Source organism: Pseudoalteromonas sp. SR45-6, assembly GCF_014163545.1.
GTDB lineage: Bacteria > Pseudomonadota > Gammaproteobacteria > Enterobacterales > Alteromonadaceae > Pseudoalteromonas > Pseudoalteromonas rhizosphaerae.
Map to the genome: position 1 here is coordinate 1 of NZ_JACJDM010000037.1, position 49,333 is coordinate 49,333.

The 49,333-nt window shown below is 40.4% G+C and carries 50 protein-coding genes; 31 read left to right on the top strand and 19 right to left on the bottom strand.

Annotated elements, in window-relative coordinates; all coding sequences use genetic code 11:
- The first annotated feature begins 860 nt into the window (after positions 1 to 860).
- Both H5158_RS15200 and H5158_RS15205 read left to right on the top strand, forming a co-directional pair.
- The gene (locus H5158_RS15200) at positions 861 to 1,397 is read left to right on the top strand and encodes a hypothetical protein (RefSeq protein ID WP_182740356.1); all 537 of its coding nucleotides are present in this window, start codon (positions 861 to 863) and stop codon (positions 1,395 to 1,397) included.
- Positions 1,398 to 1,539: 142 nt separating this feature from the next.
- Positions 1,540 to 2,088 (top strand): alpha/beta hydrolase, encoded by a 549-nt coding sequence (locus H5158_RS15205; RefSeq protein WP_310736252.1) that lies wholly within the window; start codon positions 1,540 to 1,542, stop codon positions 2,086 to 2,088.
- Between the two features lie 251 nt (positions 2,089 to 2,339).
- Here H5158_RS15205 and serA read toward each other — a convergent pair whose 3' ends face one another.
- From serA to H5158_RS15230, 5 genes are all read right to left on the bottom strand, one after another.
- A complete protein-coding gene (serA, locus tag H5158_RS15210; protein ID WP_145241268.1) occupies positions 2,340 to 3,569 on the bottom strand; it encodes a phosphoglycerate dehydrogenase in 1,230 nt (409 codons plus the stop codon).
- 13 nt (positions 3,570 to 3,582) lie between these two features.
- Complete coding sequence (gene rpiA, locus H5158_RS15215; protein ID WP_145241270.1) at positions 3,583 to 4,236, bottom strand: ribose-5-phosphate isomerase RpiA; 654 nt, start codon at positions 4,234 to 4,236, stop codon at positions 3,583 to 3,585.
- Positions 4,237 to 4,289: 53 nt separating this feature from the next.
- Positions 4,290 to 4,886, bottom strand: a complete 597-nt coding sequence (locus H5158_RS15220) for a 5-formyltetrahydrofolate cyclo-ligase (RefSeq protein ID WP_182719125.1) — start codon at positions 4,884 to 4,886, stop codon at positions 4,290 to 4,292.
- Positions 4,887 to 4,906: 20 nt separating this feature from the next.
- Positions 4,907 to 5,461: a hypothetical protein gene (locus H5158_RS15225; protein ID WP_182740357.1), complete on the bottom strand. Its 555-nt coding sequence runs from the start codon at positions 5,459 to 5,461 to the stop codon at positions 4,907 to 4,909.
- A 107-nt stretch (positions 5,462 to 5,568) separates the two neighbouring features.
- Complete coding sequence (locus H5158_RS15230) at positions 5,569 to 7,086, bottom strand: S10 family peptidase (RefSeq protein ID WP_182719123.1); 1,518 nt, start codon at positions 7,084 to 7,086, stop codon at positions 5,569 to 5,571.
- Between the two features lie 265 nt (positions 7,087 to 7,351).
- On the opposite strand from H5158_RS15230, the gene H5158_RS15235 reads away from it, so the two are divergent.
- From H5158_RS15235 to H5158_RS15260, 6 genes are all read left to right on the top strand, one after another.
- Entirely contained in the window at positions 7,352 to 8,584 is a 1,233-nt protein-coding gene (locus tag H5158_RS15235; protein ID WP_149982055.1) for a diguanylate cyclase, read from the top strand.
- 176 nt (positions 8,585 to 8,760) lie between these two features.
- The gene (locus tag H5158_RS15240; RefSeq protein ID WP_149982054.1) at positions 8,761 to 9,099 is read left to right on the top strand and encodes a P-II family nitrogen regulator; all 339 of its coding nucleotides are present in this window, start codon (positions 8,761 to 8,763) and stop codon (positions 9,097 to 9,099) included.
- A 9-nt stretch (positions 9,100 to 9,108) separates the two neighbouring features.
- Entirely contained in the window at positions 9,109 to 10,338 is a 1,230-nt protein-coding gene (locus tag H5158_RS15245) for an ammonium transporter (protein WP_182719122.1), read from the top strand.
- A 176-nt stretch (positions 10,339 to 10,514) separates the two neighbouring features.
- Positions 10,515 to 10,676, top strand: a complete 162-nt coding sequence (locus tag H5158_RS15250) for a YqaE/Pmp3 family membrane protein (protein WP_145241282.1) — start codon at positions 10,515 to 10,517, stop codon at positions 10,674 to 10,676.
- A 411-nt stretch (positions 10,677 to 11,087) separates the two neighbouring features.
- Positions 11,088 to 13,436, top strand: coding sequence for a penicillin-binding protein 1B (mrcB, locus tag H5158_RS15255; RefSeq protein WP_182719121.1), 2,349 nt, complete (start codon positions 11,088 to 11,090; stop codon positions 13,434 to 13,436).
- 168 nt (positions 13,437 to 13,604) lie between these two features.
- Positions 13,605 to 13,865 (top strand): hypothetical protein, encoded by a 261-nt coding sequence (locus H5158_RS15260; RefSeq protein ID WP_182719120.1) that lies wholly within the window; start codon positions 13,605 to 13,607, stop codon positions 13,863 to 13,865.
- A 399-nt stretch (positions 13,866 to 14,264) separates the two neighbouring features.
- On the opposite strand, the gene hemL is transcribed toward H5158_RS15260, so the two are convergent.
- The 4 genes from hemL to H5158_RS15280 form a co-directional block, all read right to left on the bottom strand.
- Positions 14,265 to 15,545 (bottom strand): glutamate-1-semialdehyde 2,1-aminomutase, encoded by a 1,281-nt coding sequence (gene hemL, locus H5158_RS15265; protein ID WP_149982051.1) that lies wholly within the window; start codon positions 15,543 to 15,545, stop codon positions 14,265 to 14,267.
- A gap of 29 nt (positions 15,546 to 15,574) precedes the next feature.
- Positions 15,575 to 16,591 carry an aspartate carbamoyltransferase gene (locus H5158_RS15270; protein WP_145241288.1) on the bottom strand — a complete coding sequence of 339 codons (1,017 nt, stop codon included), beginning with the start codon at positions 16,589 to 16,591 and terminating at the stop codon, positions 15,575 to 15,577.
- A 136-nt stretch (positions 16,592 to 16,727) separates the two neighbouring features.
- Positions 16,728 to 17,162 (bottom strand): CopD family protein, encoded by a 435-nt coding sequence (locus H5158_RS15275; protein ID WP_145241290.1) that lies wholly within the window; start codon positions 17,160 to 17,162, stop codon positions 16,728 to 16,730.
- Positions 17,163 to 17,181: 19 nt separating this feature from the next.
- Positions 17,182 to 18,864, bottom strand: a complete 1,683-nt coding sequence (locus H5158_RS15280; protein ID WP_145241292.1) for a chloride channel protein — start codon at positions 18,862 to 18,864, stop codon at positions 17,182 to 17,184.
- A 163-nt stretch (positions 18,865 to 19,027) separates the two neighbouring features.
- Between H5158_RS15280 and H5158_RS15285 the strand changes: the two genes are divergently transcribed.
- From H5158_RS15285 to H5158_RS15295, 3 genes are all read left to right on the top strand, one after another.
- Positions 19,028 to 20,122, top strand: coding sequence for a DKNYY domain-containing protein (locus tag H5158_RS15285; protein WP_182740358.1), 1,095 nt, complete (start codon positions 19,028 to 19,030; stop codon positions 20,120 to 20,122).
- A 135-nt stretch (positions 20,123 to 20,257) separates the two neighbouring features.
- The gene (gene erpA, locus H5158_RS15290; RefSeq protein ID WP_058560150.1) at positions 20,258 to 20,596 is read left to right on the top strand and encodes an iron-sulfur cluster insertion protein ErpA; all 339 of its coding nucleotides are present in this window, start codon (positions 20,258 to 20,260) and stop codon (positions 20,594 to 20,596) included.
- A gap of 701 nt (positions 20,597 to 21,297) precedes the next feature.
- On the top strand, positions 21,298 to 21,537 hold the full coding sequence (locus H5158_RS15295) for a helix-turn-helix domain-containing protein (protein WP_016708680.1): 240 nt from the start codon (positions 21,298 to 21,300) through the stop codon (positions 21,535 to 21,537).
- Between the two features lie 76 nt (positions 21,538 to 21,613).
- Here the strand turns inward: H5158_RS15295 and H5158_RS15300 are convergent, their stop codons facing one another.
- The 4 genes from H5158_RS15300 to H5158_RS15315 are packed head-to-tail and all read right to left on the bottom strand — an operon-like array spanning position 21,614 to position 25,365.
- The gene (locus tag H5158_RS15300) at positions 21,614 to 22,993 is read right to left on the bottom strand and encodes an AmpG family muropeptide MFS transporter (protein WP_145241306.1); all 1,380 of its coding nucleotides are present in this window, start codon (positions 22,991 to 22,993) and stop codon (positions 21,614 to 21,616) included.
- A gap of 43 nt (positions 22,994 to 23,036) precedes the next feature.
- Entirely contained in the window at positions 23,037 to 23,657 is a 621-nt protein-coding gene (locus H5158_RS15305; protein WP_145241308.1) for a peptidylprolyl isomerase, read from the bottom strand.
- 2 nt (positions 23,658 to 23,659) lie between these two features.
- Complete coding sequence (locus H5158_RS15310) at positions 23,660 to 24,214, bottom strand: YajG family lipoprotein (RefSeq protein ID WP_182740359.1); 555 nt, start codon at positions 24,212 to 24,214, stop codon at positions 23,660 to 23,662.
- A 2-nt stretch (positions 24,215 to 24,216) separates the two neighbouring features.
- Positions 24,217 to 25,365 (bottom strand): methyltransferase, encoded by a 1,149-nt coding sequence (locus H5158_RS15315; protein WP_145241311.1) that lies wholly within the window; start codon positions 25,363 to 25,365, stop codon positions 24,217 to 24,219.
- A 42-nt stretch (positions 25,366 to 25,407) separates the two neighbouring features.
- On the opposite strand from H5158_RS15315, the gene H5158_RS15320 reads away from it, so the two are divergent.
- From H5158_RS15320 to H5158_RS15380, 13 genes are all read left to right on the top strand, one after another.
- Positions 25,408 to 26,001, top strand: a complete 594-nt coding sequence (locus H5158_RS15320) for an alpha-ketoglutarate-dependent dioxygenase AlkB (RefSeq protein WP_182719114.1) — start codon at positions 25,408 to 25,410, stop codon at positions 25,999 to 26,001.
- 73 nt (positions 26,002 to 26,074) lie between these two features.
- Positions 26,075 to 26,386, top strand: coding sequence for a BolA family transcriptional regulator (locus H5158_RS15325; RefSeq protein WP_145241315.1), 312 nt, complete (start codon positions 26,075 to 26,077; stop codon positions 26,384 to 26,386).
- A 100-nt stretch (positions 26,387 to 26,486) separates the two neighbouring features.
- Positions 26,487 to 27,680, top strand: coding sequence for an enoyl-ACP reductase FabV (gene fabV / locus H5158_RS15330; protein ID WP_182740360.1), 1,194 nt, complete (start codon positions 26,487 to 26,489; stop codon positions 27,678 to 27,680).
- Between the two features lie 376 nt (positions 27,681 to 28,056).
- Complete coding sequence (locus H5158_RS15335) at positions 28,057 to 29,400, top strand: Na(+)-translocating NADH-quinone reductase subunit A (RefSeq protein WP_145241319.1); 1,344 nt, start codon at positions 28,057 to 28,059, stop codon at positions 29,398 to 29,400.
- 4 nt (positions 29,401 to 29,404) lie between these two features.
- Positions 29,405 to 30,607, top strand: coding sequence for an NADH:ubiquinone reductase (Na(+)-transporting) subunit B (locus H5158_RS15340; protein ID WP_182740361.1), 1,203 nt, complete (start codon positions 29,405 to 29,407; stop codon positions 30,605 to 30,607).
- Positions 30,600 to 31,364 (top strand): Na(+)-translocating NADH-quinone reductase subunit C, encoded by a 765-nt coding sequence (locus H5158_RS15345; protein ID WP_145241323.1) that lies wholly within the window; start codon positions 30,600 to 30,602, stop codon positions 31,362 to 31,364. The genes H5158_RS15340 and H5158_RS15345 overlap by 8 nt, the downstream gene beginning before the upstream one ends.
- Positions 31,364 to 31,996: an NADH:ubiquinone reductase (Na(+)-transporting) subunit D gene (locus tag H5158_RS15350; protein WP_145241325.1), complete on the top strand. Its 633-nt coding sequence runs from the start codon at positions 31,364 to 31,366 to the stop codon at positions 31,994 to 31,996. The genes H5158_RS15345 and H5158_RS15350 overlap by 1 nt, the downstream gene beginning before the upstream one ends.
- Positions 31,997 to 32,006: 10 nt before the next feature.
- Positions 32,007 to 32,615, top strand: coding sequence for an NADH:ubiquinone reductase (Na(+)-transporting) subunit E (nqrE, locus tag H5158_RS15355; RefSeq protein ID WP_145241327.1), 609 nt, complete (start codon positions 32,007 to 32,009; stop codon positions 32,613 to 32,615).
- A gap of 19 nt (positions 32,616 to 32,634) precedes the next feature.
- The gene (nqrF, locus tag H5158_RS15360) at positions 32,635 to 33,864 is read left to right on the top strand and encodes an NADH:ubiquinone reductase (Na(+)-transporting) subunit F (protein ID WP_145241329.1); all 1,230 of its coding nucleotides are present in this window, start codon (positions 32,635 to 32,637) and stop codon (positions 33,862 to 33,864) included.
- Positions 33,865 to 33,961: 97 nt separating this feature from the next.
- Positions 33,962 to 34,993: an FAD:protein FMN transferase gene (locus H5158_RS15365; protein WP_149982043.1), complete on the top strand. Its 1,032-nt coding sequence runs from the start codon at positions 33,962 to 33,964 to the stop codon at positions 34,991 to 34,993.
- Between the two features lie 84 nt (positions 34,994 to 35,077).
- Positions 35,078 to 35,290 carry a (Na+)-NQR maturation NqrM gene (gene nqrM / locus H5158_RS15370; protein ID WP_149982042.1) on the top strand — a complete coding sequence of 71 codons (213 nt, stop codon included), beginning with the start codon at positions 35,078 to 35,080 and terminating at the stop codon, positions 35,288 to 35,290.
- Between the two features lie 223 nt (positions 35,291 to 35,513).
- Complete coding sequence (locus H5158_RS15375) at positions 35,514 to 35,762, top strand: TonB-dependent receptor (protein WP_182740362.1); 249 nt, start codon at positions 35,514 to 35,516, stop codon at positions 35,760 to 35,762.
- Positions 35,762 to 36,901, top strand: coding sequence for a PepSY domain-containing protein (locus H5158_RS15380; RefSeq protein ID WP_182719112.1), 1,140 nt, complete (start codon positions 35,762 to 35,764; stop codon positions 36,899 to 36,901). Before H5158_RS15375 ends, H5158_RS15380 begins: the two co-directional genes overlap by 1 nt.
- A 101-nt stretch (positions 36,902 to 37,002) precedes the next feature.
- On the opposite strand, the gene H5158_RS15385 is transcribed toward H5158_RS15380, so the two are convergent.
- On the bottom strand, positions 37,003 to 37,464 hold the full coding sequence (locus H5158_RS15385) for a M14 family zinc carboxypeptidase (RefSeq protein WP_149982039.1): 462 nt from the start codon (positions 37,462 to 37,464) through the stop codon (positions 37,003 to 37,005).
- 1,274 nt (positions 37,465 to 38,738) lie between these two features.
- On the opposite strand from H5158_RS15385, the gene H5158_RS15390 reads away from it, so the two are divergent.
- From H5158_RS15390 to cyoE, 6 genes are all read left to right on the top strand, one after another.
- Complete coding sequence (locus H5158_RS15390) at positions 38,739 to 39,152, top strand: hypothetical protein (protein ID WP_182740363.1); 414 nt, start codon at positions 38,739 to 38,741, stop codon at positions 39,150 to 39,152.
- A 236-nt stretch (positions 39,153 to 39,388) separates the two neighbouring features.
- Positions 39,389 to 40,312, top strand: coding sequence for a ubiquinol oxidase subunit II (gene cyoA / locus H5158_RS15395; protein ID WP_145241343.1), 924 nt, complete (start codon positions 39,389 to 39,391; stop codon positions 40,310 to 40,312).
- 2 nt (positions 40,313 to 40,314) lie between these two features.
- Positions 40,315 to 42,318: a cytochrome o ubiquinol oxidase subunit I gene (gene cyoB / locus H5158_RS15400; RefSeq protein ID WP_149982038.1), complete on the top strand. Its 2,004-nt coding sequence runs from the start codon at positions 40,315 to 40,317 to the stop codon at positions 42,316 to 42,318.
- A complete protein-coding gene (cyoC, locus tag H5158_RS15405; RefSeq protein ID WP_182731484.1) occupies positions 42,315 to 42,935 on the top strand; it encodes a cytochrome o ubiquinol oxidase subunit III in 621 nt (206 codons plus the stop codon). Before cyoB ends, cyoC begins: the two co-directional genes overlap by 4 nt.
- The gene (gene cyoD / locus H5158_RS15410; protein ID WP_149982037.1) at positions 42,935 to 43,294 is read left to right on the top strand and encodes a cytochrome o ubiquinol oxidase subunit IV; all 360 of its coding nucleotides are present in this window, start codon (positions 42,935 to 42,937) and stop codon (positions 43,292 to 43,294) included. Before cyoC ends, cyoD begins: the two co-directional genes overlap by 1 nt.
- A 43-nt stretch (positions 43,295 to 43,337) precedes the next feature.
- Entirely contained in the window at positions 43,338 to 44,222 is an 885-nt protein-coding gene (gene cyoE / locus H5158_RS15415; RefSeq protein WP_182740364.1) for a heme o synthase, read from the top strand.
- Between the two features lie 79 nt (positions 44,223 to 44,301).
- Here cyoE and H5158_RS15420 read toward each other — a convergent pair whose 3' ends face one another.
- Positions 44,302 to 44,904 (bottom strand): FMN-binding negative transcriptional regulator, encoded by a 603-nt coding sequence (locus H5158_RS15420; protein WP_182719155.1) that lies wholly within the window; start codon positions 44,902 to 44,904, stop codon positions 44,302 to 44,304.
- Positions 44,904 to 45,479 carry a GNAT family N-acetyltransferase gene (locus H5158_RS15425; protein ID WP_182740365.1) on the bottom strand — a complete coding sequence of 192 codons (576 nt, stop codon included), beginning with the start codon at positions 45,477 to 45,479 and terminating at the stop codon, positions 44,904 to 44,906. The genes H5158_RS15420 and H5158_RS15425 overlap by 1 nt, the downstream gene beginning before the upstream one ends.
- Before the next feature lie 115 nt (positions 45,480 to 45,594).
- Between H5158_RS15425 and H5158_RS15430 the strand changes: the two genes are divergently transcribed.
- Positions 45,595 to 47,064: a PLP-dependent aminotransferase family protein gene (locus H5158_RS15430; protein WP_182740366.1), complete on the top strand. Its 1,470-nt coding sequence runs from the start codon at positions 45,595 to 45,597 to the stop codon at positions 47,062 to 47,064.
- 4 nt (positions 47,065 to 47,068) lie between these two features.
- Here the strand turns inward: H5158_RS15430 and H5158_RS15435 are convergent, their stop codons facing one another.
- The 3 genes from H5158_RS15435 to H5158_RS15445 all read right to left on the bottom strand — a co-directional run bounded on the left by H5158_RS15435 (position 47,069) and on the right by H5158_RS15445 (position 49,146).
- Positions 47,069 to 47,737, bottom strand: a complete 669-nt coding sequence (locus H5158_RS15435) for a hypothetical protein (RefSeq protein WP_182740367.1) — start codon at positions 47,735 to 47,737, stop codon at positions 47,069 to 47,071.
- Positions 47,738 to 47,808: 71 nt separating this feature from the next.
- Positions 47,809 to 48,717, bottom strand: a complete 909-nt coding sequence (locus H5158_RS15440; RefSeq protein ID WP_182740368.1) for a histone deacetylase — start codon at positions 48,715 to 48,717, stop codon at positions 47,809 to 47,811.
- 66 nt (positions 48,718 to 48,783) lie between these two features.
- Positions 48,784 to 49,146: a PilZ domain-containing protein gene (locus H5158_RS15445; RefSeq protein ID WP_149982023.1), complete on the bottom strand. Its 363-nt coding sequence runs from the start codon at positions 49,144 to 49,146 to the stop codon at positions 48,784 to 48,786.
- Positions 49,147 to 49,333: the final 187 nt, after the last annotated feature.

Here is a 49,333-nt window from a genome sequence, read left to right on the forward strand (position 1 = left end):
GAAAAGCTGCAAAACAGGACGCATTAATAAAGGTAAGCTGCTACCTCTCCAAATAAGCCACTTAAACACCTGTCATACCTTCCAAAACGCCCATTAAAGCAACAGCAAATCCTCTTTTTATATTTCACGTAAAATCGAAGTAACCAATTGAATCAAAATAGGAACTCGGCTATGGTTAATACATCAATAAAAATAAATTAAAAACGAGTTATTCTACAGCCTCGTTAGCAGCCAAGTGGATAAAACTTTAGGAATTCAATTATTTTAGAACCGACAATCAGCACCTATTATGTCAGCAACATAGAAGGGCTAAACTCAGACCCCCTGTTTCTGGTTGGTTATATAATCGCCTCTGTAATTTTGTTTGTCGCGTTAAAATATACTCCTTTTATAAGTGCAATATCACAAGTCACAAAAGTTAAAGGCAAATACATCTTCCTATTTATTTCTCTGGTATTTGCGTTTGGATTAATATCCACTTCTCTCAATTACATCGATTTATATACTGTTAAACTCGCTGTAGAAAATAATGAAGTTCAAAAAATTAAGGGTTGTATTGCTAATTATGAAGTCAACCAAAGTAATAGCCGTTCAGAGTCATTTTCTATTTCAGGTATTGCGTTTAAGTACAATGATTATGGCACTGAGAAGTATTTTTTTGCTAATAGGCAACACGATAGCTTTATAAAAAATGGTCGTTGTGTTGTTATTGCATTCATACCAAGCAGTTCAAATAACATTATAAAAATCGATAAGGTTTAAATATGCAGTTGGCTGCTAACAAACCAATCAATCCGACCTCAACTCGCTGTGCTCATTTCGTCGGCTTATCGGGGCGTTATATGCCAATAAGGAGAATTATGCTAAACCGCATTCTTGATAAAATAGCAATTCTCAGAGAGCATGAGGTTTACTATCAGCAGGTGCATGGTGTTAAGTACATTATGCAAGGGCTTGATTATCATTTTAAAAATTACATGCATCTGCTATCAGAGGATGACGATATTCATTGGTTTCATGAGGTTGTTGCCTACCTAAACCGAATAGGCCAAATCTATTATTTCTTAAAATCAGATTTTATTGCTGCTCAAGATTCTGAGGTTCCTGCATTAAAGAGGGTGATTCCTTTCCGAATGAAGTACTCTGCCCACAGAAGTATTGATGCACCACGAAGAGATGATCTCCCACTCATGATGGATATTTCTATCCCAAACATGTATTACACAAAGCCAAGTGTAATAAATCCAGATGTTAACTCGAAAGCTATTGCCCTTCCTAAGCAAAATAGTGATGGCGAAAGAGAACCTTATGCCTTATTCATAGATGATGAGCATCGTAGTATCCTCACTGAAATAGACTCTGCTTTACTGAGGAAAATATCTGAACTTGGCATATAACACATATGAGCCTAAACTCTGTCAATAGGCACTAGTATTTTTTTGACCGTTTTTATACAGTGAGGGTCAATTCTAAATCAATAAACAAATTCGTTTACTTCGTCTGTCGATGTGGCTGTTAAGCAAGTAGCTTACGGCAGATATCAACGATGCGATTAAGTGGCTAAAACAACATCATAAATTATATATGATAGATACCAAAAAAATCGCGGTGTTAGGGGCGTCTTCTGGTGCTCATATGGCCACGTTATTCGGGGCCATGAGTACCAATCACGATACAAAATCGCCTTACGAAGCAGTGCAAGCAATCGTGAACATTGACGGCGTGGCTGATTTAACCTCAACAGCGGCTAGGATGTTTGAAGATAAACCTGGAAAGATTTCTTATGCAGCGCTTTGGTTAGGTGGGCGTTATGCACAAGAGCCAAAACGTTGGCATGCGGTTTCGCCGGTAGAATATTTAAGTAAACATACTCCAGCAACGTTATTTATTAACTCTTCCCATGACCGTTTTCATGTTGGCAGAGATGCTTTTGTAGCGCAGCTAATTAAAAACAACGTCCATCAACAAGTACATACCATACCCGATACTCCGCACACCTTTTGGCTATTTCACCCTTGGGTAGACGAAATGCGCAGCGTACTTGCGTCGTTTCTAAATAAGGTTTTGGTAGAGGAAAACCCTCGCTAACGCCTCCATTGAGGCATTTAGTAATAGAGAAGTTTTTGACAGAGTTGTTGAAATATATACTTAAGAGCGAGCCGTTAAAGCAAATACAGCAAGATGTATCCGCAGTGGAACTTGTTCAATATAGACAATAAAACTGGCAATATTTCATCGGCTAAGGTTGAAAAAACGTAGTATTCTTCATCCAAATAAAAGCCGTGCTTGATTTAACAAGCACGGCTTTTATTTTTTGACCAGCTGACAGCTGACAGCTGTTAGTGAAGAATACGTGCTCTGATCGTACCTTCTACTGCACTTAGTTCTTTTAGTGCTATTTCAGAGTGGTCGGTATCTACGTCTATTACTACGTAACCAATCGCTTCGTCTGTTTGCAAGTATTGCGCGGCGATGTTGATGCCGTGCTGGGCAAACGCTTGGTTAATTTGGGTTAACACACCTGGGCGGTTGTGGTGTACGTGTAATAAACGGCTACGGTTAGCAAGCTCTGGCAGTGATACTTCAGGGAAATTAACAGCAGTAATAGTTGAGCCGTTATCTGAGTATTTTGCTAGTTTACCCGCTACTTCTATACCAATGTTTTCTTGCGCTTCTTGAGTTGAACCACCAATGTGTGGTGTTAAAATTACGTTGTCGAATTCGCGTAGTGGCGATACAAATTCTTCATCGTTTGATTTTGGCTCAACTGGGAATACGTCGATGGCAGCGCCGCTGATTTTTTTATCACGAAGTGCTTCTGCTAGGGCGTCAATATCAACTACAGTGCCGCGTGAGGCGTTGATCAAAATTGAACCTTGCTTCATCACTGAAATTTCCGCGCTACCAATCAGGTTTTTAGTCTGCGGTGTTTCAGGTACGTGTAAGCTAATAACATCAGCGCGTTGCAGTAGCTGCGTTAGGTTATGTACTTGTGTGGCATTACCTAGGGTTAGCTTGTCTTCAATATCGTAAAACTCAACGTTCATACCGATATTTTCAGCCATGATACCTAGCTGCGTACCAATGTGGCCATAACCAATAATACCTAGAGTTTTACCACGGGCTTCAAATGAGCCATTGGCGGTTTTTAACCAGCCGCCACGGTGAGCAATGGCATTACGCTCTGGAATACCACGGAACAATAGTAAAATTTCACCAAGTACTAACTCAGCAACAGAGCGGGTATTAGAAAACGGTGCGTTGAATACTGCAATACCGCGCTTGCGTGCGGCACTTAAATCAACTTGGTTAGTGCCGATACAAAAACAACCAACGGCAACCAGTTTTTCTGCCGCTTCAAGTACAGCTTCAGAAATATGAGTACGAGAACGAAGGCCTACAAAATGCACATCTTTAATGCGCTCAATTAGTTCGTCCTCAGGCAATGAGGTTTTTACATAATCGATATTGCTGTAGCCGTTACGTTTTAGCGTTTCTACAGCGCTTTGATGTACACCTTCAAGCAAAAGAATTTTAATTTTGTCTTTTGCTAACGATACCTTACTCATATCCTCATCCTATTTATCTAATTTGCGGCCCATTTTTGGTACCGATAATCACTTTATCTGCGCCACGGTGGGCAAATAAGCCGTTGGTTACTACGCCAACAATTTGGTTAATTGTCAGCTCTAAATCTTTTGCTTGGCTGATCGACAAGTTATGTACGTCTAAAATAACGTTACCATTATCTGTTACCACGCCATGGCGATAAACTGGATCGCCGCCTAGTTTAAGCAATTCACGAGCAACATAACTGCGTGCCATTGGAATAACTTCTACCGGCAGTGGAAATTCACCCAAGGTGTCCACTATTTTTGTTTCATCAACAATACATACAAATTGTTTTGCTACAGCTGCGACTATTTTTTCGCGGGTTAGTGCTGCGCCACCGCCTTTGATCATTTCGTTCAGCGCATTTATTTCATCTGCGCCATCAACGTACACGTCAAGGGCATCAACATCATTGAGTTCAAATACTTCAAGACCGAGTGCTTTTAGTTTTTCGGTTGAAGCGTCAGAACTTGATACCACACCGCGTATGGTGTCTTTTACTGAGCCTAATGCATCAATAAAATGGTTTACAGTTGAGCCTGTGCCAACACCCACAATGGTGTCTTTTTTTACAAATTCGAGTGCAGCCCAAGCAGCTGCTTTTTTTAATTCATCTTGTGTCATGATTATGTGCTCAATAGGTGAGAGGGATTGCCATTAGTATATAAATAAATTGCTTACCAATGGTAGATTTTCTGTGGTGTGATTATGTAATTTAATGGTACATCCCACGATTCAACCGGTAAACTTGGAACATGTTGGCATTGATGTGCAAGGCCAATCAGTTGTGGTTTATGCCAGTTTTCTTTTTCGTAGCGCGCCAAAGTTTTATCATAAAAGCCACCCCCCATCCCTAACCGGTTACCGTTATCATCAAATGCAACTAATGGCATTAGCAGATAATCAAGCTCAGCAAGTGGGCATATCTGACTACAATTTAACTTAGGCTCCAAGATACCATAGCGATTTGCCCTCATGGGTGAATTTTCTTCATAGCGCTGAAAGTATAAAGTAGTGCCGTTAAATGGGTGAATAACGGGTAGGTAAAGGGTGTGGTTTTTAGTCCAAAGGTCTTTTATTAACAATGAGGTATCTAGCTCTGCGTCATTGCTAAAATAAATGCCAATATGGGCGTTTTTAATAGTTTTTTGCTGTTTTAAGTGTTGAGTAAAATTCACTTTAAGCGATTCTGCGGCAATTTCTTGCTCAAATTTTGACAGTGAATTACGTGCTTTACGGATTTTTTGGCGGATCAGTGCTCTTTTTTCGCTCATATTTATTTTTGCTTTATCTGTTAATTATCCATAAAACTGAATAAATCAGGGAATGCAAACGACAATCCCAGTACTACAAGCAAGACAACAACCATAGCTATAAGTGAATACAGCAGCATGTTACTGCGTTTTTTGATCGGCGTTGTCAGCTCTTCATCTAGCAATAGGTCGTCAGTTTGCCACTCGTCGCCTTCATCAGGATCTGGTTGTTGGGTGGTGGCTGGTAAGCGTTGCTCTAGATCGTCGAGCTTTTCTTCGATGCGAATTAAACTACTGGTGATGTAATCAAGGGCGTTAAAAATACGCTCATCTCGCTGGCTGGTTGCATCGCTGCTACTTACCGCTGGTGCATTGTTTATTGGTTGCAGTTTACTTTTGATGCCTACGCTGGCAAGTAGCTTTGCTTGCTTGAGTGCTTTTTCTTTTTCACAAGGGGCAAATAGGGGGTTGTTTTCAAAAAATGCAGCTACTTTACTTTCAGGGGCTTTGAGCTTTACAGCCAGTTGTTTAATCGCATTCGATCGCTCAATATCTTGAGCTAGACCTGCATACATAACACGGAAGTTTTCAGTCATCTGTGTTTTCCAAAAACGTAAAATCAATAGTTTGAGTATATCCGAATTATCGATAAACAAAAGCCCGTAAAAACGGGCTTTTTTAATCCTGTGGTTTTAAGCGCTGTTTAATACTTCGCAGCTTCACCTTCTTTTGGTAGTGACTGTAAAATAAAATCACGTAAATCGTTATTTGATGTTTCTAAATCTGCATGGCGTAAATACATCATGTGGCCACTGCGGTAGCCTTTAAAGCTTAGGCGATCACGCATTTTACTACTTGGATCTAGTTGCCATAAAGTGTATTTAGCATCAAAGTAGTTAGTGGCACCATCATAGTAGCCTGATTGGATCATCACATTGAGGTATGGGTTTTGCGCCATTGCTAAACGCAGATTTTCACCGGTATTATTATTGCTGCGATCCCACGGGTGTACATTACCAAACAGGTTATATTTTACGTCAGTTTTATAGTTAAGCTCTTCACGCAAGTAGTGATTAATGGCTGGTGTAAATGAATGCAACCATGATGTTAGCTCAGCCCAGTAGTCTGGAGATTCGCCAGCGTCACGCTTGTCCATGCCTAAATAGCGCGAATCTAAACGGCCTAACGTTTGACCGCGCTCACGTAGTAGTTCTTTCCAAAAGAAGTTGGTAGGAATATCAAGGTTGTTTTGCGCAACAAACTTTTCAGATACACCGGCATACAGTGCCATTTGTTTAATGATAGCGCGTTTTTCTTCATCATTAATAAAGCCACCTTTAGCAAGTGCAGGAATTAGCTTGTTAACGGTAAAGTCTTCAACTTCTGGCAGTAATTCATCTAAATCTTTAGCTTGCAATGCTGGGCTTAAAGCTTTGTGATACCACGCCGTTGCAGCAAAGTAAGGTAGACGGTTAGCCGCTTTTATTGGACCGTCGCGTTTAATACCAATGTCTGTTGGTGAAACCAGCACAACACCATTGATATACATCCATTGACTGTTTTGTAATTCATGGGCAAGCCCTGATACGCGGGTTGTGCCGTAGCTCTCACCAATTAAAAATTTAGGTGAGCGCCAGCGCTCAGTGCGATTTACAAAGGTGTTTAACCATTCTGCTAGGTATTTAATGTCGGCATTGACACCAAAAAACATGCTTTTTTGCGCTTCTTTACTTGGTAATTCACCCTTATCGTTTTCAAGAATACGCGAGTAGCCAGTGTTTACTGGGTTAACGTAAACAATATCAGCAACATCAAGCACTGAGTATGGGTTGTCTTTCACACCATACGGTTGAATAGGGTAGCCTTCGTCATCAATTTTTAATACCCGTGGTCCAGTATAGGCTAAGTGCATCCATACAGATGCAGAGCCAGGTCCGCCATTAAACGAAATTAACAATGGGCGTTTAGTGCGATCGTCAACTTTATCGCGTTCATAATAAGTGTATTGCAATGTTGCAACGGCATCGCCTTTGTCATCCCATACCGGTTGTGTGCCTGTGGTTGCGGTATATGAAAAACGCTCGCCATTGATGCGCGCTTTATGTTCGGTGACAACTTTACTATCGACATCGATACGACGTTGATTTTCTGCATAACTGGCTGTGCTTACACTCAAAGTAAGTATGGCCACAGAGACACTAATGATACTGATAAGCTTCATGGTGGATCCTTTAAACAATAGTTAACCTATTAAAGATAATTTTTTTGTAAATAACAAAGGGAATGAGACTAGACGACGATATTAATCGGTGAGCATTAGACATAAATATTATCAGTAACGTAAATACTCTATTTTATGCGTATATATTCAGCAATATATTTTGCTCAAGCTGATAATAAAGTATATTACTGCTTATTATGACTTTTAGTTTTTACTCGTAAAAAGTTTACCCTCGCAATGTCCACCTGAAGTGTAGAGAAGATATATGCAAAGAGTTTTAGTTGTTGAAGATAGTAAAGTGGTCCAGCAGGTTTTGCGGCACTTATCAGCTCATTATCTTGATGTTGCTGTCGATTTTGCTTGGTCACTTGCCGAGACCAAAGAGTTCATTGCAAAACATCAGTATACGCTTGCTTTGGTCGATTTAACCCTGCCTGATGCGATGAATGGCGAAGTTGTTAAATATACTTTAGACCAAATGATCCCTACCGTAGTACTAACATCTACCATTGATGAATATAAACGCCAGCAAATATTAGAGCTTGGGGTAGTCGATTATGTAATAAAAGATAATCGTGATTCTTATCATTATGCGGTTAAATTAGTCGCTCAGCTATTACGTAACCAAGGTTGCAAAGCCTTAATTGCTGATGATTCTCGTTTAAGCCGTTCATTAATGAAACAAATGCTCGAAAAACAGCTATTTGATGTACAAGATGCGCATGATGGTGAGCAAGCTTTAAAAATACTGAAAAATGATCCAGAGATTAAATTATTACTAACTGATTATGCGATGCCGACAATGGATGGTTTTGAGCTTGTTAAAGCGGTGCGAAATTTTCGTGGTCGTGATGATTTAGCGATTATTGGCTTATCAGGTGCGGGTAAGCATGGTTTATCAGCACGGTTTATTAAATTCGGCGCGAATGATTTTTTAACCAAACCCTTTATGAATGAAGAGTTTCATTGTCGTGTATTACAGACTATGGAGCAGCTGTCACTGATCGCAGATATTAAAGAAAGTGCCTTTCGCGATGATTTAACCAACCTTTATAATCGCCGTTATTTTTATCAATTTGCTGAAAAACGGCTAAAAGAAACCTCGCGTAACAATAGTTTAGCATTACTTGATATTGATTTTTTCAAAGCAATCAATGATAAATTTGGCCATGAAGCTGGAGATCAGGCATTAAAGCAAGTGGCGTCTTTATTACGTAGTTCGTTTAAAGATTTTACCGTTGCACGCGTGGGGGGGGAAGAGTTTGCCATTGTATTAACTGATGTAGATTTAGATCAAGCTTACCAGTTACTTGAAGCGTTTAGAGTGCGGTTGTCTGAGTATGATTTTGTGATCAATGGTGATGCATTTACAATTACGGTGAGTATTGGTTTAACAAAATTTCAAAATGTTACGTTAACAAGTGCCATGCGCTTAGCTGATAAAGCTTTGTATCAAGCTAAAGAACAAAGTAGAGACTGTGTCGTCAGACAAAACTAGATTGCTGCACCAGTACAGTTAAGATGTTAAAAAAATGCACCTATATGGTGCATTTTTTATGCGGGTAATTTGTTTTTATTATGTAATTTGTTGTTTTTAAAACGTTAAAAATAGTGGCACAAAGGTTGGATTGTCTTAGCAAACAGGATAACAATAAGCGTCCGAAGGGGGCCACTATGAAAATGATTAGTGCAATAATAAAGCCATTCAAATTAGATGATGTGCGAGAAGCGCTAGCTGATTTAGGCATTGAGGGGATGACGGTTGTTGACGTCAAAGGTTTTGGTCGTCAACGCGGTCATACAGAGTTGTACCGTGGAGCTGAATATCAAGTTGATTTTATTCCTAAAATTAAACTGGAAATTGCTACTCGTACCGAAAATTGTCAACGGGTCGTTGAGACCATTACCAAAATTGCAGCAACAGGCAAAATTGGCGACGGCAAAATTTTCGTTTACGACTTAGATCAAATTGTCCGTATCCGTACGGGTGAATTAGATGAAGAAGCAATTTAAGGGGGCTTTATGGAAAACACGATCGTAGAACTCAAGTTTTCGTTAGATACATTTTATTTTTTAATGTCGGGTATTTTAGTAATGTGGATGGCAGCAGGTTTTGCCATGCTCGAAGCGGGCTTAGTGCGTTCAAAAAATACCACTGAAATTTTAACTAAGAACGTGGCGCTCTATGCCATCGCATGTACCATGTTCTTACTAGTTGGCTACAACATTATGTATGTAGACAACGCTGAAGGTGGCTTAATTCCATCTCTAGGTGGGCTTATTGGCACCCAAGCCGCTGATGCTAATCATTCTTTAGAATCTGACTTTTTCTTTCAAGTCGTATTTGTTGCAACCGCTATGTCGATTGTATCGGGTGCGGTTGCTGAACGCATGAAGTTGTGGGCTTTTCTAGCCTTTGCGGTAGTGTTAACTGGTTTTATCTACCCAGTTGAAGGTTACTGGACATGGGGTGGCGGTTTCTTATCTGAAATGGGTTTTGTTGATTTTGCAGGCTCAGCCATTGTTCACGGCACAGGTGCTGCTGCAGCACTTGCCGGTGTATTAATGCTCGGCGCTCGCAAAGGTAAATATGGTAAAAATGGTGAAATTTATCCAATTCCAGGCTCTAACTTACCATTGGCTACATTAGGTACATTTATTTTATGGATGGGTTGGTTTGGCTTTAATGGTGGTTCACAACTACTTATCTCTGATGCTGAAAACGCGACTGCAGTTGGTAAAATATTATTAAATACTAACGCTGCTGCGGCAACCGGTGCCATTGCTTCACTGTTTGTTTGTAAAGTGTTATGGGGTAAAGCAGATTTAACTATGGTACTTAATGGTGCGCTTGCTGGCTTGGTTGTTATCACCGCAGATCCATTATCACCGTCGCCTTTACTTGCTTGTTTACTGGGTATTTTAGGTGGTTCATTAGTGGTGTTCAGCATTGTAGCACTAGACAAAGTTAAAATTGATGACCCTGTAGGTGCTATCTCAGTGCACGGTGTGTGCGGTATCTTGGGTATTATCTTAGTGCCAGTATCAAATACTGATGCAACCCTAGTTAACCAGTTAATTGGCTTAGTATGTATCTTAGGTTTTGTATTTATTGCTTCACTTATTGTGTGGACAATACTGAAGAAAACCATGGGGATCCGGGTAACAGAGGAAGAAGAATTAAACGGTATGGATCAACACGATTGTGGCATTGATGCTTACCCTGAGTTTGTTTCGGTACGCAGTAACTAAGTAAAAGTAAAAAGTTTTAAAATCATTGTGTGTTCAAAGCAAAGCCCTAATTTAGATTAGGGCTTTTTTTGTATATACGCAGAGGCTAAATTTTTTTAATTAAAGTTTATTAAAACAGCAAAAATCACAATAAGTAACTATGCTTAAAATCACTCCAACTACAAATAAGGTTAAGCATGGATAACAAACTATTACTGATTATTTTGTCTATATTTTTACCACCTGTTGCTGTGTTTTTGAAAGCGGGTGTGGGTAAAGATTTGATTATTAATATTGTCTTGTGCTTTATATTTTTTATACCGGCAATGATCCACTCATTGTGGTTGTGTACACGCTAAAATGAAGCCACCGCAACTGAGGTTAAAAAATTTAATGCCCAAAGTTCGGGGCAAGTAGTTTCAGTCAAGGTTAATTTTGCAGGTGTAATATACCCAAACCACCTAAAGAAGCGAGTTTCAGTTGGAATTAAAAGCGATTTAGGTAAGGCATTGATTGCAAGTAATAGTGGTTCTATTGCTAAAATCAATAACGCAGTATAAATCGCATTTAAACCAACCCCTTGGGCGTTTCACAGGAACTTACTCTCAGCGTTGTTACTTCTTAGAAGGGATTACCATTCTTGCAAAGTAACGCCTTGATATTAAGCCCCTGTGAAACGCTGAATTCTGCATCTTGAGGTGGCTTGGGTATATAGCTATATGCTAAGCTCGCACCTGTAAATTAAACTCTGGAAATAAATAGCAACGTCAATGGCTGATAAAAAAGACTCCCGCTCCACTAAAACTCCATCAAAACGCCCGGCAAAGAAAGCACCAAGCACAGCGTCTAAGTCGGTGAAAAAAACTTCGACTAAAAATACGTCTGCAGCGAATATAAAAAAACGTGGAATTGGTCGCAAAGTCTGGTCTATTTTTTGGAAACTAAGCTTAGCTGGCATTGTTGCGATGGGCTTATATTTAATTTATCTGGACGCCAAAATTACGCGTCAATTTGAAGGCAATAAATGGCAATTACCAGCACAAGTTTATGCACGAGCAATGGGTTTTTACCCTGGACAATTCTTATCTAGTCAAGAAGTTGTGTGGGAACTGGATAGGCTAAACTATTCATCAGTCAATCAGTTAAGTCGTACCGGTCAGTATGTAAAGGCGGGCGATAGTATTAAAATCTTCCGTCGTGAATTTGAATTTTATGATGGCTTAGAGCAAGCACAGGTTATTGAGTTACGCTTTGCAGGACAAAAACTCGCGAGTATTAAAGATAAGTTTGGCAGGCGTTTAAACAATGCTCGATTAGAGCCAGTACAAATTGCGCGCATAGGCAATGATTCAAAACAAGATCGAGAGTTTGTGCCGTTGGATAAATTCCCGCCGATGCTTACAGATACATTATTAGTGGTTGAAGATCAGAACTTTTATCAGCACCACGGTGTATCCGTGTTTTCGATTATGCGGGCTTTATACAGCAATATTAAAGCAGGGCGTACAGTTCAAGGCGGTAGTACGTTAACCCAGCAGCTGGCAAAAAATATTTATTTAACCCGTGATCGTACGCTGGTCCGTAAATTTAACGAAGCGTTGATCGCGTTAATTTTAGATTATCGCTATTCAAAAGATCAAATTTTAGAAGCTTATCTAAACGAAGTATACCTTGGTCAATCGTATAACCAAGGTGTGCATGGCATGGGCTTAGCTTCTGAGTTTTACTTCTCTAAGCCTGTTGATGAGCTTGAATTCGATCAAATTGCACTACTCGTTGCGATGGTGAAAGGCCCTTCATATTATAATCCACGCCGTTATCCTGAACGCACTATGGAACGTCGTGATTTAGTGCTACGTTTGATGGTTGATAATAAATTAATTGATACCCGCGAATACCGTGCTGCATTAAAGCGGCCAATTGATATTGCACCTATGAAAGACAGCTTGCCTAAATCGTATCCTGGTTATTTAGAGCTGGTGGATCGTGAGCTGAAAAAATTACTACCGGACCAAGAAGTACTCGATGCGGGCGTGCGTGTATTCACTTATTTTGATCTCCAAAAACAAGCGGCAATGGAAGAGGCAATTGAAAAAAGCCTACCTTACCTTGAAAAACGCGCCACGACAGAGCAGCTTGAAGCGGCGATGATCTCAGTGAATGTAGAGAAAGGCGGTATATCTGCTTTAGTTGCGGGACGCGATCCGCGCTTTTTAGGTTTTAACCGCGTACTTGATACTAAGCGCAACATAGGCTCGTTAGTTAAACCGGCTGTGTATTTGACAGCTTTGGGTTTACCGCATTATAACTTAGCTACTTTGTTAGATGACTCGCCAGTACAAGTGACTAATGAGCAAGGCAAAGTATGGCAACCAGAGAATTTTGATCATCAATATCGCGGTATGCTGCCACTATATAAAGCGTTTAGTCAAAGTATCAATATTCCTGCGGTCAACTTGGGACTTGATGTCGGGGTTGATAAAGTCGCGAATACACTTAATAAACTCGGCGCTAAAGAGCAAATATCACATTATCCATCATTACTGCTTGGTGCCGTTGAAATGTCGAGCTTTGAAGTCGCACAGCTTTATACCACGTTGGCGGCTGATGGCGAATACCGTCAATTAACATCTATTTCGGCATTAACCGACTCTGTTGGGCGGGTGCTTTATCAGCACCAAGTTAGTTCTGAACCGCGTTTTGATAAAGCCGCTGTTTATATGACTAAATACGCGATGAAGCGAGTCACTAAAGATGGCACTGCTAAACGTTTAAATGCCCATTTCCCATCAATTCAGCTGGCTGGTAAAACGGGCACCAGTAATGATCTACGTGATAGTTGGTATGCAGGGTTTGATCAAAATACAGTAACCGTTGCTTGGCTTGGTCGTGATGATAATAAAAGTACAGGCTTAACGGGCAGTGTTGGTGCATTAGAAACGTATATTCGTTATCTTAAGCCGCTCAACCCTGAGGCAATAGCAGATACTCGTCCGCCTTCAATTCGCTGGGCTTTTATTAATGAATTAACGGGTAAGCAAGCGCCACCGGGCTGCGGTAAAGTAATTCAACTGCCACTTAGAGCCAGTGAATTTGAGCCAAGGCCAAGCTGTAACTAAGCTGCTCTTGATTACGATATTTAGGTTGTTTTAAATACATAACAAAGCAGGTGTTAAAACTAATTTGATTCTACTAGCACTGCAAAATTGAGTATTGACTAGTTTACGCTTTAAAGATATGTTCCTTAAACCTACACCGTGTAGGAATAAAACTTTTAGGGAAAAAAGATGAAAACGAGTATTTTACTTATCTTAGTAGCGTTAATTGCAGCTTGTGGTAGCACACCAAATAAGGCAGATAGCCAAAGTGCGAAAGAGCAAGAAATAGCAAGTACGAACAGTTACAAGTGTGATATGGAAGCTATCGCAGGTTCAAAGCTTAAAAGAAAACGCTGCACTACTGCAGCGCAACGAAAAAGAGAAAAAGAGCGAGCAGATGAACTTTTAAGAACGTCTGCTGCATCAGCAACGGGAATGAAGCAGCAATAACTTTCGCAGCTATTATCTTGCTATGATTTTAAATAGTTCATTGTTTTGGTGAATGTTTCTGACATTTCTTGGAGCTGTTTGACATTAATTAATATTGATTGCGCTGAGTTTTATGCTTGTTCTGCAAAGAGATTTACTTCTTTTAAATCACTTTTCGCTTCAAGTATAGATCCAGACTGTTACTTTAAAAGCTATGCAATACTTGTCTTTGGTTTGTAATATTTCTCATATGTTACTCTGCACTTTTTAAGATAGTATTTATTTCATGGGGTATGCCATTTTTAAACACTTGATCGCATATTATGAACTTAGGTCAAGCTGTCAGTAAAGTAATTACTGGAGCAGGTGTTTATTTTAGACATAAAAAAAGCCCTTGCGGGCTTTTCTATGTTTAATAGTTTAAAGCTTAGCAAAAGCTCTTTTTGCTGCTGCAATTGTATCGGCAATTTCTTGCTCAGAGTGTTCAGAGCAAACAAAACCAGCTTCAAATGCTGATGGTGCTAAATACACGCCTTCTTCAAGCATCAAGTGAAAGAACTTTTTAAAGCGTTCTAAATCGCACTGAGTTGCTTGTTGGTAAGTGGTTACTTTCTCTTGTTCAGTAAAGAAGAAACCATACATACCACCGGCATAGTTAGTTGTTAGGGCGATGCCTGCAGCTTTTGCTGCGGCTTCAAAACCTTCACAGATTGCTTTACTTTTTGCTTCAAGATCAGCATGTAGTCCTTCAACGCACAGTAACTCAAGCGATTTTAGACCCGCAGCCATAGCAATTGGGTTACCTGATAAAGTGCCTGCTTGGTAAACTGGGCCAACAGGAGCGATGTAATCCATGATCTCAGTTTTACCGCCGAACGCGCCTACTGGCATGCCGCCGCCAATCACTTTACCTAAACAGGTTAAGTCTGGAATGATGTTGTAATAGGCTTGTGCACCACCTAGGGCTACGCGAAAGCCGGTCATTACTTCATCAAAAATAAGCACTGATTTATATTCATCACATACTGCACGCAGGCCTTCTAAAAAGCCCGGTACTGGTGGAATACAGTTCATGTTACCAGCAACTGGCTCTACGATAATACAGGCGATTTCGTCAGCGTATTTGGCAAAAATAGCTTTTACTTCATCAAGGTTATTAAACGAAACAGTTAATGTATGCTTGGCAAAATCTTCAGGGATACCTGGCGAGTTTGGTACGCCCATAGTCAATGCGCCAGAGCCAGCTTTCACTAATAATGAATCAGCATGTCCGTGGTAACAGCCTTCAAACTTTAAAATTTTATCGCGGCCAGTAAAGCCGCGAGCAAGGCGAATTGCACTCATGGTCGCTTCTGTGCCAGAACTTACCATACGAACTTTTTCGATTGATGGTACTAGCTCTTTTACTTTTTCAGCCATTAGAATTTCAGCTTCTGTTGGCGCACCGTAACTTAGGCCATTTTCTACCGCATCAAGCACTGCTTGTTTGATAGCTGGGTGATTATGACCCATGATCATCGGGCCCCATGAGCCAACATAATCAATATAACGGTTGCCGTCAGCATCAAATGTAAATGGGCCTTGGGCTTTGGTAATAAATAGCGGTGTGCCGCCAACGCCATTAAATGCACGTACTGGAGAGTTAACGCCACCGGGAATTGATTGTTGTGCGCGGGCAAATAAATCTTGGCTAATTGTCATAAAAAATCCTATTAGTTGTCACGTTAAAATTAACTATCGCGTTTACGGCTAAACCAAGGCACAGCAACTTCGTATTGCTCTACTTTATCGGCAACATCGAGTGTCAATGCAAACAGCGCCATGCGAATTAACACGCCATTTTGTACTTGGCGGAAAATAGCTAAATTGTCATTAAGGTTTAAATCGTTATCAAGCTCATTTGCTTCTATACGACTATCGCGTGGTAATGGGTGCATTAACACGGAGTTTGGTTTGCAGTGGGTGTTATAAATTGATTGGCTAATTCTAAAACCACCACGGTATTTATTGGCTTCTTCTTGCGATGGGAAGCGTTCTTCTTGGATACGGGTTTGATAGACGATATCGGCGGCTAAGTTACCTTCCATTTTATCGACGATTTCAATTTTATGGCCCGCATTATCGACGGCATCAAGAATATAGCTAGGCATTTGTAAGCCATCAGGTGCCACCATCGAAAATTTTATATCTTTATAATGACATAATAATTTTGATAATGAATGCACGGTACGGCCGTATTTTAAATCACCAACAAGGGCGATATGCATACCATCTATTTTTTGATCGAAGCGATGTAGTTCACGCTCAATTGTCAATAAATCAAGTAATGCTTGAGTTGGATGCTCGTTAGGGCCATCGCCACCATTGATCACTGGCACTGAGCAGCCAGTAGCAAATTCAGCCACTGAGCCTGCATCAGGATGGCGCATAGCGACCGCATCGGCGTAAGCTGAAATAACGCGCGCGGTATCGTATAAAGACTCGCCTTTGGCTAATGCAGAGCTTTGCATCCCCGTTGTTTCACGAACCAAACCACCTAATAAATTAAAGGCTGTACCAAAGCTTACGCGGGTACGGGTACTTGGCTCAAAGAATAAGTTTGCTAAGATTGCGCCTTCTAATACATTGGTGCGTTTTTGCTTTTTAGCATACGGCTCCATTTTTTTGGCTACTGCAAAAATACGTTCAATACAGTCGCGATCGAGCTGATTGACAGAAAGAATATTTTCACCTTGGAAACTTAACATGGGGGCTGTTCCTATCACATTCAAAAGGGGCGCGATTAACCATCTTCGATGGGCACGCAATCGCGCAATATTATACCCAAACCACCTCAAGAAGCGAGTTTCTGCATCTTGAAGTGGTTTGGTTATATAGCAAATTTTACAAGCTGGGTTTAGTTATAGCTAAAAATACGATGACTAATAGCACTAATACCGGTAGTTCGTTAAAAATACGATAAAAGCGGTGGCTGCGAGTATTACGGTCGTGTTTAAAATCCGCCAGTAATTTAAAACAATAGCCATGGTAAATGTATAGCACGATCACTAATACTAATTTGTAGTGCATCCACATGCTGTATTTAAACCAGTCGCGGCCATATTCAACAATTGTCAGCACGCCAAACACCGCCGTTAGTACTGCAAATGGCGTCACAAAATACAGTAACCGTCGCTCCATCACTTTGAGCATGGAGTTACAGGACTTTTCTTCGCTCATAGCGTGATAAACAAAGAGGCGGGGTAAGTAAAATATGCCAGCAAACCAGGCAATCATAAAAAATACATGTAAGGCTTTGTAGATCAGTAGCGCGCTCATAATGTTCTCTTATTGTTAGTTACAGTAAGCTATTACGTATGGTAAGAATGTGGCGGATCTGATCCCAGCGCATTATTCCCATAATTTGTTGATTATCGAGTAAGTTATAAATATACACAGCTCCGCTGCGCTTATCTTTTAATACATCAAACACATCGGCCAAAGTAGCTTGACTGCTGATCCCTTGCAAGCTGATGTAGTTGATCGAAATATTTTGATCTGACATTAAACTTAAATCATATTCTGCAAGGCGATAACCATTTTCAGGATCATAAACAATTAACGGGGTTTGGCTATCAACAGCATTTAAGGTGCTTTCTATTTGTTCTTTATCATCTGAATAGAGTAGTTTGAAGTTTTCATCCATCTCGTCCATTACCCCGACTTTTTGCAGTGCTTCGGTGGCAGGGGAGACATGATAGGCTAAACCTTGAAAGTCGAGCTGCTGTAAAAATATCGACCGATTGCCAAATACTTGTAATGCGGTGACGTATGCCGCTGAGATAACTAACATGGCCGGCACGATTATTTCAGGACTTGAGGTTAACTCCATTACCGTAGTTAAAGCAGCCAGTGGAGCATGTAAGGTGGCTGCTAATAAGCCTGCCATGCCTAAGACGCTATAAGTACCAGAGATATCAACGCCGGGACTAATAAATTGTGCAAAAAAGGCCATTAAAGTGCCCATCAGTACGCCTAAACCAATCACTGGGCCAATGATCCCGCCGGGAATCCCCAAGCCAATTGCAAATAATGTCGCCAGTAATTTAGCAATTAAAATAGTGGTTAATAGTTGCACATCATCAGGGCTTTCTACGGCCAAAGTTATTGCACTCATACCAGAACCCATCGCTTGTGGCACCATATAAGCAATGCCGCCAGCAATCAGACCTGCCAGCAATAAACGTGGAAACATACTCAAAGGTTTGAAGGTACGAATGATCAACATTAGATTTTGGTTAAAAGCATAAGCAACCGCGCCCAAAGCCATACCAAACAGGATTAAAAATGGATAGTGCCAGCCACTTAATGCCGTCACTGTGATCAGTGCTAATTCTGATGCGTCACCAAATACAAACTGCGTCGCCAGTGCACCAGTGACTGCAGCGAGCATTATTGGCACAAATATATGTACTTTGTATTCCCTAAGCACCACTTCCATCACAAAAATAACAGCTGCAAGTGGTGTATTAAATGATGCGGCAATACCAGCTGCAACCCCGCAACCGCTGAGTGTCCGCATGGCGTTATGAGGCAAATGTAATTTATCGGCCAGCAAACTTGCACCGGTTGCGCCCATATGTACAGATGGCCCTTCACGGCCAACCGAGAAACCACTGATCAATGCCAGTGCACCACCGACAAATTGATTTACCGTGTTGTATAACGGCATTTGCCCGTAATGGCGTTTAATACGGTGAATAACAAAGGGAATACCTAATCGATAATGTTTAAAACCAGTCAAAGCAGCAAATAGCGCAATTAAGAAGGCAGCAATAATAGGCATTAACACCCGCTCAAGAGGCGGTAAGGTAGTAAAATCGTCAGGATTTTCAAGGAACAAACCTTGGAAAAATAGAATAGTTAAGCGAAATAGAATGATCAAAAACGCCGCAATGAGTCCAGCACTTACGCCGAGTAAGCACAATTGCACCGATGTTTTTGGCTTTGCCAAGCGACGCCTAAGCGTTTCAAGCCACATGCATATTTCCTCGCCACCTATTTCAGCGGGCAGTTTATCAAAATAGTTAATGGAAGTCCTTGAGATTTTTACTGGTATTTCACTTAAAGCAAATTGATATTTAGTAAGGCTTTGGGTAAGTTGCAAACTCATAGAAACGGATATTCAATTTTGGAAGGGTTTTATGCACCTACTATTAAGTATTATAACTACATTTGCATTAATGGCTTGGCCTTTAATGGTGATGATGTCACCGATGATGCTTGCAGCTCCTGGAGCTGTGGATAATAAAGCGGCAGTTTTGAGTGTAATGTTATTTTTGCTTTTCCCAGTAGGCATCTTCATTTTATTTGGGTTGTTTGGTATTAATTATTTAGGCATTAACAGTTTTTTATTAGCTAAAATAAGTGCCGTCGTTGTTTGCATTGTTTTTGTAGTTTTTGGGTATTCAAGTTTGTTTATTAACATGATTAAAGGGGTGCCAAATAGTGGCTATGCTGTTGTTAATAATACAGTGTATTTTAGTGGTACAGTGATTTCAGGTGCAGACCCTGATAGCTTCATTACTTATGATAGCAAAGACTATGAAAATGAACATTCAACGTCACTATATGCCAGCGACAATCATAGTTTTTATTATTTTGGGAAGCGGGTTTCTGATGTTGACCCTCGTAATATTAAAGGGCAATTAATCAGTCACAAATTATATTGGCTTAATGACACTCAAGTGGTCTTGAGAAATCAAATTATAGAAGCTGCAAATCCCCGAACATTTTCAAATTTTGATGATAACTTCCCACAATGGAATTATTCAGAAACAGAAGGGAAATATACAGTTTACTATGATGATGAAATATTGAAAGCTGTTGATTTCGACTCTTTTACACCGTTATTTAGCGGTTATGCCAAAGATAAAAACCACATTTTTTATGGCGAAAATATTATTGTACCGGAGGCCGACTTGCAGACGTTTGAAATACTCACTACAAGCTATGAGTTCGCTCGCGATAAAAGTAATATTTATTATTTATCTGGAAATGAAACCAGCGCAATAAACGGGCTTGATCCTGACTCTTTCGAGGAAATTGAGCGAAATTATATTAAGGATAAAAGTGGTGTATATCATTATAGCCAGTCTGATGGTGTTCAGCGCATCCATGATGCAGATGTCGAGAGCTTTGCAGTAACTGATTATGATGAAAGTACAAATTCAGATGCGCTAGATAAAAAGCACTATTACATGCGAGGTGAAATTGTCAGCTCTAGAAGTGACTTTTGATCAAGCTTATTGAAGATGGATCGGTTTTCCTGATGACAACCTAGTTATAGAAGAAATTAGTAGTTGTTTACTATACTTGATTAAAACACTCGGGTATTAGATAATCAAAGCAATGTAGGTATAGAGGGTTATGGTATGTCAGAAGAATTACCCATTAAGTTCAGCGATGCAGCTGCTGTTCGTGTTAAACAGTTAATCGACGAAGAAGAAAATCCAGATCTAAAACTGCGTGTTTATGTAACAGGCGGAGGTTGTTCAGGTTTCCAATATGGTTTTACTTTTGATGAAAAAGCAAACCCAGGCGATTTAGAAATTGTAAAAAATGGCGTAACCTTAGTGGTTGACCCAATGAGTATTCAATATTTAGTTGATGGTGAGGTGGATTACACCGAAGGACTTGAAGGCGCACGCTTTTTTGTTTCCAATCCCAATGCAACTACCACCTGCGGGTGTGGCGCTAGTTTCAGCGTTTAAAGCAATTGATTAAAGCCGCAGCTAGCGGCTTTTTTATTACCTAAAAAATCTTCTTATCTAAAATTACTGCGTAGCTATTATTTCATTAACTGATGCTGTTGTTGCTGATCTGAGCTTTGTAACCTTGCTGACTTTAGCGCTTATTTTTTGTTTATAGATGCTAAGTGAACGTCAAATTGGCTTACTTTAGCTTAAGTCACTCATTTATGTAGGGTGAGTGACTTGGAGCATTAGAATAAAAAAACCTAACACTATTGCAGAAAACGCTAAAATATATATAAAGCCTTTCTTACCTTTTTTGATCGGTACGCCATTTGATTTAAGAAAAAAGTACCAAACTAAGCAGAGGATAATGGGTAGTAAAAACAATAATCTGAACATAAACGCTTGCTCCTAACAATAAAGGGACAGTTAATAATGTAACTATTTAATTTATAAGTCAAAAATAATTAATCATAAAAAAGGTTTATTTAAATTAATTATTTGTTACATTAAAAAGGAACTAATTATAGAACGTGCGTTTTGTTGTGAATTTAACAATAAAGCTGCTCATCTATAATAGCTGATTCCTTAAATGGGTACTCGGCTGAAATTAGTTATTTCACATGAGTCTGAATAGTATATAATGTATCCAAGAGCGAGACGGGCAAATTTCACTCTTAATTAATTAACTTTAAATCATCTAGTAGGAGATGTTTTTTATGATGGGTAAAACAGTTTCTTCTGAAGAAAACTCAAAACTAACCAAGTGGCTTAAAACTAAGCGTCACGAGAAAGGTCACACAATGCGTAGCCTTGCTCAAGTACTTGGTACACCACATTCATTTATTGGCAAAATTGAAAACCAAGAGCGCCGTTTAGACGTAATTGAATTTTTACGTTATTGTGATGCATTAGAAGTCGACCCGTATGAAGGTTTAGGCTTATTAAAAGAAGACTAATATTTAGTTTCTTTTTGTAAGCGCAGGGAAGCGCAGGGAAGCGCTCTCATTGATGTGAAATGATTTCTTTCCCTTGTTAATTCCTACCGTGGTAACTATTTTCTAACTCATACAATTTATGCCGAATAAGATATAAAAATATCAGTGATGGTATTACCATCAAGGCAGTCAAAATAAAAAATAACGACCAATTCCCACCTAACCAATCATCAATCACCACACCACTGTAACTTGAAAGTAAGGTTCGTCCTAAATTTCCCAATGACGCTAATAAAGCATAATGTGTTGCGCTAAAAGCGCGATCACATAGCATAGATATAAATGCTACCATAGCAACTAATGACCATGCTTGAGTAAAGCCATCGACGACAATTGCCATTGCGTACAAGTGTTCTTGCGGGCCTGCGAGAGCGATCCAAGAAAACATTAAGTTAGAAGCAGCCATTGCCACACCGCTAATAAACAAACCTTTAACGATGCCGTACTTGTGATTAAAAATACTGCCTAAAAATGCGAACACAATGGTGATAAGCCCCGTGCCGAGCTTTGAATAGTTTGCTATTTGAGTGTTTGAAAAGCCGACTTCTTTATAAAACACAATCGACATACGGGCCAAAAATGCTTCACCAATTTTAAATAAAAAGATAAAAGCGAGCAGCGCAAGTGCAGTCTTCACGCCATTACGAGCGAAGAATGTTTTAAAAGGATCAAGTACAGTAACAGCCAACCATGCTGCAACTTTAGTTAATTGTGTTTGCTTACCAAGCGCCAGCTTTTGCCGATAAATACGTTCTAGTTCAGCATGAACAACTTCGCGGTTAGATTCAGGTTCTTTTGCCCAAAATACACAACTCATAAGTAATAACATCACAATAGCTAAAAAGTAATACACTTGTGGCCAGTCAATACTTGGCATATCTGCCATATAAAACGGAATAGCACCTAGCAGAGCATAACCGCTCCACCAACCAGAAGTAGCCATTGCTGCTGCGGCGGTTGCTTTGTGGCTTTCGTTTTCACTGAGGGTATCGATACGAAAAGCATCAATAGCAATATCTTGAGTCGCTGAGGCGATAGCAATTAATAAGCACAACGCAGCTGCGATGGCTAAATGCGCGGTGATATCTAATCCTGCCAGTAAAATAACTCCCAGCAAAATAAAGCATTGGCAAAATAGTATCCAACTACGGCGCTGGCCTAGCCAGTTATATAGCAACGGCAGCTTTATTCTATCGACTAAGGGTGACCATAAAAAATTAATGCTGTAAGCACCAAATACAATACCAAATAAGCCAATCATGCTGCGACTGAGGCCTTCATCTTTTAGCCACGCAGACATCACGGAGCCTATGAGGACCCAAGGAAAACCGCTGCTCATACCAAAAATAAACACATTTATAAGTCGTTTATCTTTAAAGTACGAAAAATATTCTGATACCGACAAGCTTTTAGTCATAACGCCTTCATTGGCAATAGCGGTTTGGCCGCTATTTTTATTGTTATAGTGGGGTTGGCTCTAATACAGTTATATTTAAAATAACAACCGGGGTTTTTGGTACAAAGTCATAACCAATTTTTTCATTAAATCCCGTTTCAACTTGCATTATTTTATCAAGCGTTTCGTAGCCTTCCATTACCATACCGAACACGGCAAAGCCCCAGTCTTTACCTGGGTTTAGGTGGTCGTTATTGTCCATGTTAAAGAAAAACTGACGAGTACCAGAATGAGGTTGACGATCTTGATAGGCCATGGCGATACTGTACATATCGTTTTTTGAACCGTTACCGCTTTCATTAAAGATAGGTTCGCCTTCATAAACCCCGTCATATTCTTTATCGTAGCCACCGCCTTGAATGACAAAGTCTCGGTCGTTTTCTACATCACGTTCAACACGATGAAATACGGTGCCTTTATAGCTGCCATCCATCACATAAGTTAAAAAATTATTGACGGTGATAGGGGCTTTTGAGCGATCCATCTCGACTATGATTTTCCCCATTGTGGTAGTTATTTCAACTCGTGGGAACATATTGTTTTTTTGCACAAAGCGTCCTTCGGTCGCTGCCATTGCGGTTTGGCTAAGTTGCACTAATATAAATAATAAAAATAGACGTTTCATGGTTAACCTTCTAAAAATGCGAGTAATTCAGGGTCTGATACCATGCGGGTAATTAACTGCTCAGTCAACTTATTGAGTTGTCCTTCAATTTTTGCTCTATCGTGACCTAGTGGTCCTTCAAGGCTTGCATTACCACGGTAAATTTTACTGAAGTTACTATCGCTGCGAATAACACGCACACCTAATTCAATCTTTGCATTGCTGGTATGCGACATCATTTTTTCAGTAACTACGGCTTGCAGTGTATGAATATCAACTTCAAAACGAGTAGTCGCAAGATTTGAAATGCTTGCACCGTTTCGGCTAAGAGCGCTATCAAGGGCACTTTTAATTGATTCAGTAAGGCCTTGGCTGGCAATTGTTTGGGTTTTGTCTGAGGTTATTAATTTTAATGTTGCTGGGTTACCTCTAAGATCAATAACACTGGTACTTAAACTTTGATTAATTGAGCTTAATTTGCCACCTTGATAGAGCGGATTTAAGATCAATTGATTAGGCTGACTACTGCAAGCCGACAGTGATAATAAAGCACAACAAGGTAAAACATATTTCATCATAGCTATAGCATTCCATTATTTTTAGTGGCACTTAATACTACAAACTTTTTATTTGAACCAAGTAATTCACAATTGCCAAACATACGTTTTAGTTTGTCATGGTAGTCCAGGTGGCGGTTACCAATAATACGTAATTCTCCGCCATTTTTTAATGTGTCTTTGGCTTGTTTAAACATTTGCCATGCAATGTGATCTGTCACGGCTTGTGCTTGGTGAAAAGGCGGATTACATAACACTACATCGACACTTTCACGTTCAAAGCCCGTTAAGCAATCATTTTCAATAAAGCGGCATTGCTCAAACTTATCTTCCATATTGAGCTCTACAGTTAATCGTGCTGATTCAACCGCCATATATGATTCGTCCACAAAGGTAACTTCAGCGTTAGGGCAGCGTGCGAGTGTCATCAAACCCACCACACCATTACCGCAACCTAGATCAATAATACTTTTTGCTTTATTGGTTTGTGGTAAAAAGTCAAAAAAGAACCGTGCACCAATGTCCAGAGAATCCCGCGAGAACACATTGGCGTGATTACTAATGGTAAAATCAGTGCCTTCAAGAGGCCAATTAACAGGAAAATCAGCAGCTTTATAACCACCTTCCGCTTGGCTAATAATTAGGCGAGATTTTTTCACTGCTAAACTAGTTTTAGTTTCACCAATAAATTGCTCGAATGCTTTAATTGTTGAATTATGTACATCTTTGGTTTTTGCTGCGCCAATAACCGGAGTGCCAGGTGCAAGTACTTCGCTGAGCTCAGATAATTGATATTGCAAGAAGCCCAATGTGCGTGGCACTTTTAAGATAACTAAATCAACGTGTTCAGGCAAAGCCGATAAGCTATCTAGCTGGCTAAATGCGGTGGTTGGTATTTTATTTTCTGCTAAGTTGTAAGCCGCCGCTTGGTGGCTAATATAAGAATCGTTTACTGAACAAACCGTTAATTGTTGTTTACTAAAATAACAAGACAAGGCTCCAAAACTATCATTTAAAATCAGCAAAGAGCGACAATCAGGATAATGTTCAGTAACATAGTCAATTAGGTACTCGTCTGCTGAATCCCAAGCTTGTAAGCTACGGTTTTTTTGATCCAATGGAAAACGTTCAAGAGTAAATGTTTTATCGCCGAACTGTGCTTGCGTGGTCATAATAGTTAGTGATCAGTAATCAAATGATAGGTAAATTCTAACATGCAACGGCAAAAGGCCAACCCCCATATGTTACCAAATGGCTTTTACTACCAAGCAAAAGCGTTAAGTGCGCAAAAAAGTCTCGATTTATTCTACTATTTACGCGACTCACTGACTTGGCAGCAACCAAAAACGACCGTGTTTGGGAAAACGAATCCCATTCCACGTATGCAATGTTTTATTGCTGATGCTGGTGTGCGTTACGGTTATTCTGGTTCGACATTAAATGTTGAACCATGGCCAGATGTATTAGATGCCATGCGACTACGATTAAATAAACAATTTGATGTTGGATTTAATGCCTTATTGGTTAACTTATACCGTGATGGGAATGATTGCATGGGCTGGCACGCCGATGATGAAGCAGAACTTGGCCATGAGCCTATTATTGTATCGATTTCATTAGGGGCTGAACGAGTATTTAAAATAAAACATAAAGTAACCAAGGAAGTCACTTCGCTTACGTTACACAGCGGGAGTTGCTTGGTTATGAATGGACTTAGCCAGCAACAATATCTACATGCGCTTCCTAAACAAACACGTTTGGCACACCCTCGAATCAACTTAACTTTTCGAACAATTTTTCAAAAATGAATATTTGTTGGCCTTTATAGTAGTGGCCTTGATATAGTAAGCACATAAATAACCAGTAAAATATGAGTGTTTTATGTCAATGCAACAACAGATTGAAAGCAAGTTAGCTGATGCGATTGCGTGTAAGCACCTTAATGTGGTGAACGAAAGCCATATGCATAGTCGTGGTAGCGATTCACACTTTAAAGTGATTGTAGTAAGTGAAGAGTTTAGCGGTAAACGTTTATTGCAACGCCATCGTCAAATTAATGAAGTGCTAAAAGATGAGTTAGCGAATCATATTCATGCATTGGCTATCCATACTTTTACTCCTGATGAATTTACAGAGCAAAGTGGTCAGGTTGCTGACTCACCGACTTGTTTAGGTGGCTCTAAATTAGATTAACGGCAAGGTCTGAGAGTACACAAAACTCATCAGACCTGTATTTTTACAATTAGCCTTTAAACTAGCGCTAATTTTTATTGAGATAAATATAGGATGATCAATGGTCATTAAGCCTAAAATTCGCGGTTTCATTTGTACTAACGCCCACCCAGTAGGTTGTGCAGAGCACGTACAAGAACAAATTAACTATGTAAAACAACAAGGCGCATTAAAAAATGCCCCTAAAAATGTATTAGTTATCGGTGCTTCAACTGGCTATGGCCTTGCATCTCGTATTACTGCTGCATTTGGTGGCGGTGCTAAAACTTTAGGTGTTTTCTTCGAAAAAGAAGGTACTGAGCGTAAAACCGGTTCTGCAGGTTGGTATAATACTGCTGCATTTCAAGCGGCCGCAGACGCTGAAGGTTTATGGTCAAAAAATATTAATGGCGATGCGTTCTCTAACGAAATCAAACAAAAAGCGATTGATACAATTAAAGCGGATTTAGGCAAAGTAGACCTAGTTATATACAGCCTTGCATCGCCGCGTCGAACTGATCCAAATACCGGCGAAGTTTACTCATCAACGCTTAAGCCAATTGGTAACTCAGTTACGACTAAAAACTTAAACACCTCAAAACGTGAAATTGATGCTATTACCGTAGAAGCTGCAAACCAAGATGATATTGATAACACTATTAAAGTGATGGGCGGCGAAGACTGGGAAATGTGGATTGATGCATTAAAAGAGGCTGATGTACTAGCTGATAACTTTAAAACCAGTGCTTATACTTATATCGGTAAAGAACTAACATGGCCAATTTACGGTCACGCGACTATTGGTAAAGCGAAAGAAGATTTAGATCGCGCAACCGTAGCAATCAAAGAATCAACTAAAGCATTAAACGGTGAAGCTTATGTATCATCATTAAATGCAGTGGTCACCCAAGCAAGTTCTGCAATTCCTATTATGCCGCTTTATATTTCAGCGCTATTTAAAGTAATGAAAGCGGATGGGACCTATGAAGGCACGATCGAGCAAATTCACGCGTTATTTACTGAGAACCTTTATGGAGACTCACCACGCTTTGATGACGGCGGTCATTTATTCCAAAACTACAAAGAGCTGGAAGATGATGTACAAGCGCGTATTCAAACTGTGTGGGACAGCGTAACCACAGAAACAATAGACGAATTAACTGATTACGTGGGTTACCACAATGAGTTTTTACGTTTATTTGGGTTTGGTATTGATGCTGTTGATTATGAACAAGATGTCGATCCAGTTGCCGCTATAGCTAACATGATTGATTAATTCAGCCATGTTTATTTGAAAAGTCGCTATGGCGACTTTTTTTATTGATAAATTTTACTTTATCGTTATTTAGCGGATTAATTTCCATCCCACCTCGCAAGCAATAGCACTTTGGTCTATATTGAATTTTATTCAAATGCGGCTAATAGGTTAAATAACTGCTCCTGTCGTATAAATTTCATAATTACACTCGCATAGTGACCCTGATTGATGTTAAAATTCGGGCAATATATGTGAGGAATTTTACTGCGTTGCTTGTTTTGTAATTTAAACAGGCGGTTCTTCGTTATCTTGAATTTGGCTTAGGGTTATCAAGAAAAGCGACGTGGTCGGTACGATTTTTCAGTTTCTTTCCGTTAATGTAGTGCAAGTGCGTATGATCAACATAAAAAAAGGTCTGGACTTACCCATAGAGGGCGCGCCTCAGCAAGTTATTCATGATGGTTCTACCGTCAAACGTGTAGCTGTGCTAGGTGAAGAGTTTATTGGTATGCGTCCAACCATGCATGTTCGTGTGGATGACCAAGTTAAAAAAGGCCAGGTACTTTTTGAAGACAAAAAGAATCCAGGTGTATTATTTACTGCTCCAGCTGCTGGTACAGTAAAAGAAATTAATCGTGGTGCAAAACGTGTGCTGCAATCTGTCGTTATTGAAATAAACGGCAGTGAGCAAATCACCTTTGACGCTTTCTCGACTGAGCAACTTTCGAGTCTCGATCGTGAAAAAGCCAAAGAAGTACTAATCCAGTCAGGTCAATGGACAGCATTACGTGCTCGCCCATTCAGCAAAGTAGCAGCTGTGGATGCAAATCCTAGTTCGATCTTTGTGACGGCTATCGACACTAACCCTCTTGCTGCAGATCCTGCAGTGATTATTGCTGAAAATGTACAAGCATTTGAAGCAGGTTTAGCTGTGGTATCACGTCTGACCGATGGTAAGGTATTTGTTTGTAAACAAGCAGGTAGCCAAGTACCTAGCTCATCAATTCCTCAAGTAGAAGTACATGAGTTTGGTGGCGTACATCCGGCTGGCCTTGTTGGCACACATATCCATCATTTAGATCCAGTATCGGTAAGCAAGCAAGTTTGGCATATCGGTTACCAAGACGTTATTGCCTTTGGTCACTTATTCCTAACTGGTGAAATTAGCACAGACCGTGTGATTTCTCTTGCTGGTCCGCGTGTTAAAAACCCGCGTTTAGTGAAAACTCAACTGGGTGCTGCTTTAGATGATTTAGTTGCAGGCGAATTAGAAGACGGCGATAACCGTGTTATCTCTGGCTCTGTTTTAGCGGGCGCTACTTCACAAGGTCCTCAAGCATTCTTAGGTCGTTACCACATTCAAGTATCGGTATTACTTGAAGGTCGCGAAAAAGAGTTGTTTGGTTGGATTGCTCCAGGCACAGATAAATTCTCTGTAACACGTACTTTCTTATCACACCTAACACCGAGTCGTTTATTTAAAATGACAACGTCAACAGGTGGTTCAAAACGTGCCATGGTACCACTTGGTAGCTATGAGCGTGTTATGCCTTTAGATATTTTGCCAACGCCTTTATTACGTGACTTAATTGCCCGTGATTTGGATAGTGCAATTTCATTAGGGGCGCTTGAACTTGATGAAGAAGATTTAGCGTTATGTACCTTCGTTTGTCCAGGCAAATACGAGTATGGTTCAATCCTACGCGATTGCTTGACTACGATCGAGAAGGAAGGCTAGAGAGATGGGTTTAAAGAAATTTCTAGAAGATATCGAGCCGCATTTTGAAGCCGGTGGTAAACATGAAAAGTTTTATGCGCTGTATGAAGCAGCTGCAACTATTTTTTATACCCCTGGTCACGTAAATAAAGGCGCGACACACGTTCGTGATAACATCGACCTAAAACGCATGATGATTTTAGTGTGGATGGCGACGTTCCCTGCAATGTTTTTTGGTATGTTCAATATCGGTCATCAGGCCGCTGGTGCATTAGCACAAGGTTTTGAACTAGCAAATTCTTGGCAAGTTGGCCTGTTCCAGATATTTGGTGGTGAATTAACTGCTGAATCCGGCTGGGGCGCTAAAATGTTTTATGGCGCATGTTTCTTCCTACCTATTTACGCAGTTACATTTGCTGTAGGTGGTTTCTGGGAAGTTATATTTGCTTCAGTGCGTAAGCATGAAATTAACGAAGGTTTCTTCGTAACGTCTGTGTTATTCGCGCTTATCCTACCTGCAACCATTCCTTTATGGCAAGTTGCACTAGGTATTACATTCGGTGTAGTAATCGCTAAAGAAATCTTTGGTGGTACTGGTCGTAATTTCTTAAACCCTGCATTAGCGGGTCGTGCGTTTTTATTCTTCGCATACCCTGCACAAATTTCAGGTGACACAGTATGGACCGCAGTAGATTCATTCTCTGGTGCAACTATGCTAGGTCAAGCGTTTGTTGGTTCACTTGATTACAGCAACATGGCTCTTTGGTGGGATGCGTTTTATGGTTTCATTCAAGGTTCAGTAGGTGAGACATCTACACTTGCATTGCTAGTTGGTGGCTTATTCCTCATTTACGTACGTATTGCTTCATGGCGCATCGTGCTAGGTGTATTCTTGGGTATGGTGGCAACTGCATTCTTATTAAATGCAATTGGCTCAGATACTAACCCAGTATTTGCAATGCCTTGGCATTGGCACTTTGTACTTGGTGGTTTTGCTTTTGGTATGTTCTTTATGGCGACAGACCCTGTGTCTGCAGCATTTACTGACAAAGCAAAGTTCGCATATGGCGCACTAATTGGTGTGATGGTAGTAATGATCCGTGTAATTAACCCTGCATTCCCTGAGGGTATGATGCTAGCAATCTTATTTGCTAACTTATTTGCACCATTGTTCGATCACTTCGTAGTGCAAGCTAATATCAAGCGGAGGTTGGCACGTAATGTCTAGTAATAACGAATCAATCGGCAAAACGCTAAGCGTTGTTGTAGCACTATGTTTAGTGTGTGCAATCATCGTATCGTTTGCTTCAGTTCAGCTTCGCCCTTTACAGCAAGCTAACAAAACGCAAGATATTCAAAAAAATATCTTGGCAGCTGCGGGCATTGATGTGTCTGGTTCTGTATCAGAAACTTTTAAAGCTAAGATCGAAACTCGCCTAGTTAATATGGAAACAGGTGAGTCTCAAACTGGCGAAGCAGTTCAGGCTAAAATCGACGCTTTCGATTTTGAAAAAAGCAAGTTTGATCAAAAAATTAGCTTTGCATTAAAAGCAGAGGGCATTAAGGATATCGCTGGTATTCAGCGTATGACTCATGAGTCTCCTGCATATATCTCGAAAAAAGCAGACGGTTCTACAGATGCTATCATTTTACCAATCCAAGGTTATGGCCTTTGGGGTATTATGTATGGTTTCTTAGCGCTTGAAAGCGATGGCGAGACAATTAAAGATATTAACTTTTATAAGCACGGTGAAACACCAGGTCTAGGTGGGGAAATTCAAAATCCACAATGGACTGCTAAATGGGGTGGCAAAGAGCTACCTATTGATGTAGTAAAAAGCGGCGCTAAAAATGATCATCAAATTGATGGTTTATCTGGTGCAACTTTAACTTCAAATGGTGTTGATCACACAGTTGACTTTTGGACTGGCGAAAACGGCTTTGGTCCTTTCCTTGCGAGAGTACGTGAAGGAGCGTTGAAATAATGGCTGATACTAAAGAAATGAAGTCGGTCCTATTTGGTCCGGTACTGGCAAACAACCCAATCGCATTACAAGTACTTGGTATTTGTTCTGCGCTTGCGGTAACGTCGAGCTTAAAAAATGCTTTAATCATGTCAATCGCATTGACCTTGGTAACAGCGTTCTCAAGCTTCTTTATCTCAATTATTCGTAACCAGATCCCGTCATCTGTACGTATTATCGTGCAAATGACCATTATTGCATCATTGGTAATCGTTGTTGACCAAGTATTACAAGCCTTCTCTTATGCTACGGCGAAAGAGTTGTCTGTATTCGTTGGTCTAATCATTACTAACTGTATCGTAATGGGTCGTGCAGAAGCATACGCAATGAAGTCGCCGCCAGTAATGTCGTTCCTTGATGGTATCGGTAATGGCTTAGGTTACTCAGTAGTGTTACTGACTGTTGGCTTTATTCGTGAACTATTTGGTAAAGGGTCATTATTTGGTGTTGAAATCATCCCTCTTGTACAAGATGGTGGTTGGTATCAACCTATGGGTCTATTGATTTTACCGCCTAGTGCATTCTTCATCATTGGTTTATTCATTTGGGTACTTCGTACTTATAAGAAAGACCAAGTAGAAGCGAAAGGGTAAGGGGCAGACTGTGGAACATTATATTAGTTTATTCGTAAAAGCAGTTTTCATTGAAAACTTAGCTTTGGCCTTCTTCCTAGGTATGTGTACTTTCCTTGCAGTATCAAAGAAAGTTACAACGTCTATCGGTCTAGGTGTGGCAGTTATCGTGGTATTGGGTATCTCAGTACCAGTTAACAACTTGGTTTATCATGCGGTTCTTGCACCTGGTGCACTTGAGTGGCTTGGTTATCCTGACGCGGATCTTAGCTTTTTACGTTTCTTGACGTTTATCGGTGTTATTGCGGCACTTGTACAAATTCTTGAAATGGCATTAGATAAGTTCTTCCCAGCACTTTATAACGCGTTAGGTATCTTCCTACCATTGATCACAGTTAACTGTGCAATATTTGGTGCGGTATCTTTCATGGTTGAACGTAACTATAACTTCACTGAATCAGTGGTTTATGGTATCGGTTCTGGTGTGGGTTGGGCGCTAGCAATTACTTTGCTTGCTGGTATCCGTGAGAAAATGAAATATTCAGACGTGCCAGACGGCTTACGTGGTTTAGGTATTACCTTTATCACTGTTGGCTTGATGGGTCTTGGCTTTATGTCATTCTCTGGCATTTCACTTTAATAGGTAGCGAGGATAAATCATGAGTTATGAGATTTTCTTAGGCGTTGGTGTTTTCATCGCTATCGTTGTACTGCTAGTTTTAGTCATCATTGGTGCTAAATCTCAGCTAGTTGCAAGCGGTGACATCATCATTGGCGTAAATGGCGATCCAGACAAAGCCATTACAACATCTGCAGGTACCAAGCTTTTAGGCGCGCTATCTGAGTCAGGTATTTTCGTATCATCTGCATGTGGTGGCGGTGGCTCTTGTGGTCAGTGTCGTGTACACATTCATTCTGGTGGCGGCGATATCTTACCAACTGAACTTGATCACATCTCTAAAGGTGAAGCCCGTGAAGGCTGTCGTTTAGCGTGTCAGGTAAATGTTAAAAATGACATGGAAATTGAACTTGAAGAGTCAATTTTCGGTGTTAAAAAATGGGATTGTGAAGTTATTTCTAACGATAACAAAGCAACTTTCATTAAAGAGCTTAAACTACAGATCCCTGATGGCGAGTCAGTACCGTTTCGTGCCGGTGGTTATATTCAGATTGAAGCCCCTGCGCATCACGTTAAATATGCTGATTTCGATGTACCAGAAGAGTATCGTGGCGATTGGAACCATTTTGGTTTCTTCAAGCTGGAGTCAAAAGTAGACGAAGAAACAATTCGTGCTTACTCAATGGCTAACTACCCAGAAGAAGAAGGCATCATCATGCTTAACGTGCGTATCGCTGCGCCGCCGCCAAGAGATTTAAGCTTACCTTGTGGTAAAATGTCATCGTACATTTGGTCACTTAAAGAAGGTGATAAAGTAACTATCTCTGGTCCATTTGGTGAGTTCTTTGCAAAAGATACTGATGCTGAAATGGTATTTGTAGGTGGTGGTGCTGGTATGGCACCTATGCGTTCACACATCTTTGACCAACTTAAGCGTTTGAACTCTAAGCGTAAGATGAGTTTCTGGTATGGTGCACGTTCTAAGCGTGAAATGTTCTATGTTGAAGATTTTGACGGCCTAGCGGCTGAAAATGATAACTTCGTATGGCATACCGCGCTTTCAGATCCACAACCAGAAGATAACTGGGAAGGCTATACTGGCTTTATCCATAACGTGCTATTTGAGAACTATCTTAAAGATCACGAAGCGCCAGAAGATTGTGAGTTCTACATGTGTGGTCCTCCAATGATGAACGCCGCTGTTATCACTATGTTGAAAGACTTAGGTGTTGAAGACGAAAATATCTTACTAGATGATTTCGGTGGCTAACACCCGTATCAAAACAGTTTAGTTTTGGTTAGAATATCAGCCTCGTAGCAATATATGTTACGGGGCTTTTTTATTTCCATTACTTAAGTAGGCTGCTATGAATAGAGTTTTTCACCGACAAGGCATGATTGCCATCTTTTTTCTTACCCTCACTTTACTCATTAGTGGCTGTGGCCAAAATGATGAGCCCCAAGAGTTATACCTTGAAGGTAAAACTATGGGTACTACTTACCATATTAAGGTCTTCGCCAAGCAACAAAAGCTGGATTCATTAAATTTATTACCAGAAGTAACTCTGTTGCTCAAAGATATAAATCAATCAATGTCGACTTATATTGATGATTCTGAAATCAACACTTTTAATCGTCTTCCCGCTGGTCAAGTTATGCCTATTAGCCGTGATTTTAGAGCAGTTGTAAGCGAGTCCATCCGCTTAGGAGAGTCTACTAAGACTCTTGATGTGACCATGGGACCACTGATTGATTTATGGGGTTTTGGTCCTGATAAAAAACCAACAAAACGTCCAACAGATGAAGAACTCGCAGCCATGGTTGCACAAATTGGGGTTGATAAACTAATACTGACTGAGCAAGGCCTAGCGAAAACAGTCGCGGGTTTAGAATTATCATTTTCTTCTACTGCAAAGGGGTATGGGATAGATAAAGTAGCTGAATTATTAGAAAGCCATGACTTAACTGATTATATGGTTGAGATTGGTGGTGAGTTACGTGTATCAGGTAAAAAACCGAATGATCAAGATTGGCGTATCGCTATTGAGCAACCGGATGCTGAGCCTGGTGTGCGTAAAGTGCACCGTGTATTAGCGCCGGGTAATAACGGCATTGCGACATCGGGTGATTATCGCATTTACTATGAGATGGATGGTATTACCTATAGCCATTTAATTGATCCAGCAACCGGTATGCCAAGTCGTCATGATCTAGTATCGGTTACTGTATTGCATCCATCAGCGATGACAGCTGACGGCCTTGCAACAGCACTGACTGTGATGGGGATGGATAAAGCCAAAGCCTATGCTGAAAAAAATGATTTACCGGTTTATCTGATCGGCAAATCAAAAGATGGCTTAGTGACTTATTCGAGCCCTGCATTTAAACCCTATTTGTAGCGCGGTTTAAATCAGTTTATAATAGCAACAGCTTGGTGATTATCATCAAGCATTATTTTATTGCTGATCAATAGGGGCTAAGCAATGTCACTTTTTCTTCTTACGTTTGGTTTACTGCTTTTAATTGTCGCAGCGATGGCTGTGGGCATGATAGTGCAAAAGAAATCTATGGCCAGCAGCTGTGGTGGTTTAGGCTCTGTAGGCATTGATAAAGCTTGTGATTGTGATGACCCATGCGACAAACGCAAAAAGCGTATGGCAAAAGAGCAAGTTTGGAAAGAAAACCAAATATTATAAGCTCTTGATAGCTATCAAATATACATTAAAAAGCGCCTCTTTAATAACAGGCGCTTTTTTAATGCCCACTTACGGCTAAAATGTGTCAAGTAATCGACCACTGCGACAATATGTCACACCCAGTGAAGCTCGTATGGACTGTATAATATGATGTATTCCTAATCGTTTATTCACTGCAGGCATTGATTATCAATTAACAACTTAATTAACAACGCAATTAAACTTGGCTGCGAAACTGCGTGCGCTTTCTGATTACGAATTAGCACTAAGTAATAGCCAAGGACGATATGGTGACTTTACTCAACTTGGGCTTAAAGCAAGTTATGACGTTAATTCGGCACTGATGTTAAGCGCGCAAGTTGATAACTTAACTGATGAGTATTATGAATATGTATGGTGGGATGGCTCGCAAACTCTGCATAGCCCAGCACAAGGTCGTGCTGTATCTGCTGCAATTAAGTTTAAGTATTAATGAGTAAGCAGTTACTCGCGTGGCGTAAGTTGGCAAGGCGACTTCATCTATGGTTGGGGTTAAGCCTTGGCATGTTTTTTGTGATCCTTTGCTTGTCAGGAGCTGCACTTGTTTATTATCCGCAAATAGATACCTGGTTGCATCCGGAATTAGCGAATGCAGCGCAGCAACCGTGTGATTACAACACTGCATTAAAAACATTACGCATGCAGTATCCAGATAAGCTGGGACCGTGGCGGTTTGAAGTGACCCCTGAACAACAATTCATTCCGGCGCGCTATTATAACCCTCAAGAGACTCAAGGGCAGGATTTTGCACCTATGATGGTGTGGTTGTCAGCTGATGGCAGCACCTTGCTCAGACAGTCATTCTGGGGCGATTACCTAGTAACTTGGCTGTATAACTTGCACTTTACTTTACTACTTGGCAGTACAGGGACAATTATTGTCGGTTACCTTGGAATTGGCAGCGCGCTCTTATTACTCACAGGTTTAGTTGCGTGGTGGCCTAAGTCAGGTTTTTGGTTGAGGCAATTGCGTTTTAAGCGCCGCGCTGCTTTATTAGGACGCATGTACGATTGGCATAAAACAATCGGTTTAGTGATGTTGTTACCCTTGTTTATTCTTACTAGTACCGGTGCGATGCTAGCCTTGCCCAAAGAGACCAATGGCTTGCTTGGCTTGGTACTGGGCGAAGTCGAAAGTGCTGCAAGACCAGCACCACAATTAACTTTTTCAAACCCGCAAATTAGTGTTACTCAGGCTGTGAAAATAGCACAAATACAACTGCCTAAAGCGCGACTTGCATGGATAGAAACTCCCAGCGTAAACCAAGGCTATTATCGGCTGCGCATGCAGGTAAGTGATGATAAATCGACACGCTTTCCAAACAGTTATATTGATATTAACCCACGCTCAGGTGAGGTAGTGAAGGTCTTCGATCTTAGGCAGCAAGGAACAAGTAACCAAATCAAAAACTGGCTACATCCCTTGCATAATGGCAGTGTAGGTGGGCTAAGCCTTAAAGTTCTGTGGATCATCGCCTCGTTGGCAAGCTTAGTGTTGGCTTGGCTAGGTTGGTATCGTTATTACCTACGTAAAAATACAGCCAAAAAGATCGCAAAAAATAACAAGCCCTGAGAACAGGGCTTACCTAACGTACTTAAATTTAAAGTTTTATAAGTTGACTACCTAATACGGCGTATTCGATGTGTTTATCGTTGCGTAGTAAAAAGTGTGCTTTAGCTCCACACTTTAGCATCGCGGTTTAAATCTATTCCTTGCGCATTAAAACGGGTTTGCAGCTGTGCGCCATCGGGATTGACCATAGGAATGATCATCAGTGATAGTTTGTTTTGCCAATTTTCTCGCCATGCATCATTTTTTGTTTCGATTGCATAGCTTAAAAAATCCGTTAATGCGGCACTTGCCGTATTTTCATCACCATGCATTTGGCTCCACATCATAACTTTGATTGGCCCCGAGCCAATATAAAATGCATCAATTGATTTACCTAAGAATGATTGACCTAAATTTTTTCGCTCTATGCTGGGGTGAGCAGCTAACGTATCTAGTAAAGGAGCAAGATCAGCGTGTGTAATCGCTGCTTTGTTTAATCCTTTAATTTGGTGCATTGCGATTGGTGCGGCAGTTAAGCTAAATGAGTAACTAAGTAAGCTAACTAGTATGGTTTTGCGAATCATATTAATATCCTGTTATTCTTATTTTGCAATTTTTTAAGAATATAATATTAAGATGGATCGGTCCAAAATTATCTTCACTTTAAGTGAAATCATTTCTCATAACGGTGATGCTTTGCGGGCTTTATTTTCAATTGATTGTTTATTATAAAATAATATCTTTTGATAAAGTTTTTTGTGAACATTCAAGTTGATTTTAGGGCTAAAATTTAGACTAAAGTCTATGAGTTAATTTTTTTCATCTATCAGATTTATTTTTATCAGTTGTAAGCTTTGAGCTATTACACTAAATTTAGTTTCAAGGAAGCGAAATGAACAAGCCGCTTACAAAGAATCTTTATAATTGTGTGTGAAGATGTTGTCAAAGGCGGTTCAAGTTTAGTACAAACTGGGCTTGAACTGTTTTTATTTTACTGCCACATGATTGGACGAACTGAAAGTTTGTCACTGAATTACAGTGTTTATTGAACAACGCTAAAACTGAATCTTTATAATTGTGTGTGAAGATGTTGTCAAAAAGACAGTTCAAGTTTAGTTAACCTGAGCTTGAACTGCTTTTATTTACTGCCACGCGATTAAATGAACTTATTGTTCATCAGTGAATCTACAATACGTATTGAAAAATATTAGAACCGAATCTTTATAATTGTGTGTGAAGATGTTGTCAAAAAGACGACTCAAGTTAGGGGATAACTTGGCTTGAGTTGCTTTTTATTTTAACCGACATGCAGTTAGATGGAGAAGCAGCCAATACCAAATTCAATAGCGAATACGCTATTAAACGAATCTTTATAATTGTGTGTGAAGATGTTGTCAAAAAGACGACTCAAGTTAGGGGATAACTTGGCTTGAGTTGCTTTTTATTTTAACCGACATGCAGTTAGATGGCGAAGCAGCCAATACCAAATTCAATAGCGAATACGCTATTAAACGAATCTTTATAATTGTGTGTGAAGATGTTGTCAAAAAGACGACTCAAGTTAGGGGATAACTTAGCTTGAGTTGCTTTTTATTTTCTAAAAGCCGCCAATTATCATTTAAGTTATTTTTAAAGCGCCAGTATGGCGCTTTTTTTATAGCTGTAATTCAACATATTAATAAAAAGTTAGCCCGCTATGTTGTTTTATACTTGTAGCTTGTGTTGACTTTGTTATAATCCTCTCGAAATTTCAGTAATTACTGAAACTTTATTGATGAAGATCATAACAACGAAGTGGAAAATAGCGTAAAGCCAGTCGCTTTACTTCGTAATATATAACCAATAAGGCCATATACGTTTGAATTCGCAAAATTGTCCGCCAGCAAAAACGCACTCTACGCTTAGTAGATGGCAGTTGCGTGCGCGTGCACTTTTTGCCGGACGAGAGCTATTTTCTGTATTAGTTATTTTATTAATTAATTCAGCCATGCTGGTAAATGGTAGTATTGAAGATGCGACAGAGCTAAAAAGCTTATTAACTGAAGGGGCTGTATATGAGTCATCTTTAATTAATGTATTGGGCTTTTTGGCATATCCAGTTGTGTCGTGCCAGTTACTCATTGGTTTATGTTGGTTGATTTTTCACTTTTTTCCAGCGCGTCGTGCTGGGGTTATTTTACGTAAAGCAGCCTTTGCTTTTCGTGCTCCTAAAACATCACTTGTTGTACACAGCGCTCACGGCTGTCGTGCTCCACCCCTTGTATTCGGTTGAACGCTACTCGTTATTGATGGCTTGACTGGATTAGTCGCTTACTAATTTTGTTTCTTCACTAATAATGCTTAGCCGCAGTGTGTCTGCGATTCGGCCGCCCCATTAAATTTCCTTTGTGTTTAAATTTGTTACTACACGTTTAAGCCAGACTAGGAATAGTTTAAACCGTTGTTCTGACCTATTGGTATTCTTGGGTAAGGCAGCACACGTCAAATTTTAGGTTGTAGGATAGTCCTTTGTTAATTCGAAACCTCTGTAATATTGCTCTGGGCACAACTGTGCTCGCACTGACTGGCTGTAAAGGCGGGGTGCTTGATCCAAAAGGGCAAGTTGGGATAGATGAAAAAAATCTGATCATCATTGCCACTGTGCTGATGTTAATTGTGGTTATTCCTGTGATTGTGATGACCTTGTACTTTGCGTGGAAATATCGTGATGGCCAAGAGCAGCAAATTTATGCGCCAAAATGGGCACACTCAGGAAAAATTGAAGCCGCAGTCTGGGCCATTCCTATTGTGATAGTGATTGTACTGGGTGTCATTACTTGGCAATCGACGCAACAGCTTGACCCTTATAAACCGCTTGAAGGTAAAGGCAAACACTTAACAGTTGAAGTGGTATCACTGAATTGGAAATGGCTGTTTATTTATCCTGAGCAAGGTATTGCTACGGTTAATGAATTGGTATTTCCAGCCAATGTACCGGTGGAATATAAAATCACCTCAGAAAGTACCATGAACTCATTTTTCATCCCACAACTAGGTAGCCAAATCTACTCGATGGCGGGCATGGAAACTAAGTTGCATTTGATTGCTAATGAACCGGGTACGTTTAAAGGCTTTTCTGCTAACTACAGCGGCGCAGGTTTTACTGGTATGAAATTTAATGCCATAGCTACGCCAACGCAAGCTGACTTTGATACGTGGGTAAACAAGGTGAAAAGCCAAGCTAATACGCTCACTAAAGCGAATTATGATGCACTGGCATTACCGAGTGAAAACAACCCAGTGACTTATTTTGCTGATGTTGATGATGGCTTGTTCCACACCATCATTATGAAATATATGCAAGCACATGGTGATATGAACAAAATGCACAGTGCAATGCCTGAGCACAGCGGTCATGAAAATCACACAATGCACAGCGAGGGCGAGGAATAATTATGTCGTTATTTGGAAAATTATCGTTAGATGCCATTCCGTTTCATGAACCTATTTTGATGGTGACAATGGCGGTAGTAGTGATTGCAGGGGCATTGATTGCAGCTTTAGTCACAAAATATAAAAAATGGGGTGTGCTATGGCACGACTGGATCACCTCAATCGATCATAAACGCTTAGGTGTGATGTACATTATCCTTGCCTTGATCATGCTGTTTCGTGGTTTCTCAGATGCCATTATGATGCGGGCACAATTGGCGCTTGCTACAGGAGGCGCAACGGGTTATTTGCCGCCAGAGCATTATGACCAAATCTTCACCGCGCATGGGGTGATTATGATCATCTTTATGGCGATGCCATTTATGATTGGTCTAATGAATATTGTATTGCCACTGCAAATTGGTGCGCGCGATGTAGCATTTCCGTTTTTAAATAATCTAAGTTTTTGGCTTACTGCCGGTGGTGCAATATTAATTAATATTTCATTGTTCTGTGGTGAATTTGCAAAAACAGGTTGGGTGGCTTATCCGCCGCTATCGGAGATGTCTTTTAGCCCTGGAGTCGGGGTCGATTATTATATTTGGGCACTGCAAATATCAGGTATTGGTACACTATTAACGGCAGTAAACTTTTTAGTAACAGTGTTTAAAATGCGTGCCCCTGGTATGCGTTTAATGCAAATGCCAATTTTTACCTGGACATGTACATGGGCAAATATCTTAATTGCTGCGTCATTCCCAATATTAACTGCGGTGTTGACTATGTTAACGCTAGACCGTTATTTAGATTTCCACTTCTTTACTAATGAAGCTGGCGGTAACGCCATGATGTACATCAACCTGTTCTGGGCTTGGGGTCACCCTGAAGTATATATATTGATTTTACCTGCGTTTGGTATTTTCTCAGAAATTATTTCCACTTTTACCGGTAAACGTTTATTTGGTTATAAATCTATGGTTTATGCCAGCGGTGCAATTTCTATCTTAGGTTTTATTGTTTGGTTACACCATTTCTTCACTATGGGGTCCAGTGCTAATGTTAATGCCTTCTTTGGCGTAATGACCATGGTCATTGCGGTGCCCACCGGTGTGAAACTGTTCAACTGGCTATTTACTATTTATCGTGGTCGTTTACGCATTACAGTTCCTGTGCTTTGGACACTTGGCTTTATGGTGACCTTTACCATCGGCGGGATGACAGGGGTACTACTAGCAATCCCAGGTGCTGATTATGTATTACACAACAGCCTCTTCCTGATTGCACATTTTCATAACACCATCATCGGTGGTGCGGTATTTGGATACTTGGCTGGTTTCGCATTTTGGTTCCCTAAAGCAATGGGCTTTAAACTTCATGAAGGTTGGGGTAAGGCGTCTTTCTGGTGTTGGTTAATTGGTTTCTTTGTTGCATTTATGCCGCTATACGTACTTGGTTTCTTAGGTATGACACGTCGCTTAAACCACACCAATAACCCAGATTGGAATATCTGGTTGTACATTGCCTTTGTGGGTGCGGTGATCATTATGTTTGGTATTTTGTTCCAAGTTGTACAGCTTATTGTGAGCTTTAAAAATCGCGAAGCATTAAAAGATACAACCGGCGATCCGTGGAATGGACACACACTTGAGTGGTCAACATCGTCACCACCACAATACTATAACTTCGCTACTATACCGCATGTACACGATATCGATACTTGGACTGATATGAAAGAAAAAGGCCAAGCGTATCAACAACAAGCAAGCTATGCGCCTATTCATATGCCAAAAAATACTTCGGCAGGGGTGATGATGAGTGCGTGTTTTACCACATTCTGTTTTGCCATGATTTGGCATATTTGGTGGTTGGCAATTGTCGGTGTTATTGCTGGCATCACGGTATTCTTTAAGCGCTGTTACACCAGTGATGTTGATTACTACGTGCAACCAGAAGAAATTCTTGAAATTGAAAGTGCACATAATAAAAGTGCAACAACATTTAACCAAGGTAAGGAGTTCAGCGCATGAGTGCTACCTCTGCAGATATAAATATCATCAATCATGATGCCCATGCTCACGAGCATCATGATACTGGTGGCGATACGGTATTTGGTTTTTGGCTTTACTTAATGACCGACTGCTTATTGTTTGCCTCATTTTTTGCAACCTACGCTGTGCTTTATATGAATACAGCGGGTGGCGTATCTGGCAAAGATATTTTTGAACTGGACTTTGTAGCGGTTGAAACTGCTGCATTGCTACTAAGTAGTATCACTTTTGGTTTTGCGATGATCTCAGCTCATGCGCAAAAGAAGGCCGCTACATTAACGTGGCTGGCAATTACTTTTGCTTTTGGTGCTGTGTTTATTGGTATGGAAATTTATGAATTTCATCATTTAATTGCCCATGGTAATGGCCCGCAGCGCAGCGCATTTTTAACCTCGTTCTTCTCTTTAGTAGGCTTACACGGTATGCACGTAACCGCTGGTCTGATTTGGATGGCGACGATGATGATTGAAGTATCACGTCGTGGTTTAAACCCAGCAACCGTTACACGTTTAAGTTGCTTAAGTTTGTTTTGGCACTTTTTAGATGTGGTATGGATCTGCGTATTTACCGTTGTTTACTTAATGGGAGTGATGTAATGAGCCACAGTGAATCACATGTATTAAATGAGCTACATACACAAAGCCATAGTGATGCTTCACATGGCAGTGTTAAAGACTATTTAATAGGTTTTGTTTTATCAATCATTCTAACGGCCATTCCATTTTGGGCGGTGATGAGCGGTACTTTATCAAAGCCAACAACCTTTGCCTGTGTTGTGGTGATGGCCATTGTGCAAATTTGGGTGCACTTAAAATACTTTTTGCACCTGAACTTTACTACCGAAGACGGTAAAGCCAGTTCGTTATCGTTCATCTTCAGTGCGCTGATCATCGTGATGGTGGTAGGGCTGTCGGTGTGGATCATCTACGAATCGAACGCCATGATGATGTACTAGCCCAGCTAGTACATTGTTAAAAGCAAAGAATAGGGGACAGCAGATGTTTCGTCGTTATTTAAAGGTCACTAAACCCGGTATTATTATGGGCAATGTGATCTCGGTTGCGGGTGGTTTTTTACTTGCTTCGCGTGGTGATATTGATGGCTGGCTAATGCTTGCTACATTAGTTGGTTTATCGCTGGTAGTAGCCTCAGGCTGCGTAATCAATAACGTGATTGACCGTGATATTGATATTCGCATGGCGCGCACGCGAACACGGGTAACTGTAACGGGCGAAATGTCTGCCAAGACTGCTTTGCTACATGGTACAGCACTTGGCGTATTAGGTTTTGCTCTACTAGTGATTTTTACTAACTGGATTGCAGTGTTTTTTGCTGTGTTTGGTTATGTTATTTACGTGGGTGTTTATAGCTTATATATGAAGCGTCGCTCAGTATATGGCACGTTTATCGGTAGTTTATCAGGAGCAGTACCACCAGTGGTAGGGTACTGCGCTGTTTCAGCACAGTTTGATGTTGGCGCGTTGATCTTATTAGTAATGTTTAGTTTGTGGCAAATGCCGCACTCTTATGCGATTGCTATTTTTCGCTATAAAGACTATCAAGCTGCGCGTATTCCGGTATTACCGGTAGCGCAAGGTATTGATAAAGCTAAACATCATATTGTGTTGTATATTGCCATATATGCGTTAGTAGTGATGTTATTAACCATTGGCGGTTATACCGGTATGGCGTTTTTAGCCGTTGCTTGCACCACTAGCTTTTGGTGGTTGTTAATGGCGCTAAGAGGTTATCGACGTAACATTGATATTAGTGGTTGGGCGCGCCAAGTGTTTGCGTTTTCAATCCTTAATATTACTGCTTTGAGCATTGCTATGGCAGTTGATTATCAAAATATTGCACCGCATCTGCTTGCATTTAACTAATTACTAAACCGAGTTAATTCCAAAGTTAACCAAAGGCTCTAAGATCTCCGAGGAGCCTTTTTTCATTTTTATAGCACCGCTAATTGATTAACTCAGCAATACTGAGTTTCCCCGCTAACATTAAACTTTGCTTTATGGCTGCACGTATTTCAGCTGGCTTGTTTTGACTAAGTTTAAAATTGCCCTGCCAATGAATGGTAATAAATTCAATAAAACTTAATTGTTGATACATTGCCTTGCGCTGCTGTACGGGTACCTCATTAATTTGCCATTTATCTGTAGCGTGCTCAGTAAAGTGTTGCTCAAAGTGATCGGTTAGTCGTTGCATGATCTGTTCTTTGTGCTGTTGGTCTTTAACAATACGCACTTTAGCTGTCACATAAACACTCGAATAAAGCCAACTAGGTAGGGTTTTATTGTGTGCGTAAGCGGGCGATAAATAGCAATCATCGCCACTAAATAATAGCTTCACTGATTGACCATCAAATGATGACAGGGGGTTATATTTGGCCACATGGCCGATAAAAACTTCGCGAGCTGGGTCATATAATAATGGCACGCGGCATATATCATTGAGTTGGTTTTGTGTATTAGGCATTAAAATGGTCGCCAGTGGATAGTTATTTACTAACTGTTGTAATTGCTTACTATCATGTTGTTGAAAATGGGCCGCTGGGTACATTATAGTTTTCCTTCTAACTGAGATTTTATTGTCGGCCATTGCTCGTCTATAATACTGAACTGAGCGGTGTTTCGGTATGAGCCATCGGCAAGTAACCTGTCTTTATAACTAATGCCTTCAAAGCGGGCGCCAAGGCGTGCTATAGCATTACGCGATTTTTGGTTTTGTTCATGGGTATTAAAAGCAATACGCACTAAGCCTAATTCTTCGAACGCATATTGCAGTAGCAAGTATTTAGCGTGGGTATTTACAAAACTACGTTGCCACTTTTTAGCAATAAATGTGTGGCCAATCTCAGCGCTGCGATTTTGTTTATCTAACCTAAATAAACGTGTGGTACCAAGCACCTGCTTACTTGCTTTATCAACTATGGCGTAGACTATTTGTTGTTCGGCATTAAACTGCGCTGTATTGATAAACCAATCATCGAGAATTGCACGGGTTTGGGTGTAATTCATTAAAACCCAACGCCATATTTGTGGATCTTGGCCTGCTTGATATAGCCCCTCTAGGTGGTTTTGTGTCAGTGGCTCTAAAGCCAGCTTATTGGTTTGATGAATGTGTTTTGTAAACATGATAAGCCCCATATTTTGCTATTTATGAATAACAAAGGTACGCTACTTTGGTCAGTAATAAACAACCAGTTTTAGCTTTTTAACTAGACCAGTTTAGAGTGTTTTTGGAGTCGTAATGCAGCCGTTAGTTATTGAATTTGATGAGTCAGAGCCTGCCAAATATTTGCAACTAGCCAGCGCGATACGCAGTGCCATAATGCAAGGCAAGCTTGCGCCAGGGGTAAAACTCAGCTCGGCGCGTGTCATGGCAAACACTTATCAGCTCAATCGCCATACAGTGATGAATGCATTGCAATTATTAGTAGCGGAAGGCTGGCTTGAATCTCAGCAGCGCTCAGGTTATCGGATCACCAAGTCATTGCCCATTCAAAGTAGTGTTAGTACCTCAAGTACTCCAATACTGAAAGCAAAACCTTATCAATTTGCTAAAACATTGGCTGTGCCTGCTGCTGGAATGGATTTAACTGCGTATAGATATAACTTTGCTGGTGGCTTGCCTGATCTTGCCAGTTTCCCACAAAAAGAATTTAAACGCTCCGTCAGCCATGTGTGTAATCACTTAGATATCAATCAACTGCATTATGGGCAGGTCAGTGGTAACGAGCAATTAAAAGCTCATATTTGTGATTACTTATACAAAGCGCGTAATTTAAACGTAAGCGATGTATTGATCTGCAATGGCTCGCAAGAAGCACTGTTTTTAATCGCAAAAGCGTTTATAAAAAAAGATGATTTTGTCGCAGTAGAAACGTTAGGTTATCCGCCAGCAAGGCAAGCATTTGCAGCTTGTGGCGCGCAATTGGTTGATATAAAACAAGACGATGAAGGCTTATGTGTTGATGATTTAAAAGCCCAGCTGGAATGTTATCCAATTAAAATGCTGTACTTAACGCCGCTGCACCAATATCCAACTATCGTGACCTTATCGCCAACGCGGCGCTTGCAAATTTATCAACTGTGTTATGCCCATAACGTTATGATCATCGAAGATGACTACGACCATGAATTTCATTATCGCTGTCAGCCATTACAACCCATGGCCGCCGATGACCCCGCGGGCATCGTTATTTACCTATCGACGTTTTCAAAGATTATGTTTTCAGCTGCACGTATCGGTTATATCTGCGCAGCGCCTGAAGTATTAGCGCAATTAACTGCGTGGAAGCAGCTGATGAACCATAAGAACGATGTGATCATGCAATTAGCTGTGGCGCACTGGATGAAAGAAGGTGGCTTTGAACGCCATTTAAAGCGTATGACCAAACTGTATAAACAGCGCTATGAAGCGATGGATGATTATCTTACGCAGTTGCAAACATCAGGCTACCCAATCGAGTATAAAAAGCCCGACGGCGGCATGGCGATGTGGGTCAACTTTAATAAAGACACTCAGTACTTAAAAGCGCAGTTAGCAAAGCAAGGTATATATTTACAAACCCAAGCCGAGTTTTACTTTACCAACTCAGTACGTAGTTTAAAGCCCATAAACTATAGCTATGCTCGGCTTGGTTTTGCAGGACAATCGAGCGAGAAGATGCAGCAAGGGTTAAAGTTTATAACTATGCAACTATTTTCGAGTAAATAATTTTTTACTGCAAACCTTCAACATCAAAATAGAGCGGCTTTAAGGTACCACAGTTGGCAAATTTATAGGTTAATTCGCTAGCATTTGGGACGCGTTTTGATGTGCGAAATTTTTGTAAACAGGCATTGGTTAAATCTGCATAAATAAGGTGATTAAAACTCGGTGCTTGGGTTATTTTATGGATATAAATTCGCTCATTATTTTTGAGGGTGATCATGTCGTATTCTTGCCACTGCGATGATTCGTTCAAATCAGTTAATTCCCGCGCATAAAGTAATTTACTCATTACAATAGGTCTATGTTGATAAACCAAACTGCCATCGCGCTGGTAGTGTCCGGCATACACATCTGCCGTAATTGTTAGTTCTTCGCCACGCATTAGCCGTTGAATATTAAATGGTTGTGGTTTAATAGTAATAAGCTCTGCATCACGTACCAGGCTTAAAAAAGCGACATCTGGGTTTTCAATTTGATAAACAACTTGCACATCGTGAGGTAATTTATAAGTCGGTAGGCTAACTGCAAAAATACGCGAGCCTTGATTAACGAGCACCATAGCATGCTCTGCATTGTAAGCTGGGTTAATCGGCGGAAGCTCTTCTTTTACAGCTTCTTCTTCGGCGTTAGCAATACTCGACATAAATGCAAGTAACAAAATAAACAACAGTCGCATAATGATCTCAATAAAGGTATGAATTTAAAGTGTAGTCAAAAATACTGTTTTAGCAGTTTTATACTCTGCTTTTAAAGCAGCGCAGCTTGCTCTATAACAATTGCGTGGCGTTTTGCAAGGCGCAAGTGATCTCTGTCATAACCTCCGCCAATCACGCTTGCCACTGGCGTATTGTGCTCAATACAGCGCTTAAACACTAAGTGATCACGTTTTTCAATGCCTTGCCAGCTAACATCAAGCTTACCTAAGCCATCTTGTTGCCAAATATCAACTCCGGCATCATACAGCACTAAATCAGGGTTAAGTTCTTTGAGTAAAAAGCGCAAGGTATCATCAACAACCCCTAAATATTCATCATCTTGCATATTATTAGCTAAACCAATGTCGAGATCGCTGGCTGATTTACGAAATGGAAAGTTCTTTTCACAATGAATCGAGCAGGTATATGCATATGGTTGGTGTTGTAACATGGCTGCGGTGCCATCGCCTTGGTGTACATCTAAGTCAAAAATCAATACATTGGTCACTTCAGCTGATTGAATCAGCGTTTGTGCAGTAAAGGCTAGGTCGTTGACCATACAATAGCCAGAGCCAAAATCGCTGTGAGCGTGGTGTGTACCGCCGGCTAAATGGCATGCAATGCCGTGCTCAAGAGCTAAGCGCGCAGTTTGCAACGTGCCTTGAGGTGCGGTAAAAGTTCGTGCCATTAATTGTTCAGACCAAGGTAGCCCAATACGACGCATCGCTTTATCATCTAAGCGGTTATGCCATAAATCTTGAATGTAATTATCACAATGTACCAATTCAAGCGCCTCAGGGCTGCCAAGTTCAGGTGTGATTAGGTTGCTATTCGCCAAACCAAGTGCTTTTACTTGTTGGTATAAATGGGCAAATTTACTCATTACAAAACGATGGTTAGGATCAAAGTTAAACGAATAGTTAGGGTGATAAACCAGCGGTAAGTGTTGATTAAGAGCCATAGTCAGATTGCGTTGCGAATTTTCTCTAGGGTAACCTACAGGGCAATTTCAATCCAGTTACTTGCTTTACGCACTGTGGATCAAACTCTCAAGTTCACGGTGCAGTAGTGTATCGTCAGCGAGGTTTAACTCAATTAAACGCTTTAAATGGGTAATACTATCTATATCAATATGGGTACATTTTAAACCTATATGTTGTTGTTCGATATGGCAAATAGTGACAGTCATCGCGATGATTACTTCACTTTGCGGGAGTTTAAAGGCAAGAATAGCACTACTATTTTTTGTAAAGTTAAAGTTATTATTGCGACTAACCAGAGCGCCATTTAATGATATATCGAGCAACTGGCAGGGGTAACTATGGGTATTATTGGTTAAATGCGCGGGAGTTGAAAATAAAATGCGCGTGTAATGTCGGCGGTTTTCCATCATTATTCCTTTTAGGAGTATTAGGATTAAGTGTAGCCTGTTTTTTAGTCAGTATGTGTAATTAATACCAATCGACTTAAATATTTAACCATTCTAGCGAGCTAAATAAAGCGCTAACTGCGTTATAAATTTTTCATGTAGAACAACTACATGTCAAAATTTATGTCTTGTTATCACTCCATTTATC

Coding starts and splice junctions, on each gene's coding strand:
- H5158_RS15300 (WP_145241306.1), bottom strand. CDS start 22,993: ATGACTAAAAGCTTGTCGGTATCAGAATATTTTTCGTACTTTAAAGAT.
- nqrM (WP_149982042.1), top strand. CDS start 35,078: ATGTCACTTTTTCTTCTTACGTTTGGTTTACTGCTTTTAATTGTCGCA.
- H5158_RS15200 (WP_182740356.1), top strand. CDS start 861: ATGCTAAACCGCATTCTTGATAAAATAGCAATTCTCAGAGAGCATGAG.
- H5158_RS15345 (WP_145241323.1), top strand. CDS start 30,600: ATGTCTAGTAATAACGAATCAATCGGCAAAACGCTAAGCGTTGTTGTA.
- H5158_RS15320 (WP_182719114.1), top strand. CDS start 25,408: ATGCAACGGCAAAAGGCCAACCCCCATATGTTACCAAATGGCTTTTAC.
- H5158_RS15250 (WP_145241282.1), top strand. CDS start 10,515: ATGGATAACAAACTATTACTGATTATTTTGTCTATATTTTTACCACCT.
- H5158_RS15365 (WP_149982043.1), top strand. CDS start 33,962: ATGAATAGAGTTTTTCACCGACAAGGCATGATTGCCATCTTTTTTCTT.
- H5158_RS15445 (WP_149982023.1), bottom strand. CDS start 49,146: ATGGAAAACCGCCGACATTACACGCGCATTTTATTTTCAACTCCCGCG.
- H5158_RS15385 (WP_149982039.1), bottom strand. CDS start 37,464: ATGATTCGCAAAACCATACTAGTTAGCTTACTTAGTTACTCATTTAGC.
- H5158_RS15440 (WP_182740368.1), bottom strand. CDS start 48,717: ATGGCTCTTAATCAACACTTACCGCTGGTTTATCACCCTAACTATTCG.
- H5158_RS15240 (WP_149982054.1), top strand. CDS start 8,761: ATGAAAATGATTAGTGCAATAATAAAGCCATTCAAATTAGATGATGTG.
- serA (WP_145241268.1), bottom strand. CDS start 3,569: ATGAGTAAGGTATCGTTAGCAAAAGACAAAATTAAAATTCTTTTGCTT.
- H5158_RS15310 (WP_182740359.1), bottom strand. CDS start 24,214: ATGATGAAATATGTTTTACCTTGTTGTGCTTTATTATCACTGTCGGCT.
- rpiA (WP_145241270.1), bottom strand. CDS start 4,236: ATGACACAAGATGAATTAAAAAAAGCAGCTGCTTGGGCTGCACTCGAA.
- H5158_RS15260 (WP_182719120.1), top strand. CDS start 13,605: ATGAAAACGAGTATTTTACTTATCTTAGTAGCGTTAATTGCAGCTTGT.
- H5158_RS15275 (WP_145241290.1), bottom strand. CDS start 17,162: ATGAGCGCGCTACTGATCTACAAAGCCTTACATGTATTTTTTATGATT.
- H5158_RS15425 (WP_182740365.1), bottom strand. CDS start 45,479: ATGTTTACAAAACACATTCATCAAACCAATAAGCTGGCTTTAGAGCCA.
- H5158_RS15340 (WP_182740361.1), top strand. CDS start 29,405: ATGGGTTTAAAGAAATTTCTAGAAGATATCGAGCCGCATTTTGAAGCC.
- fabV (WP_182740360.1), top strand. CDS start 26,487: ATGGTCATTAAGCCTAAAATTCGCGGTTTCATTTGTACTAACGCCCAC.
- nqrF (WP_145241329.1), top strand. CDS start 32,635: ATGAGTTATGAGATTTTCTTAGGCGTTGGTGTTTTCATCGCTATCGTT.
- H5158_RS15235 (WP_149982055.1), top strand. CDS start 7,352: ATGCAAAGAGTTTTAGTTGTTGAAGATAGTAAAGTGGTCCAGCAGGTT.
- H5158_RS15285 (WP_182740358.1), top strand. CDS start 19,028: ATGCACCTACTATTAAGTATTATAACTACATTTGCATTAATGGCTTGG.
- H5158_RS15230 (WP_182719123.1), bottom strand. CDS start 7,086: ATGAAGCTTATCAGTATCATTAGTGTCTCTGTGGCCATACTTACTTTG.
- H5158_RS15270 (WP_145241288.1), bottom strand. CDS start 16,591: ATGTTAAGTTTCCAAGGTGAAAATATTCTTTCTGTCAATCAGCTCGAT.
- H5158_RS15225 (WP_182740357.1), bottom strand. CDS start 5,461: ATGACTGAAAACTTCCGTGTTATGTATGCAGGTCTAGCTCAAGATATT.
- cyoC (WP_182731484.1), top strand. CDS start 42,315: ATGAGTGCTACCTCTGCAGATATAAATATCATCAATCATGATGCCCAT.
- H5158_RS15435 (WP_182740367.1), bottom strand. CDS start 47,737: ATGCGACTGTTGTTTATTTTGTTACTTGCATTTATGTCGAGTATTGCT.
- erpA (WP_058560150.1), top strand. CDS start 20,258: ATGTCAGAAGAATTACCCATTAAGTTCAGCGATGCAGCTGCTGTTCGT.
- cyoD (WP_149982037.1), top strand. CDS start 42,935: ATGAGCCACAGTGAATCACATGTATTAAATGAGCTACATACACAAAGC.
- H5158_RS15220 (WP_182719125.1), bottom strand. CDS start 4,886: ATGAGCGAAAAAAGAGCACTGATCCGCCAAAAAATCCGTAAAGCACGT.
- H5158_RS15420 (WP_182719155.1), bottom strand. CDS start 44,904: ATGTACCCAGCGGCCCATTTTCAACAACATGATAGTAAGCAATTACAA.
- mrcB (WP_182719121.1), top strand. CDS start 11,088: ATGGCTGATAAAAAAGACTCCCGCTCCACTAAAACTCCATCAAAACGC.
- H5158_RS15335 (WP_145241319.1), top strand. CDS start 28,057: ATGATCAACATAAAAAAAGGTCTGGACTTACCCATAGAGGGCGCGCCT.
- H5158_RS15350 (WP_145241325.1), top strand. CDS start 31,364: ATGGCTGATACTAAAGAAATGAAGTCGGTCCTATTTGGTCCGGTACTG.
- H5158_RS15325 (WP_145241315.1), top strand. CDS start 26,075: ATGTCAATGCAACAACAGATTGAAAGCAAGTTAGCTGATGCGATTGCG.
- cyoE (WP_182740364.1), top strand. CDS start 43,338: ATGTTTCGTCGTTATTTAAAGGTCACTAAACCCGGTATTATTATGGGC.
- H5158_RS15380 (WP_182719112.1), top strand. CDS start 35,762: ATGAGTAAGCAGTTACTCGCGTGGCGTAAGTTGGCAAGGCGACTTCAT.
- H5158_RS15315 (WP_145241311.1), bottom strand. CDS start 25,365: ATGACCACGCAAGCACAGTTCGGCGATAAAACATTTACTCTTGAACGT.
- cyoB (WP_149982038.1), top strand. CDS start 40,315: ATGTCGTTATTTGGAAAATTATCGTTAGATGCCATTCCGTTTCATGAA.
- H5158_RS15280 (WP_145241292.1), bottom strand. CDS start 18,864: ATGTGGCTTGAAACGCTTAGGCGTCGCTTGGCAAAGCCAAAAACATCG.
- hemL (WP_149982051.1), bottom strand. CDS start 15,545: ATGACAATTAGCCAAGATTTATTTGCCCGCGCACAACAATCAATTCCC.
- H5158_RS15295 (WP_016708680.1), top strand. CDS start 21,298: ATGATGGGTAAAACAGTTTCTTCTGAAGAAAACTCAAAACTAACCAAG.
- H5158_RS15245 (WP_182719122.1), top strand. CDS start 9,109: ATGGAAAACACGATCGTAGAACTCAAGTTTTCGTTAGATACATTTTAT.
- H5158_RS15430 (WP_182740366.1), top strand. CDS start 45,595: ATGCAGCCGTTAGTTATTGAATTTGATGAGTCAGAGCCTGCCAAATAT.
- H5158_RS15305 (WP_145241308.1), bottom strand. CDS start 23,657: ATGAAACGTCTATTTTTATTATTTATATTAGTGCAACTTAGCCAAACC.